The organism is Curtobacterium luteum (assembly GCF_014646995.1).
GTDB classification, from domain to species: Bacteria; Actinomycetota; Actinomycetes; order Actinomycetales; family Microbacteriaceae; genus Curtobacterium; species Curtobacterium luteum.
On the sequence record NZ_BMOI01000005.1, the window covers coordinates 115,344 to 170,251 of the forward strand.

The window sequence follows — 54,908 nt, forward strand, 5'->3', positions numbered from 1 at the left end:
GCGGCTACCACGGCCTCGCGATGCCGTCGTGGGAGCGCAAGTGGCGCGTCATCGGCGACTGGGTGGGCGGCTTCTTCCTCGGCCGCGACATCGCGTCGCTGGACGACCGCGAGACCCCGCGCGCTGCGTTCGAGGCGTTCGCTTCGCGTCCGAAGCCCGCCGTCGAGGCGCCGGCCCCGGCTGCCGCCGCTGCGCCGGAGGAGGGCAAGCCGGCCGACGCCGCCGGCCCCGCGTACGCGACGCCCGCCGAGGACGTCTCCAAGGAGGCCGAGCCGGTGAAGGCCGAGGCGTCCGCAGAGGCGAAGTAGGCACCAGCACCACCACCGACGGCGGTCACCCTGCGGGGTGGCCGCCGTCCGGCGTTCTCCGGGTGGCGGCGTCCGGGGAGGCGGGTGCGGCTCGGTAGGCTGTTGCGGCCCGCCCCCGTGGCCCAATCGGTAGAGGCATGCGACTTAAAATCGCCGAGTTGTGGGTTCGAGTCCCACCGGGGGTACGCGCAGGGTCACCGACACCCGCCTTACAACCGCCGAGTTGTGGGTTCGAGTCCCACCGGGGGTACGCACGAGACTCGGGGTGGCCGGACCGAGACTCGGGGTGGCCGGACCGAGACTCGGGGCCAGCGACACTTCTCGGGGGAGAAGGCGCGAAAACTGTCGCTGCGCGCGAGACTCGGCCCCCGCCGCGCGCCGCCGCGCCCCGCCCCGCCCCGCCCCGCCCCGCCCCGCCCCGCCCCGCGCCCGCCCCGCCGCGCCAGCTACCATCGACACTCGTGGTCGGACTCGGAAGCGCCATCGCCCAGCTGCGCAACACCCTCCGCCGCCCCGAACCGCACGTCGAGGTCATCGACGGCGAAGCGGTCCCGGTCGGCATGCTCCTCGGCACCCTCGGCGCCCTCCTCCTCGACGCCGGCAGCTCGGTCACCGACGTCCGTTCGGCTCTCGAGAAGGCCCGCGACGCCGCCGGCATCGGCCCCGAGCTCGCCGTGGGGGTCCTGCCCGCACTCGTCATCGTCAGCGAGACCGCGACCGGCGCCGCGACGATCGTGAACGCCGAGGGCGTCGAGCTCTCCGCACGCCAGTCCGCCCGGGCGAACCGGATCGTCCTCGGCCTGGAGAGCGGCTCGATCGGCCTCGCCGAGATCCCCGCCCGGGTCCGAGCGATCCGCGCGAGCACCCGGCTGCCCGCACCGCTGCCGTGGATCCTCGGCAACGCGCTGACCTCGGCCGGGCTCGCCGTCGTGTTCCGTTGCCCGTGGTGGGCGGTGCTCCTCGCCCTCGGCGTCGGCGCCCTCGTCGGGGTGATCGGCCTCGTGCTCCGTCGCTTCCGTGAGGCGCTCGCGATCGTGCCGTTCCTCGCCGCCTTCGTGTCGACGGCCATCGTCGGCCTGGTCGCCGCGGGCACCGGCTTCGACCACGTGCCGCTGTTCGCCGTGTGTGCCCCGGTCGCCGTGTTCGTCCCCGGTGCGCTCATCACGAACGCCCTGCTCGAGCTCACCGCCGCCGACATCGTCACGGGCTCGTCCCGGCTCATGCAGGGCATCATCATGCTCGGGTTCATGGCGGCGGGCATCGCCGCGGGCAGCGCCCTCACGGGCCTCCACGTCGACCCGTCCTCCGCGGCGCTCGTCGGCGAGGTCGCGGGCGTCGGCACCGACCGCGGCGGGTGGGAGGCCGTGCCGCCCTACTGGGTCTCGTGGGTCGCGGTGGTGTTCCTCGCCGTCGGGCTCGGCCTGGTCTTCCAGTCCGGGTGGCGCCTCACCCTCGTGTCCGTCGTGGTGATGACGTCCGCGTACGGCCTGCTCACCGGCATCACGCCGATCGGCGGGAGCGTGGTCGCGACCGGCGCCACCGCGGCCCTGCTCTTCGTGGCGACGCGCGTGCTCGAACGGATCGTCCCGGTCATCCCGGCGAACGTGTCGTTCTTCCCCGCGTTCCTCCTGCTGGTGCCCGGCACGGTCGGCCTCGTCGCGGTCGCGACCTTCGACCCGGTGGCGCTCGCCACCCCGCTCGCGACCTTCGTCAGCCTGTGCGTCGGCACCAAGATCGGTGGACTGCTCCCCGGGCTGTTCCGCCGGAACGCGCCGCACCGCGGCCAGGGCTGACCCACCGGACTGGAGGCGCGGTGCCGGCCCGCACCGTGCCTCCCGTCCGACGAGTGGTGCGCCGGCGCCGGGGGCGACGCGTCAGGACGTGGCGACCCGTCAGGGCGCGATGAGACGGCCCGCCGCCTGGTCCGCCGCCGCGGTCGCCTTGGCGAGGTAGTGGACCTTCTTGCCGGTGGCGTTGTACGGGAGCTCCGTGACGAAGCCGTAGCGCCGCGGCCGCTTGTACCGGGCGAGGCCCGGGTGGGAGGCCGTCCACACCTCGAGGACGGCCGCTGCCTCGGTGTCGTCCTCGGGCAGCCTGCCCGGTGCGCGCACGACGTACGCGGTGACGACCTCGCCCCACTGCTCGTCGGGGATCCCGACGACGATCGCGTCCGCCACGCCGGGGTGCTCCTGCAGCGCGGCCTCGACCTGGACGGGGTGCACGTTCTCGCCGCCGGAGATGATCATGTCGTCCTTGCGACCGACGATCGTCACGCGCTCGTGCTCGTCCCACGTGGCGAGGTCGCCCGGGTAGAACCAGCCGTTCGCGAACTTCTCCGCCTCGAGACCGGGGTTCCGGTACGAGTAGCCCGACTTCACGGTGCGGACGGCGAACTCGCCGATCTCGACGCCGTCCTTGGCGACGGTGTCGGTCGGGGCCGCCAACCGGTCCTCGTGGACGCGCACGACGGCGACGTCGTCGTCCGTGCTGGCGCGCCCGGTCGAGCCGGCACCGTCGGGGAAGTCCTCCGGTCGGAGGAACGTGTTCCAGAACGTCTCCGTCGTGCCGTAGCCGTTGAAGATCCGCGGCGACAGGAGCTCCTGGTAGCGCAGGGCGGCGGCCCGGTCGAGCGGTGCGCCCATCGTCACGATGCCGTGCAGGCTCGAGAGGTCGCGGGGCCTCGCCTCCTGCGCGTTCGCGAGCGCGACGAGGTTCGGGGGAGCGCCGATGAGGAACGTCAGCTGCTCCGACTCCACCAGGTCGAGGACCCGGTCGGCGTCGAAGTGGCGGAGGGTGGTGAGTTCGGCGCCGACGTAGAAGACCGGGTTCGGGCCGCCGGAGTACAGACCGCCGCGGTGGAACAACGGCGACATGTTGAGCGTCTTGTCGAACGGACTGAGCGGGAAGTGCATGATCACGTCGTGCGCGCTGAGTACCTCGACGAGGCTCGGCAGCGGGACCGGCTTCGGTCGCCCGGTCGTACCGCTCGTGTGGAGGCGGGTCGTCTCGGCGTAGGTGTCGCGCGGTTCGGCCGCGGCGAGCTCGTCGGCCGAGACGGGATCGGCGCCGAGGAGCTCGGCGAACTGGTCACGGTCGCCGCCGACCGTCACGACGTGGGCGGGACGGTGGTCGGACGTCTCCAGGGCCTGGACGATCTCGGCGTTCCGCGCGGCGTCGTGCACGAGGACCACGGGGGCGGAGTCCTCGACGATGAAGGCCACCTCGTCCGGGGCGAGCCGGAAGTTCGTGGGCGAGAAGACCGCGCCGATGCGGTGGCACGCGAGGTAGGTGATGGCGAACTCGGGGCCGTTGAAGAGCTCGACCATGACGACCGACCCGGTCGTCGCGCCGTGGCGGAGGAGCCACCCGCCGACGCGGTCGACGGCGTCGCCGAGCTCGGCGTAGGTCCAGGAGCGGTCGGTGTCCGGGTCGCGGAGGGCCGGGCGGTTCGCGAAGCGGTGCCGGTTCCGTGCGAAGCCGTTCGCGTAGGTGTAGCTGCCCTCGAAGACCTCCCGGAAGCGCGTCGGGTCGTAGTCGGAATGGGTGTCGGTCATCGTCGCTCCCTGGACGTTCCTCGTGCGTTCGCACACCGATCGTCAGCGTATCCGCGGTGGTCCCCCGGCGTCAGGACGGCGCCGAGGCGTGCGCCGGGGATGCGCGGGCGTCAGGACGCCGAGCGCCGGAGCGCCGCAGCGCCGCGCGTCACGACGGCGCGGTGGCGTCCGCGCGGGCCCACAGGCGAGCGGCCACGGCGGCGGCGATGCTCAGGACGACGGCGACGACCCGCGCGGCCGGGGCGACGTGGGTGCCCGTGCTACCGGAGTACACGGCGGCCGCGAGCGCGGTGGCGACCAGGACGAGCGCGGCGTACCGGCCGCGCGCCCCGGCGAGCAGCGCGGCGCCCGCCGACCCCGTGAACGGCAGGAGCGACACGACGGCGGCACCGAGGCCACCGACGCACAGGGTGATCGCGACGTCCGAGACGAGCGACGTCCAGAAGCCGCCACGACCCGCGACGCTGTGCACTCCCCACCCGGCGACGGCGAGCACGAGCAACGCCGCCGACCGCCACGTGGCACCACGGAGACGGCCCGCGACCTCCGAGCCGAGACGCATCGGTCCGGTGCCGAGGTCCGCTCGACCCGTGGGCACGAGGACGACGCCGACGACGAGGGCGGGGGAGAGGTCCCCCGCGCGGGTCAGCGCGCACGCGACGAGGGCGGCCAGCACGAGCACGGGCGACACGCGGTGACCGACGAGGTGCCGGTCGTGACCGGCAGCCCAGCGGGTGGCGAGCACGAACGCTGCGGTGAGCAGCGCTGAGCCGACGGCCACCGCGACCGCGAGTCGGACGTAGCGGGCCTCGAGCGAGATCCCGGTCCCGAGCACCGTGCACAGCGTGGCGATGGTCACGGAGGACACGACGGAGACCCAGGTCGGCAGGGCGTCCTCGGCGCCGGAACGCCCGGTGCGGGGGCGGTTGCGGCCGAGGAGCGCAGCGAACGGCGATCGGATGCGCCCGCGTGCCACCCCGGCGACGACCGCGAGCGGCGCAGCGATGAGGACGAGGAAGCCCGTGGCGACCGCGGTCGCGATCACGACCGTTCGCCAGGAGAACACCGACTGGATGGTCGGGACGGCCTGGTCGTAGGCAGTGCGGGCGCTCCAGTCGCCCGCGGGCCCCGACCAGTCCAGGCCACGGCCGCCCGACGCGCCGGCGTTCGGACCCGAGCCGGACGAGCCCGCAGCGGCACCACCGGTCGTCGAGCCGTCGTGACCGCCGTCGGAACTCCCGCCGGCGGGACCGGTGCCGGACGGCTCGCTGCCGTCCGGTCCGTGGCCGCTCGCGGCTCCCGTGGTGGTCCCGGCGCCGGTGATCGGCCCGGGTGTCCCGGTCCCGCTGCCCGTCGTCGCCGTGGGCCCCGCGGACGCGACGGTCACGACGACCGCGACCGGGGTCGACGACCGCGAGGTGTTCCCTGCGGCGTCACGTTGCAGCGCCGTGAGGGAGTGGGCGCCCGGCCGGACGACGGAGCGCGCCGTCGAGCACGCCCACGTGCCGTCGGCGGACACCGTCGCGATGCACACGGGGGAACGATCGACCGCCACCGTGACCACGGCGCGGGGCTCGCCGGAGCCGGACACCACCAGGGGTTGCGTCCGGACCCGGTCGCCGGCGCCCGGGTCGAGGATGCGCGGGGCGGCCGGGACGGTGCGGTCGAGCGTCAGCGTCCGCGGGGCGGAGACCGCGCTCCGGAGGTCGGAACGGTAGCCGGTCGCGGTGCTCGCGGTCTGGCTCGCGACGAGTTCGAGGCGACCGTCGCGGACGCTCCGGGGGAGCGACACGGTCCAGCGGCCGTCGGCGCCGACGGTGGCGTCCCATCCGGCCGAGGACCCGGCAGCGCTCACCGTGACCCGTGCTCCGGCCCGGCCGTCACCGGCGACGGTGCCGTTCGACGTCCCCGTGGTCGCGAGCGTCGGCGGGGTGATGACGTCGGAGGAGGGGGCGGCGGCGGAACCGAGGGACTGCGCATCGGTGTCGGTCGCGGTGAACACCTGGGCAGGGCCGGAGGTCACCGTCCCGAGGCATGCCCACGTCCCGTCGCGACCGACGACGGTGGAGCAGGAGACTGCCCGGTCGGAGGCCACGCGCACGTGGTGGCCCGGTGTCCCGGTCCCGTGGAACCGGGCCGTGCCGGTGGTGATGTCGCCCGGGTCGGCGATGGTCGGCGCGACCGGCGGGGTGGACGAGGGCGGGTTCGTGGGCGTCGGGTGGCCGAAGACCGGGCCCGTGGGGGTGTCCGACGGGTCCGGCGTCGCGCCGGGCAGGAAGTCGCCGTCGCCGCCGCCCTCGTCCGCGGTCGTCGTGCTGCGCTGTGCGGCGGTGGCGGCATCCCGTGCGGTCGTGGTGCCCACCGTCGCGGAGCCGGCGCCCGGCGTGGCGGTGCTCGGCGTGGTGGCGGCGCTCGCTGCTGGCGCGATCACGAAACCGGCGAGGACCGCCGCGACCGCCAGCGTGGTCGAGACGATCACGGTCCGCTTCCGGCGGGCCGCCGCCGTCGGGGGACGCCGGACGGGGCCGTCGCCCCCGACGGCCCGCTCCACGTTCTCCCCGGGCGTGTTCACCGGTCCCATCCCACGCGAAGACGGCCCGTTGGTCAATCCGCCTCGCGGATGATCCCGCGGGCGCGGGCCGAGCCCGAACACCCGGTGTGCGCGACTCGGGAATCGCCCGTGAACCAGCAAGCGGGACTCGGACGGGTGCTGAGCGTCGGTAGACTCGGCGGTGGTCCCGCGCGACCGCCGAACGGCCGTTCCCGGTCGTCCCCGTCGCCCGGACCAGCCCGACCGCGGTCACCGCGCGGTTCCCGACGCGCAAAGGAGTACGCCCGCATGGACACCGGACTCATCACGACGCTGATCGTCGTCGGAGTGGTGGTGGTCGTCCTCGTGGTCATCGGGATCTACCTCTGGGTGACGTACAACTCGCTCGTCACGCTGAAGGTCCGGGTCGACGAGGCCTGGAGCGACATCTCGGTGCAGCTCAAGCGGCGAGCCGACCTCATCCCGACCATCGTCGACACGGTCAAGGGCTACGCCGCCCACGAGAAAGCGGTCTTCACGGACGTGACCGCCGCGCGCGCCGAGACCCTCAGCGCCGGCGACGCGAATGCCGCCTCCGCTGCCGAGGGCCACATGCAGAAGGCCCTCAAGAGCGTGTTCGCGGTCGCCGAGGGCTACCCGCAGCTCCAGTCGAGCCAGAACTTCCTGCAGCTGCAGTCGGAACTGGTCGACACCGAGGACAAGATCCAGTCCGCCCGCCGCTTCTACAACGGCGGGGTCCGTGAGCTGAACACGAAGATCCGCGTCTTCCCGAACTCCGCCTTCGCGAAGAACCGCGGCTTCACCGAGGCGTCGTTCTTCGAGACCGCGGAACCGGCGGCCATCGCCGAGCCCCCGCGCGTCCAGTTCTGACCCGGACGACCGACCGCAGCGCCCTGCCGTGTACCGCGCGATCGCGCAGAACAAGCGCAACACCGTCCTGATCGTCCTGGTCTTCCTGCTGCTCGTCGGCGCCCTCGGGTTCCTCGGCGGGTACCTCGCGGGCAACGTCTCCATCGGCGTCATCGTGCTCGTCGTCGCGATCGGGTACGCGGTGCTGCAGTACTTCACCGCCGCTCGCCAGGCCACGGCCATCGCGGGCGGCGTCGAGATCGACCGGACGACCGAACCCCGGCTGTGGCGGACGGTCGAGAACCTCGCGATCGCGACGGGCATGCCCATGCCCCGGGTGTACGTGGTCGACGATCCGTCCCCGAACGCCTTCGCGACCGGGCGCGACCCCGAGCACGCCGTCGTCGCCGCGACCACGGGACTGCTCGGGATCATGGACGACCAGGAACTCGAGGGCGTCATGGCGCACGAGCTCGGGCACGTCCGGAACTACGACATCCGCGTCTCGACGATGGTCTTCGGGCTCGTCGTCGCGGTCGGGCTCATCGCCGACGTCCTGCTCCGCATCTCGATCTTCAGCGGGCTGAGCGGGCGGAGCCGGAACGACAACAACGGCGGCGGCAACCCGATCCTCCTCGTCGCCGGTCTCGTGGCCGTCATCGTCGCCCCGATCGCCGCCGTGGCCGTGCAGGCAGCGGTGTCGCGGCAGCGGGAGTACCTCGCGGACGCGACCGGTGCGATGACGACGAGGCACCCCGAAGGGCTTGCACGCGCCCTCGAGAAGCTCAGCGCGTACGGCCGTCCGATGCGGACGCAGAACTCGTCGATGGCGCACCTGTGGATCGCGGACCCGATGCGGCCGGGCGTGATGGACCGGCTGTTCTCGACGCACCCGCCGCTGCCCGACCGCATCGCGCGGTTGCGGGGGAGCCTCGACCGGTTCTGACCGGACGAGCGGCGCTCCCCTCCGCTCCGTGGCGCGGCGTGGCGCGGCGCGGCGTGGCGTGGCGTGGCGCGGCGCGCAGCGCACCGCGCTCAGGGCGCGGTCATCGGCGTGCAGCACGGCGCACCGCGCCCAGGGTGTGGCGGCGCCGCCGGGAGGCCCGTGACGGCGCCGCCACGGGCCTCCCGGCCGGTCAGACGGTGACTTCCAGGTCCGGGAGCGGCTCGGCCACGTCCGTGTCGTCCGCCGACTCGTGCGGGACCAGCGCGACGCCGAGGGCCCCGGCCAGCGCGCGCGCAGCGGTCCCGCGATCGGTGACCTCCACCCCGCCGAGCCCCTGCCACGCCGCTGTGCGCCGCAGCACCTCGGCCAGCCGCTCGGCGTCGAGGTGCTCCCCGGGCTCCTCCCACGCCGTGCGGACGCGGAGCACTCCGCGCTGCCGGTCGCTCTTGAGGTCGATCCGTCCGGTCAGGCGGTCGTCCTGCAGCACGGGCAGCACGTAGTACCCGAACACCCGTTTCGGCGCCGGCGTGTAGATCTCGATGCGGTAGTGGAAGCCGTACATCCGTTCGGCCCGCCGGCGGAACCAGACGACCGGGTCGAACGGGCTGAGCACCGCGTCCGCCGACGTGCTCCGGGGAACCCTGGCGTCCGCGTGCAGCCACGCACGGTCCGTCCACCCGTCGACCCGCACCGGGACGACCTCACCCGCCTCGGTGAGCTCGGCGAGGGCTCGCCCCGTGTCGTCCGCCCGGAGCCGGTAGTAGTCCGCGATGTCCGCGCGCGTGCCGACCCCGAGCGCCCGGGTCGCTCGCCGGACGAGTTCCCGGACGGCGTCGGTGCGGTCCGGTGCGTCGTCGAGGAAGCGGTCCGGCAGCACCTGCTCCGGCAACGCGTAGACCCGCTCGAAGCCGGACCGGCCGGCACTGACGACCTCGCCCCAGCGGAACATCTGCTCGAGGCCGATCTTGACGTCGCTCCACCCCCACCACGGCCCGCGGCGCACGTTCGACTCGTGCTCGACCGCGCTCGCGGGGGAGGGGCCCTCGGCACGCAGCAGCGCCCGGAGCTCGTGACGGACCCGCTCCGTGCGGGCGACCTGCTCGACGCGGTTCGGTCGGGCGTCACGCTCGCGGAACGCGTCCATGCGCCACCGGAACAGCGGGAGGTCGTCGCGTGGGATGAAGGCGGCTTCGTGCGCCCAGTACTCCAGGTACGGGCCGCGTCTGGCTGTGGTGAGCCGGTCGAGCGTGGCCCGGTCGTAGGCGCCGAGCCGGGCGAAGAGCGGGAGGTAGTGGCTGCGCTCGAAGACGTTCACGCTGTCGATCTGCAGCAGGCCGAGCCGGGCGAACCCGCTGTTCAGCGCCCGCGTCGACACCGCCGGCGCCGGCGCCGAGCCGAAGCCCTGCGCGGCGAGCGCGACCCGTCGAGCCTCGGCGGCGGAGAGCGTGGTCCTGACCGTGCCCCGACGCTACCGATCCCCTCCGACACGCCCTCCCGGGGCCCGTATGCCTGATCCGGAACCTGTCAGGTTGCACATCGCTACAGTGGCGGGCATGGCCTGGGGCAGCAAGAAGACTCATCCCGATCCCGTCGTCGAGGACTCGGTGCCCACAGGCATGCGGATCGCGGGGGCGTGGTCGTGGCGCGTGCTCGTCGTGCTCGGCGTGGTGGCGGTGTTCATCTACCTCGTCATGCTGTTCAGCGAGGTGCTCATCCCGTTCCTCATCGGCATCGTGGTGGCGTCGCTGCTCGTGCCGCTGTCGAACTGGTTGCAGCGGCACCACGTGCCGAAGTGGATCGCGGTGCTCGTCAGCCTCGTCGGTGGGCTCGCCGCCGTGGGCGGGCTGATCTGGCTCGTCGTCGACCAGATCGCGGCCGCGCGGCCCTCGCTGCGCGACCGGGCGCTGCAGCAGTACGACTCCGTGCAGCAACTGCTCCAGAACTCCGGGCTCGACATCAGCGAGAAGGACTTCAACAACTCGCTGAACCAGGCGACGAACTGGCTCCAGGACAACTCCGGGTCGATCCTCTCCGGCGCCGCGAGCGTCGGCTCGTCGCTGACCCACGTCCTGACCGGGCTCTTCGTCGTCATCTTCACGGTGATCTTCCTGCTCATCGACGGCAAGAACGTCTGGCGCTGGGTCGTCCGGATCTTCCCGCGCAAGGCCCGCCCGGCGATCGACGGTGCCGGCGTCGCGGGGTGGACGACCCTGACGAGCTTCGTCAAGGTGCAGATCTTCGTCGCGTTCGTCGACGCGGTCGGCATCGGCATCGGCGCGGCCGCCCTGCAGCTGCCGCTCGTCGTGCCGATCGCCGTGTTCGTCTTCCTCGGCGCGTTCATCCCCGTCGTGGGTGCGATCGTGACCGGCATCCTCGCCGTCATCGTCGCGCTGCTGTTCAACGGCTGGGGTGCGGCGCTCATCATGCTCGGTGTCGTCCTCGCCGTGCAGCAGATCGAGGGCCACATCCTGCAGCCGCTCGTGATGGGCAACGCAGTCAAGGTGCACCCCCTGGCGGTCGTCCTCGGCGTCACCGCGGCCTCGGGGCTCGCGGGCATCGCCGGCGCGTTCTTCGCCGTCCCGCTCATCGCCACCCTGAACTCCATGGTGACGACCATCGCGAGCGGGCGGTGGCGCGGGCTCGACTCCGACCACGTGCTCGAGGCGCAGCAGCGCGGCCACGCGGCGAACAAGGAGGAGAAGCGTCGGCGGAAGTGGCGGAAGCGGCACCGTGACGACGTCCCCGAGCCCGGCAGCGACCAGCAGCCGACCGCGTCGAAGGGCACCGCCGGCTGAGTCCGCACGCTGCGGGGCGGCGCGTGGCCGTGCCCGCGGCGCGCCCCGGCCCCGGACGGGTCACGAGTCGCCGCGCACGCGTCACGAGTCGCCGCGCACACGTCACGAGTCGCCGCGCACGCGTCACGAGTCGCCGCGCACGCGTCACGAGTTCGCGGCGACGACCGCGAGCGAGGATGATGGGCACGTGACCGACACCACCGCGCCCCAGCTCCCGACCGCAGCGATCCCCACGCTCGCGGACATCGAGGCCGCTCGCGCGACCATCGCCGGCGTCGCCCGCGTGACCCCGATGGAGTCGTCCCAGTACCTCGCGGAGCTCCTCGGCTCACCCGTGCACCTCAAGTGCGAGAACCTGCAGCGCACCGGCGCGTACAAGGTCCGCGGCGCGTACAACCGCCTCGCCGCGCTCACCCCGGAGCAGCGCGCCAAGGGGGTCGTGGCCGCGAGTGCGGGCAACCACGCGCAGGGTGTCGCCCTCGCCGCCCGGGAACTCGGGATCCCGGCGACGATCTTCACGCCCGTCGGCGTCGCCCTGCCCAAGCTCCAGGCCACGCGGCACTACGGCGCGGACGTCGTCCTCCGCGGGCACTCCGTCGAGGAGGCCCTGAGTGCCGCCAAGGACTTCGCGCACCGGACGGGTGCCGTCTTCATCCCGCCGTTCGACCACCCCGCGGTGATCGCCGGCCAGGGCACGCTCGGCCTCGAGATCCTCGACCAGGTGCCGGACGCCGACACGGTGGTCGTGCCGATCGGCGGCGGCGGCGTCATCGCCGGGATCGCCCTCGCGGTCAAGGGCATCGCCGAGCGGCAGGGACGCCACATCCGCGTGATCGGGGTGCAGGCCGCGAACGCCGCCGCCTACCCGACGTCGCTCGCGGCCGGGGAACCGGTCACCGTCCAGACCACCCCGACCATCGCCGACGGCATCGCGGTCGCGCGCCCGGGCGACATGAACTTCCCGATCATCCGTGACCTCGTCGACGAGGTCGTCACGGTGACCGAGGACGACGTCGCCCGCGCGCTCCTGGTGCTGCTCGAGCGCGCGAAGCTCGTCGTCGAGGCGGCCGGCGCGGTGGGTGTCGCGGCGATCATGGCCGGCTCGGTGCGCGACGCGGGCAAGACCGTGGTGCTCCTGAGCGGCGGCAACATCGACCCGCTCATGATGGAGCGCCTCATCACCCGCGGTCTCGTCGCGGCGTCGCGGTACATCGGCATCCGGATCATGCTCCCGGACCGTCCGGGGCAGCTCGCGCGGGTGGCGCAGGTCATCTCCGACGCGGGCGCGAACGTGGTCGAGGTGCTCCACACCCGACACGGTCAGGGGCTCGTCATCAACGAGGTCGCGCTCGACCTCTCGATCGAGGCCCGGGGTCCCGAGCACGCGCAGGAGGTCCTCGGTCGCCTGCAGGAGGCCGGCTTCCGACCCGAGATGATCGCGCGCTGAGGCACCGGGGGCGCGCCCGCGGCGAGGGCACGCCCGCGGCGTCAGGTGACGTCGCGTCAGCCGACCGCTCCGTCAGCAGACCGCACGGGTCCGGGTCCGCTCCGTCAGGGTTCCGTTCGCGACGGCGACGCCGGCCGGGAGGCGCGTGAGGCTGCCGTCATGACCCTCACGTCGATCCTCCCCACGCTCCGCGCTTCGCTTCCCGATCCGCTCGACCCGACCGTGTGGCCCGCAGCCACCGCCGCGACGGTCGACGACGTGACCGTGCGGGCGGTGTCGATGCAGCGGCTCGCGGCCGTCGCGGGGACGCCCTGCGTGCACACCGCCGAGGAGGCCCCGCCGCGGTACCGCCCGCGCGACTGGCAGCCGCGAACGGTGTGCGTGACCGTCGCTGCCGTGACGCGCGTCCGACGCCCGTGGGGCGTGCTCCTCGTCGAGCTCGACGCCGTGCTGCCCGACTGCGCGGTGCTGACCGAGGCCCGGCTGATCGGTCGCCCGTCGGTGGCGGCCTCCGCGGCCGTCACGGTGACCACGAACCCGACCGGCACCGCGGGCGTGGACGCGGTGCTCCCGGCGGACGTCGCGGTCGGCGACCTGGTGTGCTTCCCGTGCCGCCGCGCGCTGGCGCACCGGGATGTCGTCGCGCGCTGAACTCGACCGGCGCCGTGGAACCACGAAACCGACGTGGGACCTGGGCGCTGGCCCGGTTCGACGTCGGTTTCGTGGTTCGACCCGCGCGACACGTCCGCGGGGTCGGTGTGACGAGCGCCTACGGCTCGTAGCGCTCGACCTTCGTGACCTCGACGGCGATCTCCTTGCCGTTCGGGGCGGTGTAGCTCGTCTTCTCACCGGCGCGCAGCCCGAGGATGGCGGCACCGACCGGGCTGACCGGGCTGTAGACCGTGAGGTCCGAGCCCTCGCCGACGATCTCGCGGTTGCCGACGAGGAACGTCGACTCGTCGCCGGCGATCACGGCCGTGACGACCGTGCCGGGCTCGGCGGTGCCGTCGAAGTCGGCCTCGCCCACCGTGGCGTGCTTGAGGAGCTCCGTCAGCTGGCGGATGCGGGCCTCGATCTTGCCCTGCTCTTCCTTCGCGGCGTGGTAGCCGCCGTTCTCCTTGAGGTCGCCCTCTTCACGCGCCGCCTCGATGCGGTCCGCGATCTCCTTCCGGGCCGGACCGGACAGCTGCTCGAGCTCCGCCTGGAGGCGGTCGTGTGCCTCCTGGGTCAACCAGGTGCCCTGGGTGTCGTTGCTCATCGTGATCCCTTCGACAAAGAGCGAGACCGGCCGGTGTGGCCGGTCTCGCTCTGCGGATCACAGCAGTCTAGGGAACCCAGCAGTCGTGGATCAAGCCGGTCACGCCGCGCGTCGTCGTCCGAACCTCGGTCGACACGGTGCGCGAGCGCTGCTCCACGGCGGGGAGGTCGATGACCTTCCACCCGACGATCGTGTACGACTTGTCGAGCACCTGCACGGCGCACTCCGCCCGGGTGCCGGGGTCGACGGACACCTGGCTGCGCACGACGGTGGCGTGGTCGGAGAGCACCTGGTACCCGATGTCGTCGGTGTCCAGCCCGTGGTCGGTCTGCCCCGGCCCCGCCCACACGACCCAGACACCGAAGGTCACGACGATCGCGACCGCGGCGAGGATCGCCAGCAACCGACCCCGTCGCGCCCGTGACGGCGTGCGGCCGTACCGGTCGTCGAGCGCCGCGGTCGCGGTGGCCGCGGCGGGTGCCGGCGTGGCGGGGTGCTGCTGATCGGACAGTTCGGGGCTCCCGGGGTGATTATCCTGATCTCCAGGGTAGTTCACGCCTGGCTGTGCGCCGCCCGCGTCCGCGCCCGCTCCGACCGCGAGGAACCTCCCGTGCCGTACCGTCTGCTCGCCGTCCACGCCCATCCCGACGACGAGTCGAGCAAGGGCGCGGCGACCGCGGCGAAGTACGTGGCCGAGGGCCACCAGGTCCTCGTCGTGTCCTGCACGGGCGGCGAGGCCGGCGACATCCTCAACGACCAGCTCGGCGAGCCGGCGACCACGCGGGCGCACCGCGACATGGCCGGGTACCGCCGGACCGAGATGGCCGCGGCGCAGCAGGCACTCGGGATCGACCACGTCTGGCTCGGCTACCACGACTCGGGTCTGCCCGAGGAGGGCGAGACCGTCCGTCCCGGCACCTTCTCCACGGTGCCGCTCGAGTTCTCCACCGAGGCACTCGTCCGCGTCGTCCGGCGTTTCCGGCCGCACGTGCTCGTCACGTACGACGAGAACGGCGGCTACCCGCACCCGGACCACATCCGGACGCACGAGGTCTCCGTGCAGGCCTGGCGCGACGCCGCCGACCCGACGAAGTACCCCGAGGCGGGGGAGCCGTGGTCGATCGCGAAGCTCTACTACGAGCGCACGCTGAACCCGCGCCGCTTCACCGCGATCTACGAGGCGATGGTCGAGCGCGACCCGGACAGCCCCGGCGTCGAGCAGCTCCGCGAGTGGGTCGAGCGGTTCGCCGACCGGCCGGACCTCGCGACGACGCACGTCGACGTCCGGGGCCACTTCGAGGCCCGTGACGCCGCGCTCCACGCGCACGCGAGCCAGGTGCCGCCGGATAGTTTCTTCTTCTCCTGGCCGAACGACCTCCTCGCGACGGTGTGGCCGACCGAGGACTACCAGCTCGTCGAGGCCCGCGTGCCGACGTCGACGCCGGAGTCCGACCTCTTCGCGGGGATCCCGGCAGACGAGGACACCACCGCGTGAGCACCACCTGGGCGGCACTCGCCGCCGCCACCCCCAGCCCGAGCCCGACCTCGACCGTCCCGGACGTCGACGTCACCCCGGGCGTCGCCGGCTTCATCGCGATCGCGGTCGTCGCGGTCGTGACGATCCTGCTCGTCATCGACATGACGCGGCGCATCCGTCGGACGCGCTACCGGGCGGAGATCCGGGAGCGGCTCGAGGCCGAGGCGGGTGCGGAAGGCGCCGCGACCGACGAGCCGGAGCGGCGTGCCGCCGAGGACGGCCGTGCGGACGTCGGCGACGACACGGAACGCGGGTAGCCGCGACCGACGTGCGGCCGGGCGCGGCCCGCTCAGCGGTGTCGCGCTCAGCGCACCGGGTCGAGCGCCACGATGAGCACGCCCACCCACTGCGCCGCGAACGCGACGACCGTGAAGGCGTGGAAGACCTCGTGGAACCCGAAGATCGTCGGCGACGGGTTCGGGCGCTTGAAGGCGTAGACCAGCGCGCCGAGGATGTACGCCACACCGCCCGACAGGATGAGGACGGTCATCGGGATGCTCGCCGCGAAGAACTGGGGGAGCAGGCCGAGCGCCGCGCACCCCAGCACGAGGTAGATCGGCACGTAGAGCCACCGCGGTGCTCCGATCCAGAGGACGCGGAACGCGATACCGAGCGCGGCACCCGACCACATCACCCAGAGCACCACGTCCATGAGCGTGTGCGGCAGGGCGCAGATCGCGATGGGCGTGTAGGTGCCCGCGATGAGCAGCAGGATGTTCGTGTGGTCGATCCGCTTGAGGATCTTCTTCACCGTCGGCCCCCACGGGAACCGGTGGTACGTCGCCGAGACGCCGAACATGAGCAGCGAGCTCGCCATGAACACCGCGCTGCCGGCCTTCGCCGCCGGTGAGGCCGCCAGGCACACGAGCACGACGCCCATCGCGATCGCGAACGGGAACGTGCCGAGGTGGATCCAGCCGCGCCAGGCAGGGCGAGGAGGTTCGGTCGCGGTCGACGCCTCTTCGGTGAAGGGGACGTGCGGGAGGGTCCCGGTGTCGTTCGTGGCCTGCATGGGGCGACAGTAGGGCCCCAGTCCGAACGTCCGCCGAACACGCTCGCGTCCTGCGGGTCCGCAGGCGTGGTGCACTACAGTCGTCCCGTGGCGAGCAGGGTGGGACCGACGGGACGGGGCATCCTCTACCGCGCCTACCAGCGTCGCATCCGGAAACAGATCGACGGTGCGTCGATGCCGAAGCACGTCGCCATGATCGTCGACGGCAACCGTCGGTGGGCGAAGCAGCTCGGCCTCGAGACCGCGGCCCACGGACACCGGGCCGGCGCCGCGAAGATCCCCGAGTTCCTCGACTGGTGCGACGAGCTCGGCATCGAGGTCGTGACGCTCTACCTGCTTTCCTCCGACAACCTCACCGGCCGCGGCGGACAGGAGCTCGACGAACTCGTCGGGATCATCGCCGAGCTCGCCGGGGTGCTCGCCGACCACCGGGACTGGCGGGTGCAGCACGTCGGGTCGAACGAGGGGCTCCCCGCGTCGCTCGTGGACGCGCTGGCGGCCGCCGAGCAGCGCACCGCTGACCACACCGGGCTGCACGTGAACCTCGCCGTCGGGTACGGAGGACGTCGGGAGATCGCCGACGCCATGCGCAGCATCGTGCGGGCCCACGGCGAGGGCGGCGGGACGCTCGACACCCTGGCCGAGGTCCTCACGCCCGAGCTCATCGGCGACCACCTCTACACGCAGGGGCAGCCCGATCCGGACCTCGTCATCCGGACCTCGGGCGAGCAACGGCTCTCGGACTTCATGCTCTGGCAGAGCGCGCACAGCGAGTTCTACTTCGTGGAGGCGTTCTACCCGGACCTCCGCGAGGTCGACTTCCTCCGCGCCGTGCGCGACTTCGGTCTGCGGTCGCGGCGGTTCGGCGGCTGATCGTCCGGCGCCGGTCCGTAGCAGGGCAGCCGTGTCCGCCGCTGCGCGCGGCGCCGGCCTCGTTGCGCGCAACGGATCGGGTTCGGTCCCGTCGCGACCGTCCCAGTAGACTCACAGGGTTTTTCGTTCCACGGAAGGTTGCACCTGTGAACACCGACGAGTACGCCGCGGGCTTCGCCGAGGAGCCCGGCTACCTCGACCACGCCGCGTTCGGCCCCGTCCAGACCGCCGTGCTCGAGGAGCAGCGGGTGCTCGGGACGATCCAGGAGCACATGCGCTTCGGCGCGATGGAGACGCTCGACGAGCAGGACGCCCGTGTGCGCACCGTGGCCGCCCGGCTCGTCGGACGTCGCGACGACCAGGTCGTCTCGCAGACCGCCACCACCCCGGGGCTCGTGCACACCGCGTTCGGGCTGACCGGTGGGGTGCTCGTGTCCGCGGACGACTACCCGTCGATGCCGCTCGCCCTCGCCTCGGCGGCGTCGTCGACCGGCGGCCGCGTCCAGCCCGTGGTGATCGAGTCCGGCGCCGGGTGGACCACGCCCACGCTGATCGCCGAACGCCTCACCGACGACGTCACGGCGGTCGCGGTCTCGCTCGTGGACTGGCGCACCGGCTACCTCGTCGACCTCGCCGGCATCCGCGAGGTCATCGGCGACCGCCTGCTCATCGTCGACGCGATCCAGGGCTTCGGCGTCGTGGACGCCCCGTACGAGGTCGCGGACGTCGTCGCCACGGGCGGGCAGAAGTGGCTGCACGCCGGCTGGGGCACCGGCTTCGTGGCGTTCAGCGACCGGGCGCTGAACCGCCTCCGCCCGGCACTGTCCGGCCCCGCGGGGACCGCCGGCTGGCCGGACGAGGTGCCGTCGGTGCGCCCGGGCGCCGCCGGGTTCCGGTCGACGCGGATCGACCCGGTCGCGCAGGCTCGGTTGGCGGTGTCGCTCGAGCGGCTCGCGTCCGTCGGCGTCCGGGCCGTGCAAGAGCGCGTCTCGGACCGGGTCGAGCGGGTCTTCGACATCGCGGACGAGTTCGGCCTGGTCGTGGAGTCCAGCCGCGACCCCCGCGAGCGTGCCGGCATCGTGGTGCTGCGGCCGCCGCAGGGTCGGCTGACCGCACTGTCGGCGGCGATGCACAACCACGGTGTCACCGTGACGACGCGGTCCGGGACCGCCCGGGTGTCGCCGTTCGCGTCGACGACCGACGAGACGCTCGACATGTTCCGCGACGCCTGCCTGTCCTACGCGACGATGCCGTAGGCCGCGCCGCGCCGCGGCCGCGCGCCTGCCCGAGACTCGCGCTGGGCGACGGTTCTCGCGCTCCGGGGCACGAGAACTGTCGCCCACCACGAGACTCGGCCCCGCGGGCGCGCGACTCGGCCCCGCGGGCGCGAGACTCGGCCCCGCGGGCACGAGACTCGGCCCCGCGGGCGCGAGACTCGGCGGCGCACCGCCGGACAGGAGGCGCGGGGCGGGCCCGCACCGTGCCTCCAGGCCGGTGCCACATGCGTCGGGCGCGACGCGCGACGCTCAGGCTGCGTTCACGCGACCGTAACCGGACAGGCCGCGTGTCGCGATCCCGCGCCGCCGACGGCAGTCGTAGGTTGACCGCATCGGGCACCGCGCCCGATCGAAGCGGCCGCAGCAGGTGCTTCGAGACCCGCTCCAGAGGCCGCGTCGAGGACAAGGACCGGGTCCTTCGCGGCCCGGGGATGGAGTGGTCGTGACCTCTCAGAACGTCTCTCGCGGAACACAGCAGCAGCACTCCGCGGACTCGTCCACACCGGTCGCCCAGCGCACGTACGTGCTCGACACCTCGGTGCTCCTCAGCGATCCGCGGGCGCTGTTCCGCTTCGCCGAGCACGCGGTCGTCCTGCCCGTGGTCGTCGTCAGCGAGCTGGAGTCGAAGCGGAACGACCCGGAGATCGGGTACTTCGCACGGCAGGCGCTCCGGATCCTCGACGACCTGCGGGTCGAGCACGAACGCCTCGACTTCCCGATCGCGATCGGCGACGGCGGCTCCCTCCGGGTCGAGCTGAACCACTCCAACCAGGCGGTCCTCCCGTCCGGGCTGCAGCTCGGCGACAACGACTCGCGGATCCTCGCGGTCGCGATGAACCTCGCGAACGACGGGCTCGACGTGGTCGTCGTGTCGAAGGACCTCCCACTGCGCGTCAAGGCGTCCTCGATCGGCATGGCTGCCGAGGAGTACCGCGCCGAACTCGCGGTCGACAGCGGCTACACGGGCCTCACCGACCTGCAGGTGTCCGGCGAGCAGATGGCCGACCTCTACGAGCACGAGGAGATCCGCTCGGCAGCACTCGTCTACGTGCCGGTCAACACCGGGGTGGTCATCCACTCCGAGCGCGGGTCGGGCCTGGGGAGGGTGCACACCGCCGGCTCGGTGGCGCTGGTGCGCGGGGACCGCGAGGTCTTCGGGCTCCGCGGACGGTCCGCCGAGCAGCGGCTCGCGATCGACGCACTGCTCGACCCGGAGATCGGCATCGTGTCGCTCGGTGGTGCGGCCGGCACCGGCAAGTCGGCCCTCGCGCTCTGCGCCGGCCTCGAGGCGGTCCTCGAACGGCAGCAGCACAAGAAGATCATGGTCTTCCGCCCGCTCTACGCGGTCGGCGGGCAGGAGCTCGGCTACCTGCCGGGCGACGCGGCCGAGAAGATGAACCCGTGGGCGCAGGCGGTGTACGACACCCTCGGTTCGGTGGTGTCCGACAACGTGCTCGACGAGGTCGTCGAGCGGGGGATGCTCGAGGTGCTCCCGCTCACCCACATCCGCGGTCGCTCCCTCCACGATGCGTTCGTGATCGTCGACGAGGCGCAGTCGCTCGAGCGGAACGTCCTGCTCACCATGCTCTCGCGCATCGGGCAGAACTCGCGGGTCGTCCTCACGCACGACGTGGCGCAGCGGGACAACCTGCGGGTCGGGCGGCACGACGGGATCGCCTCGGTGATCGAGCGGCTCAAGGGGCACCCGCTGTTCGCGCACGTGACGCTGACGCGCTCGGAGCGGTCGGCGATCGCGGCGCTCGTGACGGAGATGCTCGACTCGCCGGACCTCGTGTAGCGCAGCGCGGCGGGCGGCGGGCGGCGGGCGGCTGCGCGGCGGGCGGCCGCGCCGCTGGGCGGCCGCGCCGCTGGGCGGCGGCCGGCTGCGCTCGGCACAACCGAAGTCACCTCGAACTGCGTGATCGCGCGGTTCGGGGTGACTTCGGTTGTGCGGCGGCGACCCGCGCCGGAAGATCGCCACCGCGCGACGGACGGGAGGCGCGGTGCCAGCTGGCACCGCGCCTCCCGTCCGTCTGTCGGTCGCGTCGCGCGCTGCGCGTCAGCTCGGGTGCGTCATCGAGAGCACGTCGAGCGCGCTGTCGAGCTGCTCCTCGGTGACCTCGCCCCGCTCGACGTAGCCGAGGGCGACGACGGCCTCGCGGACGGTGATGCCCTCCGCGACGGCGTACTTCGCGACCTTGGCGGCCGCCTCGTACCCGATGACACGGTTGAGCGGCGTGACGATCGACGGGGACGACTCCGCGAAGGCGCGGGCGCGGTCGAGGTTCGCCTCGAGCCCGTCGACCGTCTTGTCGGCCAGCACGCGCGAGCTGTTCGCCAGCAGGCGGATCGACTCGAGCAGCGCGGTGCCCATGACGGGGATGGCGACGTTCAGCTCGAACGCACCGGAGGCGCCGGCCCACGCGACGGTGGCGTCGTTGCCGATGACCCGCGCCGCGACCATGAGGGTGGCCTCGGGGATGACCGGGTTGACCTTGCCGGGCATGATCGACGAGCCCGGCTGGAGGTCGGGGATGTGCAGCTCGCCGAGCCCGGTGTTCGGCCCGGACCCCATCCACCGGAGGTCGTTGTTGATCTTCGTCAGGCTCACCGCGATGACCTTGAGCGCGCCGGACGCCTCGACCAGGGCGTCACGGGCGCCCTGGGCCTCGAAGTGGTCGAGCGCCTCGGTGATGGGCAGCCCGGTGTCCTCGGCGAGCTGCGCGATGACCTCCTGCGGGAAGCCCTTCGGGGTGTTGATGCCGGTGCCGACGGCGGTCCCCCCGAGGGGCACCTCCGCGACGCGGGGGAGCGTGGCGTTCACGCGCTCGACCCCGAGTCGGATCTGCCGCGCGTAGCCGCCGAACTCCTGGCCGAGGGTCACCGGGGTGGCGTCCATGAGGTGCGTCCGGCCGGACTTCACGGCATCGGCCCACAGCGTCGCCTTGCGCTCGAACGCCTCCGCGAGGTGCTCGAGGGCCGGGACGAGCGTGCGGATCAGGGCCTCGGTGACGGCGACGTGCACGGAGGTCGGGAAGACGTCGTTCGACGACTGCGACGCGTTCACGTGGTCGTTCGGGTGCACTGCCGTGCCGGCGACGTCCGAGGCCAGCGTCGCGAGGACCTCGTTCATGTTCATGTTCGAGGAGGTGCCGCTGCCGGTCTGGTACACGTCGACGGGGAACTGGTCGTGGTGCTCACCCGCGATGATCCGGTCCGCGGCGGAGACGATCGCGTCGGCCACGGGCTCGTCGATGATCCCGCGGGCAGCGTTCACGATCGCCGCCGCACGCTTCACCCGGGCGAGGGCGACGATCTGCGAGGGCTCGAGGCCGCTGCCGGAGATCGGGAAGTTCTCGACGGCCCGCTGGGTCTGGGCGCGGTAGAGCGCCGACTTCGGCACCCGGACCTCGCCCATGGTGTCGTGCTCGATGCGGAACCCGTCATCGGTCGTCGCTGCGGTCTGGGTGGTGTCGGTCACGTCGTCGTGGTCCTTCCTCGGTGTGCTCCGGCGCGGTCGCGTCGGTGGGTGCTGCGGCGGAGGTGGTCCGCCGCGCCGGTCGTGACGGTCGGTCACCGTCGTGCCGGTGGTGCGGGGGCGGGGCCGGTTCGGTGGTCACGGGCCGGGACGTCCCGGTCGTGCGGCCGGACTGCCCCGCTCGTGTGGCCGGGCCGTTCCGGTCGTGCGGCCGGGACGGCTGGCCGGCCGTCCGGGCCGCGTCAGGCCTGGCCGACGACGGTGTCGACCGAGACCTCGCCGGTGGCCAGGTCGTAGGTCGCCCCGACGACCGCCAACCTACCCTCGGCGACGCCGTCGGACACGGCGCCGGATCGTTCGAGGATCTGGGCGAGGCTGGCTTCGAGGTGCGCGGCACCGATCGACTCCTGCGGCAGCTCGGCGTCGGCGGTGCGGACCTTCTCGACGCTCGGGGCGATCGCGTCGACGAGGGTCTGCAGGTGCGGGGCCGGGACCGGCTCGCCCGACCGGGCCGCTGCCACGGCGCCGCACTTCGTGTGCCGGAGGACCACCACGAGCGGGGTCCCGAGCGCGACGACCGCGAACTCGATGGAGCCGAGCACGACATCGTCGACGATCTGGCCCGCGTTGCGGATGGCGAAGAGGTCGCCGATGCCCGCGTCGAACACGTGCTCGAAGGGCACCCGCGAGTCCGAGCAGCCGAGGACGGTCGCGAACGGCGCCTGGGACCCGGCGAGCTCCGATCGGCGGTCGGGGTCGATCCGGCCGGTGCGGCGCTTGTCGGCGGCGAACCGGGCGTTGCCCTCGACGAGCAGTCGGAGGGCGTCGGACGGGGTGGAGGCGGCGCGGTCGGGCATGGGGCTCCTCGTGGGCGGCGGTCGGATCGGTTCGGGAAGCGGTGGTGGCCGGGTCGGTCAGCTGTCCGGGAACTGCTGCGACACCGCGGTCGCGAGCGTCCGGAACGATGCGTCGTCAGCGGTGCCGGCGAGCACGAACGTGTACTTGCCCGCGGTCCGGACCAGGGCGTAGGCGTCGTTGCCGGCGCCCTTGCCCTCGTCACGTCGGTCGTACACGGTCCACTTCGTGCCCGCGATCGTCACGGACCCGGTCGCCGGCTTCTCCTCGAGCTGGTTCGCGACCCAGGTGTCGTTCGCCGACACGCCCTGCTGCAGTCCGATGAACTGCTGGTCGGGCGTGAGGAAGCCCACCGTCCAGACGTCGACGCCGTCGGCTGCCTTGTCGCTGTAGTCGGCGCGGTTGGCCGAGAAGCCCTTCGGCAGCGTCGGCGCCGCGAGCGTCACGCCGGGGACGTCGGCGTCCTGCGCCACCTGCCGGTAGTCGACCGCGCGGTCGACGACCTGGGAGTCCGGTCGGACGACGACGGCGACGAGGAACAGGACGATGCCGAGCGAGGCGATCATCGCGATGACGAGGTTGAAGGCGGTCTGGTGCTGACGTCGGGCGGTTCGAGCGGCGTCCTTGCGGGCCCAGGTCTCCTCCGGGGTCTCCGCGCGGCCGAGCTCGGCGACGATCGGGCGTCCGTCGGCGTCCGTCATCGGGCACCACCCCCGTCCGTGGCCGAGCCGCGCTCGTCGGAAGCGGCACGGGCGGCGTCGAGCCGGGCCCGTGCGCCCACGAGCCACTCTTCGCACCGCGCAGCCAGCGCCTCGCCGCGTTCCCAGAGCCCGAGCGAACGCTCGAGGGTCGCGGATCCCTGCTCGAGCTCGGCGACGACGCGCACGAGTTCGTCGCGGGCCGCTTCGTAGCTCAGCGTGGCGACGTCGACGACCTGCTCGGGTTCCTGCTGGGATGACACACCACGATCCTACCGAGCGCCCACCGACCCGGCGTCGTCCGCCCGGCGTCTGTGGAGGGACGGCGACCGAGCCGGCCCCGTGCAGGACCGGACCCGAGGAGCTGACGCGGGACGGGCCTCCTGGCCGGGACTCAGACCGCGCCGTCCGGACCCGGCCCGTCGGGCGCGAGCGTGCCGGTGGCGGTCCCGGCGCCGAGCGTCACGTGCACGGGTGTGGCGCCGTCGAGGTCCTCCGAGGCGCGGACGACCCCGCCGTCCGCGGTCTGGACGATCGCGTAGCCGCGCCGCAGGGTGTCGCGCGGCGACAGCGCACGGAGCCTGGCCGTGAGGTGGCCGACGTCCGCGTGGGACCGCTCGAGTCGGCGGTCGACCAGCTCCCGCGCGCGGGAGAGGTCCCGCGCGACCTCTTCCGCACGGGTGTCGACGAGCCACGCCGTCGAGGCGAGCGCCGGCCGGGAGCGCAGCGCGGCGAGACGGTCGGCCTCGACCGAGAGGGTGTGCGAGAGCCGCAGGCCCAGCCGGGCACGGGCCTGCCGGACGTTCGCGAGCTCCTCGGCGACGTCGGGGACGACCCGTTTCGCCGCGTCGGTCGGGGTCGAGGCGCGGAGGTCCGCGACCTCGTCGAGGATCGGGCGGTCGGCTTCGTGCCCGATCGCGGAGACGATCGGGGTGTTCGCCGCTGCCGCTGCGCGGACGAGCCCTTCGTCGCTGAAGCCGAGCAGGTTCTGGAAGTCGCCGCCACCGCGCGCGATGACGATGACGTCGACGGTCGGGTCGGCGTCGAGCTCGCGGATCGCGGCGGTGACCTCGCCCACCGTGCGTTCGCCCTGCACCGCGGTGTGCACGGTGCGGAACTCGACCTGCGGCCAGCGGAGTTGCGCGTTCCGCTTGACGTCCTTCTCGGCGTCGGAGTCCTTGCCCGTGATCAGCCCGATGCGGTGGGGGAGGAACGGCAGGCGCTTCTTGCGCGACGGGTCGAACAGCCCCTCGGCCGCCAGGGTCCGCCGGAGCCGTTCGAGCCGTTCGAGGAGGTCGCCGAGCCCGACGTGCTTCATCTCGACGATCTGCATCGTGAGCGAACCGCCCTTGACCCAGTAGTTCGGCTTGACGGCGGCGACGACGCGGTCGCCCTGCTTGAGGTCGGCGGGCACCCGGGAGCGCACGCTCGACCAAATCGAGAAGGACACGGTGGCGTCGACCTCGACGTCCTTGAGCTTGCCGTAGACGTTGCCGCCCGCGACGTTCCACTGCGTGATCTCGCCCTCGACCCAGGCGGTGCCGAGCCGGTCGATCCAGTCGCGGACCTTGGCGCCGAGGAGCGCGACGGGCCAGGGGTTGTCGGCCGTCGGCGGGCCCTGTTCGATCGCCATCTCGCTCCTTCCGAACGCGGGACACCCATGCTGCCGCAGACCGGTGACACGACCGGTCGCACCGCGCCGCGGGGACGTTCTCCACAGGCCGGTCCGTGCCCAGGTCGTGCGGGTCCCGCTCACCTATCATCGGGGACGTGACGATCACCAACGGCCACACGGTCCCCCTCGCCCCGCCGCGGGTGCACGCGGCGCGCGGTCGACTGCGGGACGAGCCGGTCGCCGGCACCAAGAAGGTGTTGCTCGCCGCCCCGCGCGGGTACTGCGCGGGCGTCGACCGTGCGGTCGTGGCCGTGGAGCAGGCGCTCGAGCAGTACGGCGAGCCGGTCTACGTGCGGAAGCAGATCGTGCACAACGTCCACGTGGTGTCGACCCTGGAGCAGCGCGGTGCGGTCTTCGTCGACGACGTCGCCGAGGTGCCCCGCGGATCCCACGTCGTGTTCAGCGCGCACGGCGTCGCACCGGCCGTCGTCGCCGGTGCAGCCGAGCGCGACCTGCACGCCATCGACGCGACCTGCCCCCTCGTCACGAAGGTGCACCGCGAGGCCACGCGCTTCGCGAAGGCCGACCGTACGATCATCCTCATCGGTCACGCCGGTCACGAGGAGGTCGAGGGCACGATGGGTCACGCGCCCGACCGCACGATCCTGGTGAACGGTCCGGACGACGTCGCGGCCCTGCAGGTCCCCGACCCGGACAACCTCGTCTGGCTGTCGCAGACCACGCTGAGCGTCGACGAGACGATGGAGACCGTCCGGCTGCTCCGCGAGAAGTTCCCCACCATCCAGGACCCGCCCTCCGACGACATCTGCTACGCCACGCAGAACCGTCAGGTCGCGATCAAGAAGGTCGCTCCCGCAGCCGACCTCGTCATCGTGGTCGGGTCGGCGAACTCGTCGAACAGCGTCCGCCTGGTCGAGGTCGCCCTCGAGCACGGCGCCGCGGCCGCGCACCGCATCGACTACGCCGAGGAGATCCGGCAGGAGTGGCTCGACGGGGTCCGGACCGTGGGCGTCACCAGCGGCGCGTCCGTGCCCGAGGAACTCGTGACCGAGGTCCTCGAGCAGCTCGCCGACGCCGGGTACGGCGCCGTCGAAGAGGTGGTCACTGCCCACGAGGACCTCATGTTCTCGCTCCCGAAGGAACTCCGGACCGATGCGTCCGGCCAGCCCACCCGGGCGCTCGGCGGGCGGCGCGCATGAGCGGCGACTGGTCCGAGGCCCCAGTGCACGACCCGGGACACGGTCGCGCCGACGACGGCCGGGAGGCGCGGCTCGGCCCCGCGACGTCGGCCGCCGCCCCGGCAGCGGGTCGCGTCCGCGGCACGCCGGCACCGCAGTACGGCGAGTACGCGCCCGAGGGCTGGGTGAACCCGGTGCTCGCCGAGCAGGAGCGCGTCGAGCGCGAGGCCGAGTCCCGGGCGCTCCGGGAGCAGGCGGCCCGCGAGACCGCCGGGACACCGGCGCGACCCGGTCAGACAGGCTCCCGTCCGGCGCGCGCCGGAGGCGTCACCACCGCCCCGTCGAGCCGGTTCGGCGCCTCGCCCCTCGATTTCGGGATGACCGTCGGGCTCCTCGTGCTCGGCCTCTGGTCGGTCCTGCAGTCACTGTCGGTCGGACAGGTGGCCTCGGCGGTCCGGCAGACGTTCGAGCAGCGCTACACGACGTTCTCGGACCCGTCGGTGCTCACCGGCGCCGCGATCGTCGGAGCCGTCGCGAGCGTGGTGCTCTTCGCACTGACCCTGTGGTGGTCGATCCGTCGCCTGCGGGCACGCCGGTGGACGTTCTGGGTCCCGCTGCTCGGTGGCGTCGTGTCGACGGCCGTCAGCGTCACGGCGTTCCTCGTCGTCGTCCTGCAGGACCCCCGCTTGGTCGACGCCGTGCTGCGGTCCAGCGGCGGCGCCTGAGCGCGTCGAACCGGGTGGTGCTGCCGACTACCCCGCCAAGAAGGCCGCGACGGCGCCGTGCAGGGCCGCGAGGTCGTCGACGTGCACGAGTTCGCGGACCGAGTGCATCGACAGCAGCCCCACCCCGATGTCGATCGTCGGGATGCCGAGACGCGTCGCCGCGATCGGGCCGATGGTCGAGCCGCCGGCGATCGTGTTGACGTTCACGAACGGCTGGTACTCGACGCCCGCCTGGTCGCACGCCGCCGAGAACACCGCTTCGCCCTTCGCCTCGGTCATGTAGCGCTGGTTCGCGCTGATCTTGAGCAGGGGACCGCCTCCCGGCCGCGGGCGGTTCGTCGGGTCGTGCTTCTCCGGCTGGTTCGGGTGCACGAGGTGCCCAGCGTCGCTCGACAGCAGCCACGAGGCCCGGAACGCCCGAGCAGCGTCGGAGCGGGTGGCGCCGAGGCCCTCCTGCACGCGCCCGAGGACGTCCTCCAGGAACGGCCCGCCCGCACCCGAGGGGGTCGAGGAGCCGATCTCCTCGTGGTCGAAGGCCGCGAACACCGGGATGTGGTCCCCGTCGGACGGCGCCTCGACGACGCCTCGGATTCCGGCGTGCACGCTCGTGAGGTTGTCCATCCGTCCGGACGCCAGGAACTCGCCCGCGAGACCGATCCGGGCCGGCGCCTGGGTGTCCGCGAGGAAGAGGTCCCACGACACGGCCTCGTCGCCGACCTGGTCGCGCAGCCAGCCGAGGACGTCGGTCCCGCCGACGTCGCCGCCCACGCCGACGATCGGGATGGTGTGCCGCTGACGGTCGATCTCCTTGCCGTCGTTCACCCCGCGGTCGAGGTGGATCGCGAGGTTCGGGATCCGGGCGACTGCGCCGGTGGACACGAGCCGGATGCTGCCGTCGGCGTCGACGACCCGGCCGGCGATCCGGAGGTCGCGGTCGAACCACGTCGAGAGCAGGGCGCCGCCGTAGACCTCCACGTTCAGCTGCTCCCAGCCGAGCGTCCGCACCGCGGGGTTCGGCTTCACCCGGAAGGTCGGCGAGTCGGTGTGGGCACCGAGGATCCGGAACGGTGTCGTCGCCGTCGCCCCGGTCGGCAGACGCCAGGCGATCACCGCACCGTCCCGGACGACGACGTACGCGCCGGGCGCGGTCGGCCAGGCGTCGAGTTCGGACAGCTCCGTGAACCCGGCCGCGACGAGTCGGTCCCGTGCCGCTGCCGCCGCGTGGAACGCGGTCGGGGACTCGGTGACGTACTGGGCGAACTCGGAAGCGATGGCGTCGGCGGTCACCCGACCATCGTGGCACGGCACCACCCCGACGGCGGCCAGGGCGACCGGACGCAGCAGGGGCGCGTCCTGTCGGACGCGCCCCTGGGCCCACGCCGGCCGGTACCGGGCCGACGCGCCAGCGGCGGCCCGGCCGTGACCGGTGGGGAGCCTCCCGGCCGTTGCCTGCCGGATCAGCCCTTGGTGTGGCCGGCCGAACCGAGGACCTTCGCGGCCTCGACCACGCGGGCGGCCATGGCGGTCTCGGCGACCTTGCCCCAGGCGCGCGGGTCGTACTGCTTCTTGTTGCCGACCTCGCCGTCGATCTTGAGGACGCCGTCGTAGTTCCGGAACATCGAGTCGGCGATCGACCGGGTGAACGCGTACTGCGTGTCCGTGTCGATGTTCATCTTGATGACGCCGTTGTGCACGGCCTCGTGGATCTCGTCGTCGGTCGAGCCGGATCCGCCGTGGAAGACGAGGTCGAGCGGGTTCTCGCCGGTGCCGTGCTTCGCGGCGACCGAGGCCTGGATCTCGCCGAGGAGCTCCGGACGCAGCTTGACGTTGCCGGGCTTGTAGACGCCGTGCACGTTGCCGAATGTGAGCGCGGCGATCCAGCGGCCCTGGTCGCCGAGGCCGAGCGCGTCGACGACCTTCTCGACGTCGTTCGGAGTGGTGTAGAGCGCGTCGTTCGTGCCCTCGTGCGCGACGCCGTCCTCCTCGCCGCCGACGACGCCGATCTCGACCTCGAGGATCGCGTTGATGTTCCGCGTCTTCGCGATCATCGTCTTCGCGATCTCGATGTTCTCGTCGAGCGGCACCGCCGAGCCGTCCCACATGTGGGACTGGAAGATCGGGTTGCGGCCCTGGCGGACCTCTTCCTCGCTCGCGGCGATGAGCGGGAGGACGAAACCGTCGAGCGCGTCCTTCGGGCAGTGGTCGGTGTGGAGGGCCACCGTGATGTCGTAGTTCTTCGCGACCTCGTGGGCGAACTTCGCCATCGCGAGTGCGCCGGCGGCACGGTTCTTCACCGTGTGCCCCGCGAAGTAGTCCGCACCACCGGTGGTGACCTGGAGGATGCCGTCGGAGCCGGCCTCCTGCAGCCCCTGGAGGACCGCGTTGATCGTCTGCGAGGACGAGACGTTGACCGCGGGGTAGGCGAACTTGCCGGCCTTCGCTCGTTCGAGCATCTCGGCGTACTGTTCCGGCGTTGCGATGGGCACTGCGATCTCCTTCGACTTCGGTGGTGTCCTCGCTGAGCCTAGTCAGCCGCACGGGGCCCCGCCGGCCGGTTCCGGACCGCCGCGCCAGCGCCGGGCTGGCCGTGCCCGGTGGGGAGAGGCACGGTCCGGGTCACGCGCGCGCGTTCCGTCCGTGCTGCACATGCGTTCACAGCGCTCGCGACCGGCCCGCCTCGCGGCGTGCCGTCGCTACGCTGGGAGCGTGACTCCCACGACTGAGACCGGCTCCCTGTTCCTCCAGCCCGACCGCAACCTCGCGCTCGAACTCGTCCGTGCGACGGAGGCCGCCGCGATCCGTGCGCAGCCGTGGGTCGGGCGTGGTGAGAAGAACCTCGCCGACGGTGCCGCGGTCGACGCGATGCGGAAGTTCCTCGGCACGGTGAACTTCGACGGCGTCGTGGTGATCGGCGAGGGCGAGAAGGACAACGCCCCGATGCTCTACAACGGCGAGCACGTCGGCAACGGCCACGGTCCGGCGTGCGACATCGCGGTCGACCCGATCGACGGCACCTCGCTGACCGCTGCCGGCCGGCAGAACGCCATCTCGGTGATGGCCGTGTCCGACCGCGGGTCGATGTACGACCCGTCCGCCGTGTTCTACATGGACAAGATCGCCGCCGGTGCCGAGGGCCGCGGGGTCCTCGACCTGGAGAAGCCGATCGGGGAGAACATCCGGGCCCTGGCGAAGGCGAAGGACAAGGACATCGAGGACATGCAGATCGCCGTCCTCGACCGGCCCCGCCACGACGAGCTCATCCGTGCGATCCGTGCGACCGGCGCCGGGACGCGGCTGCTGCTCGACGGTGACGTCGCCGGCGGCATCTCGGCTGCGCTGCCGGGGTCGAAGATCGACATGTGCGTCGGGGTCGGCGGCACGCCGGAGGGCATCATCACCGCGTGCGCGATCAAGGCGCTCGGTGGTGTGATCCTCGGCAAGCTGCAGCCGAAGGACGACGAGGAGCGGCAGAAGGCGATCGACGCCGGACACGATCTCGACAAGGTCCTCGACCAGGACGACCTCGTCACGGGCGACAACACGTTCTTCGTCGCGACCGGGGTCACCGACGGTGTGCTCGTGGACGGGGTCCGGCGTGAGCGCGGCGTCATCCACACGGACTCGATCGTGCTCCGGTCCCGTTCGAACACCATCCGTCGCATCCAGGCCGACCACCGCGCCGAGAAGTGGTTCTGATCCGCTGTCCCGGGGGCTGACGCGCGCTCCGCGTGGCGCCGTTGGTACTCGCCCAACCGAAGTCCGTCCGAACCGGGTGTACCCGTGGTTCGGGCGGACTTCGGTTGTGCGGCATGAGCGTCCGCAAGGCCGCGCCCGAACCGCAGTACCGAGGTCAGTCCTCGTCGAGGGCGCCGACGAGCTCCGGCGCGGTGAGCAGCCGCGGCTCGTCGTCGATCGTCGCCGGGTCGGCGATGACCTTCGACTCGTCGAGCAGGGAGAGCCGCCGGGCACTCGGCAGCACCTGCCGTTCGAGTGACCCCACGAAGCGGTTGTAGTCGACGACGGTGCCCCGGATCGCCCGACCGAGCTTGTCGACGTGCCCGCCGAGCGTGGACAGGCGTCCGTAGAGCTCGCGGGAGACCCGGAAGAGCTCGCGCGCCTCGGCCGTCACGACGTCCTGCTGCCACGAGAAGGCGACCGTCTTCAGCACCGACCAGAGCGTCACGGGCGACGCCAGAGCGACGCGTTTGCGGAAGGCGTGGTCGAGCAGCCCCGGGTCCGCGGCGAGGGCGCTGGCGATGAGCGACTCCGACGGGATGAACGCCACCGTGAGCTCGGGGGAGGCGTCGTACCCGGACCAGTACTCCCGCGCTGCGAGGGCGTCCACGTGTGCGCGGAGCGCTCGGACGTGCTGCTGCAGGAGCTGGTCGCGGCGAGCCCCCTCGGCGCCGGTCGCGGTGGCGGGGATCTCCGCGGCCTGGAGGTAGGCGCTGAACGGCACCTTCGCGTCGACCGCGATGGTCTTGCCGCCGGGCAGGTGCACGACCATGTCCGGACGCGCCGCCCCGGCGGACGTCGTGACCGAGCTCTGCACGTCGAAGTCGACCCGCTCCAGGAGCCCGGCTGCCTCGACCACGTTCCGGAGCTGCGTCTCGCCCCACACGCCGCGCGTGCTGTTCGACGAGAGCGCGCTCGCGAGGGTGTCCGCCGTGGCCCGGAGGCGCTCCTCGGACTCGGCGGCCGACCGGAGCTGCGCGGACAGGGCGCCGTACTGCTCGCTGCGGGACTGCTCGAGCTCGGCGATCTTGGCGCGCATGACGTCGAGCGTCTGCGCGACCGGGCTCAGCGCCGAGAGGACCTTCGACTCGTTCTGGTTCCGGGCCGCGTCCGCCCCGTGCATCCGCTGCACGAGGTGTTCGAGTTCCGCCGCACGGCGCTCGAGGGAGTCGACCTGCCGACGGTACTGGGCGTCCTGCGCGTCGAGGCGCTCCTCCGCGTCGGCGCGCACCGTGTCGAGCTGCGCACGCAGTGCGTCCGCCGTGGCGTTCGCCGCGGCGGCGTCCACCCCGGCGCGTGACCGCGCGAGTGCCCACGCGACGACGGCGCCGACGGCGACGCCGATGACGAGACCGATGACCAGGGCGAGGATCTGCATGACGCGACCCTGGCAGGACCCACCGACACCGCGCCTCCAGGCCGTCGACCGTGCCGCCGCCGGCCGACCGGCGACCTCGCGCCGCGCCGACGCGCCGCGCCGTCGCGGCCCGCCGCCGTCCCACCCCGGCGACCTCGCGAGCGCCATGTAATGACATTAGGGCAAAGCGGGTGTACAGTCGGACCGTCCGCCGACGACGCCGCACGGAAGGTCCACCCCGTCGCATGCCGCACGAAGCACCCCACGCACACGACGTGATCACCATGGGCCGCGTCAGCGTCGACGTCTACCCGCAGCAGACCGGCCCCCTCGAGGACGTCACCAGCTTCTCGAAGTCCGTCGGCGGCAGCGCGACGAACGTCGCCATCGCCGCGGCCCGACACGGCGCCGACACGGCGGTCATCACCCGCACGGGCAACGACCCCTTCGGCCGCTACATCGCCCGCACCCTGCCCGAGTTCGGCGTCTCGAACGCGTTCGTCGAGACCGTCGACGGACTGAACACCCCCGTCGCCTTCTGCGAGGTCTTCCCGCCGGACGACTTCCCGCTCTACTTCTACCGTGCGCCGAAGGCCCCGGACCTCATGATCACGGCGGCGTCCCTCCCGCTCCGCGAGATCGAGCGCGCGCGCATCTTCTGGACGACCGTCACGGGCCTCAGCGAGGAGCCGAGCCGGCACGCCCACCACGTCGCGCTGCGGGCCCGCACCGACGCCGCGGCACCGACCGCCCGGCACACCGTGCTCGACCTCGACTACCGACCGGTGTTCTGGTCGAGCCCGGAGGCCGCGTCCCGCGAGGTCGCGGTCGCCCTCGAGCACGCCACGGTCGCCGTCGGCAACCGGGAGGAGTGCGAGGTGGCGGTCGGCGAGACCGACCCCGTGCGCGCCGCCGACGCCCTGCTGGAACGCGGTGTCGAGATCGCGATCGTGAAGCAGGGGCCGAAGGGCGTGCTGGCGAAGACCCGTGACGAGCTCGTCGAGTTCCGGCCCCACACGATCGACGTCGTCAACGGCCTCGGCTCCGGCGACGGCTTCGGCGGGGCCCTGACCCACGGACTCCTCCAGGGGTGGGCACTCGACCGGACCCTCGCGTTCGCGAACGCCGCGGGCGCGATCGTCGCCACCCGCTTCGAGTGCTCCACGGCGATGCCGACGAGCGACGAGATCGAGCGGTTCATCCGCGCGAACCCGGCACCGGGGACGACGCACACCATCGAGGAGACGGCGGATGCCTGAGCTCACGACCGTTGACTTCCAGCGCCTACGCGACCTGCGTGCAGCCCACCCCGAGCAGGTCGCGGACGCCCTGGCAGCGCGACGGCAGCGCCCGCTCCTCGCCGACGACGGGAAGCTGTTCATCGTGGCCGCGGACCACCCGGCCCGAGGTGCCCTCGCCGTCCGGGACGACGCGTCCGCGATGGCCGACCGGTACGACCTCCTCGAGCGGCTCGTCACGGCCCTCGGTCGGCCCGGGGTCGACGGGGTGCTCGGGACGCCGGACGTCATCGAGGACCTCGCGCTCCTCGGGGCCCTCGACGACAAGGTCGTGGTCGGCTCGATGAACCGCGGCGGACTCCGCGGGGCGACGTTCGAGATGGACGACCGGTACACGGCGTACTCGGCACGCGCCATCAAGGACGCCGGTCTCGACTTCGCCAAGCTCCTCGTCCGCGTCGCGCTCGAGGACGCCGCGACCGCCCCGACCCTCGAGGCGACGGCGCGGGCCGTCAGCGAGGCCGCGGCGCTGCGGCTGCCGATCATGCTCGAGCCGTTCATGTCGTCCTGGCGCGACGGGAAGGTCGTGAACGACCTCACGGCCGACGCGGTCATCACGTCGATGGCGATCGCGGCCGGCCTCGGGGAGTCGAGCGCCTACAGCTGGCTCAAGATCCCCGTCGTCGACGACATGGAACGCGTCATGGCCGCCACCACGCTGCCGACGCTGCTGCTCGGCGGCGATCCGTCCACGCGCCCGGTCGAGACCTACGCCAGGTGGGCGGACGCGCTCGCACTGCCCGGCGTCCGCGGGCTCGTCGTCGGACGGACCCTCCTCTACCCGCCGGACGACGACGTCGCCGCCGCCGTCGACGTCGCGTCCTCGCTCGTCCACAGCCGGGAGGCGCGGGGCGCGTTCTCCACACCGGCTCGCGGTCCCGCCGACTCGCCTGCCCCGTCCACCACCATGGGCTCGTCCATCCCGGAAGGAAGCAACGCATGACCACCACGGACCAGACCACCACGACCGTCGGCCACTGGATCGACGGGGCGCACGTGGCGTCGACGTCGGGGCGGACGGCACCGGTCTACGACCCGGCGCTCGGCATCGCGACGAAGCAGGTCGCCCTCGCGGACGAGTCCGAGATCCAGGCGGCCATCGCGAGCGCCAAGGCGGCGTTCCCCGCGTGGAGCAACCTCTCCCTGGCGAAGCGGCAGCAGATCCTCTTCGCGTTCCGCGAGGTCCTCAACCGCGACAAGGCCGAGCTGGCCGAGATCATCACGAGCGAGCACGGGAAGGTCATCGACGACGCGCTCGGCGAGATCGCCCGCGGACAAGAGGTCGTGGAGCTCGCGACGAACATCCCGAGCCTGATGAAGGGCGAGTTCTCCGACCAGGTCTCGACCGGGATCGACGTGTACTCGATCCGCCAGCCGCTCGGGGTCGTCGGCATCATCTCGCCGTTCAACTTCCCGGCGATGGTGCCGCTGTGGTTCCTGCCGATCGCGATCGCCGCCGGCAACACCGTGGTGCTCAAGCCGAGCGAGAAGGACCCGTCCGCCGCGATCTGGCTGGCGCGGAAGTTCACCGAAGCCGGTCTGCCCGACGGCGTCTTCACCGTGCTCAACGGCGACAAGGCCGCGGTCGACGGGCTGCTGACGAGCCCCGACGTCGAGTCGATCTCGTTCGTCGGCTCGACCCCGATCGCGCAGTACGTGTACGAGACGGGCACGAAGCACGGCAAGCGGGTGCAGGCCCTCGGCGGTGCGAAGAACCACATGCTCGTGCTGCCGGACGCGGACCTCGACCTCGTCGCCGACAACGCGGTGAACGCGGGCTTCGGCTCCGCCGGCGAGCGTTGCATGGCGATCTCGGTCGTCGTCGCCGTCGATGGGCCCCGGCCGGCCGGTACCGACGCGTCGCGAAGCGACGTGGCGGCCGAGCCGGTCGGGACGGTCGCGGACGAGCTCGTCGCGAAGATCACGGAGCGCGCGGCGACGCTGCGCATCGGTGACGGCCGCCGCGGCTGCGACATGGGCCCGCTCGTCACGAAGCAGCACCGCGACAAGGTCGCCTCGTACATCGAGGTCGCCGAGCAGGACGGTGCCGAGGTCGTGGTGGACGGCCGCACGGTCCGACCCGACGGGGACGAGAACGGGTTCTGGCTCGGCCCGACGCTGATCGACAAGGTCCCGACGACGAGCCGCGTCTACACCGAGGAGATCTTCGGCCCGGTGCTCTCCGTCGTCCGGGTGCAGACCTACGAGGAGGGCCTCGACCTCATCAACTCGGGTGCGTTCGGCAACGGCACGGCGATCTTCACGAACGACGGCGGCGCTGCCCGTCGGTTCCAGCGCGACGTGCAGGTCGGCATGATCGGCATCAACGTCCCGATCCCGGTGCCGGTCGCGTACTACTCGTTCGGCGGGTGGAAGAACTCCCTCTTCGGCGACCACAAGGCGTACGGCACCGACGGCGTGAGCTTCTTCACCCGGCAGAAGGCGATCACCTCGCGGTGGTTGGACCCGGCCACGCACGGCGGCGTCGACCTCGGCTTCCCGTCGAACGGCTGACGCGCACCGATGACGAACGACACCTGGTTCATCCCCGCCGGCTCCCGCCCCGAGGCGGGCTGGACGGACGTCGTGGACGGACGGATCGCGGGGTGGGCGCACACCGGTCTGCGGACCGGGAGCCTCGCCGACGGCGGTGAGCTGCGCCTCCCGGCCGGTGCGGTGGAACGCATCGTCGTGCCGCTCGCCGGCTCCTTCGAGGTCACGTACGACGGTGCCGCAGGCACCGGTGCGCAGGGCTTGGAGGGACGGGGGAGCGTCTTCGACGGACCGACCGACGTGCTGTACCTGGGTTCCGGGACGGAGGCCCGGATCACCGGAGCAGGTCGGGTCGCGGTCGCCGGAGCGATCACCGCGGTGGTCAAGCCGACGACGTACACGGCCCGGCAGGACGTGCCGGTGGAGCTCCGCGGCGCCGGGCACGCGAGTCGGCAGGTGCACAACTTCGGCACCCCCGCCGCCCTCGACGCGGACAGGGTGATCGTGTGCGAGGTGATCACGCCCGCCGGCAACTGGTCGTCGTACCCGCCGCACAAGCACGACACGACCGTGCCCGGCGTGGAGTCCGACCTCGAGGAGATCTACTACTACGAGGCCGCGGTCGCCCGGGGCCTCGAGGCTCCGCCGGAGGCCGACCCGTTCGCGCTGCACCGGACGTACGCCTCCGACGACCGTCCGATCGACGAGTTCCGTCAGGTCCGCACGGGCGACATCGCCCTCGTGCCGTACGGCTGGCACGGACCCGCCGTGGCCGCCCCCGGCTACGACATGTACTACCTCAACGTGATGGCCGGCCCCGGGCCGGAACGCGTGTGGGACATCACCGACGACCCGGCCCACGGCTGGGTCCGTCAGGCGTGGGGATCGGAGTCGATCGACCCGCGCCTGCCCTACGGAAAGGACCGCGTCCGATGACCGAGAGCCCACGATCCGGGGCGACCAGGCGGATGACCGTCGGCCAGGCGCTCCTCGAGTTCCTGGCGAACCAGTGGACCGTCGACGGGGACGAGCGTGAGCGCACGATCCCGGGCATCTTCGGCATCTTCGGTCACGGCAACGTCGCCGGGCTGGGGCAGGCGGTGAAGCAGCTCCACGTCGAACAGCCCGGTCTGCTGCCCTACCACCAGGCACGCAACGAGCAGGCCATGGTGCACCAGGCCGTCGGCTTCGCCCGGATGCGCCGTCGTCGCGCGACCTACGCGGCCACGGCGTCGGTCGGGCCCGGCGCCGCGAACATGCTCACCGGTGCAGCGCTCGCGACGACGAACCGACTCCCCGCGCTCCTGCTGCCGTCGGACACCTTCGCGACCCGGACCACCGACCCCGTGCTGCAGCAGATCGAGATGCCGCACGACACGTCACTGCAGGTCACGGACGCGTTCCGGCCCCTGTCCCGGTTCTTCGACCGGGTCGAGCGGCCGGAGCAGCTGTTCTCGATCGCCCTCGCTGCGATGCGGGTCCTCACCGATCCCGCCGAGACCGGTGCCGTGACGATCGCGCTCCCGGAGGACGTGCAGGCCGAGGCGCTCGACGTCCCCGTGTCGTTCCTCCAGCCGCGCGAGTGGCACGTCCGCCGTCCGCTGCCCGAGCACGGACCGCTGGCCCGGGCGGTGGCGGCGATCGCGGCCGCCGAGCGTCCGGTGATCGTCGCCGGCGGCGGCGTGCTCTACTCCGGCGCGGAGCAGGCGCTCGCCGCGTTCGTCGAAGCGACCGGCATCCCCGTCGGCACCTCGCAGGCCGGCGGCGGCTCCCTCGTCTGGGACCACCCGCAGTACCTCGGCGGCATCGGCGCGACCGGTACCGCTGCCGCGAACGCGATCGCCGCGCAGGCCGACGTCGTCATCGGCATCGGCACCCGGTACAGCGACTTCACGACCGCGTCCCGGACCGCGTTCCAGCACCCGGACGTCACGTTCGTGAACGTCAACGTCGCGGCGTTCGACGCGTACAAGCACGGTTCGCAGCTGCCCGTCGTCGCGGACGCCCGGGAGACGCTGGTCGCGCTGACGGAGCAGCTCACGTCCCACTCGGTGTCGGACCGGTACGCGGCGGAGATCGCGGACCGCAAGCGTTCCTGGGACGAGACGGTCGACGCCGCCTTCGCGCCGTCCGGACTGGCCGTCCCCGGTCAGTCCGAGATCATCGGCGCCGTGCAGTCGGCCACCGATCCCCGCGACGTCGTCGTCCAGGCGGCGGGGTCGCTCCCGGGCGACCTCCACAAGCTCTGGCGCGTCCGCGACCCGCTCGGCTACCACGTCGAGTACGCGTTCTCGTGCATGGGCTACGAGATCGCCGGTGGCATCGGGGTGCGCCGGGCCGCCCCCGACCGCGACGCGATCGTGATGGTCGGCGACGGCTCGTACCTCATGCTCCACACCGAGCTCGTCACCGCCGTGGCCGAGGGCATCAAGATCGTCGTCGTCCTCATCCAGAACAACGGCTACGCGTCGATCGGGCACCTCTCCGAGACCGTCGGCTCCGAGCGGTACGGCACGAAGTACCGCTACCTCGACGAGACCGGGTCGTTCGAGGGCGAGCAGGTCCTGCCGGTCGACCTCGCCGCCAACGCCCGCTCCTACGGCGTCGACGTGATCGAGGTCCAGCCCGGGCCGAACGCGATCGAGGACCTCACCGCCGCCGTCCGTCAGGCCAAGGCGAACGACCGGACGACGCTCGTGCACGTGCACGCCGACCCGCTCGTCTACGCCCCGGACGGCGACGGCTGGTGGGACGTCCCCGTCGCGCAGACGTCCACCCTGCCGAGCACGCAGCAGGCCCGCGCCACCTACGAGCAGCAGGTCGCGGCGCAGCGACCCCTCCTCGGCTGAACGACCCACCCACACCCCGGAGGACACCGACGTCATGACCGACACCGCCACCGCCACCGACGCCATCCGGATCGGGACCGCCCCAGACTCGTGGGGCGTCTGGTTCGCCGACGACCCCGGCCAGGTGCCGTGGCAGCGCTTCCTCGACGAGGCCGCTGCCGCCGGCTACCGCTGGATCGAGCTCGGGCCCTACGGGTACCTGCCGACCGACCCGTCCCAGCTGTCCGACGAACTCGAGTCCCGGGGCCTCGAGCTGTCCGCGGGCACGGTGTTCACCGGCCTCCACAAGGGCGACGAGCAGTTCCAGCGCGCGTGGGACCAGGCCGTCAAGGTGGAAGGTCTCGCGTCGAAGCTCGGTGCCGAGCACCTCGTCACGATCCCCGACCTGTGGCGGTCCGACGCGAACAACGAGGTCCTCGAGCCGCGGACCCTGACCGACGAGCAGTGGGAGCGCCTCGGCAAGGGGCACGACCAGCTCGGCAAGGCGCTCCTCGAGGAGTACGGCGTCCACCAGCAGTTCCACACGCACGCGGACAGCCACATCGGCACGTTCCGTGAGACCGTCCGGTTCCTCGAGGTCACCGACCCGCGGTACACGAACCTCTGCCTCGACACCGGCCACTTCGCCTACTACGGCGGTGACAACCTCCGGATGATCGCCGAGCACCCGGAGCGCATCGGCTACCTCCACCTCAAGCAGGTCGACACGGAGCTGCTGTTCGACGTCCTCAAGAACGACGTGCCGTTCAGCACCGCGGTCGCCGACGGCATCATGGTCGAGCCGCCGCACGGGACCCCGGACCTCGCCCCGATCATCGAGGCCGTCGCCGCGATCAACCCCGAGGTGTTCGGCATCGTCGAGCAGGACATGTACGGCTGCTCGGTCGACGCACCCGGGCCGATCGCCGAGCGCACCTTCCAGCACATCCTCGGCTCGACCTCGGCCGCACGCGTCTCGTAGCGCCGAGCGCCCACCGGCGCGACCCGAGTCATCAGCGACGACCGGCGGTCGTCCCCAGTCGTCACCTCCAGGAGAACCCATGAGCACCACCGAGAACCTCCGCGTCGCCGTCGTCGGTGCCGGCGCGATGGGCAGCGACCACGTCCGTCGCATCACGTCCACCATCGCCGGTGCGGACGTCGTCGCCGTCGTCGAACCCGATGTCGCACGCGCGACGGCCGCCGCCGCGAAGGCCCCCGGCGCGATCACTGCCGCGTCGTTCGAGGACGCCCTCGACGCCACGCCGATCGACGCCGTCATCGTCGCCACCCCCGGCTTCCTGCACGAGCCCGTCCTGGTGCCCGCGATCGAGCGCGGTCTCGCGGTCCTCTGCGAGAAGCCCCTCACCACGAGTGCCGAGGACTCCTTCCGCATCGTCGAGCTCGAGCAGGCGACGTCCGACCGGCCGCGCATCCAGGTCGGGTTCATGCGCCGGTTCGACCGCGGGTACCAGGAACTCAAGGCGCTCCGCGAGTCGGGCGCCAACGGTGCCCTGCTCGCCCTGCACCACGCGCACCGCAACCCGACGACGCCGCCGAACTTCAGCGAGTCGATGCTGATCCACGACTCCGTGATCCACGAGATCGACATCATCCCGTTCCTCACGGGCGAGCCGATCGTCTCGGTCGAGGTGAAGAAGCCGCGCCGGAACTCGCTCGCACCCGCCGACCTGCCCGAACCGCAGTTCGTGCTCTTCACGACCGCGTCGGGGACGATGTCGATCGTCGAGATCAGCGTCAACGCGCAGTTCGGGTACCAGGTGACGACCGACGCCGTGTTCGAGTCGGGCGTCGCGTACATCGGCCGCGAGACCACGATGCACGTCGTCTCGGCGGGGGTGTCCGGCCAGGGCGTCACGCCGTCGTACATCGAGCGCTTCGGCGCCGCCTACGACGAAGAGGTCCAGCGCTGGGTCGACGCCGCACGGAACGGTGGCATCGACGGCCCGAGCGCCTGGGACGGCTACACGGCGTCCGTGGTCGCTGAGGTCACCGTCCGCGCCCAGCAGTCCGGAGCGCTCGAGCACGTCACGTACGCCACCGCGAAGCCCGCCTTCTACGAACCCACCACGGCCGGTGCCGGCGCGCTCGCCGGGGTCGGCCCCACCACGACGGGACCGACCCGATGACCACCCCGCTCGACGTGTCGACCGACCCCTCCGCCGTCGACACCAGGCCGGTCACCCTGCAGGCCGCGACGCAGACGCCGACGGCGCTCTGGAACGACTCCGCCGAGCCGCACGAGCTGTCCACCGCGATCCACGAGTACGGGGCCGTCGGCGCGACCTGCAACCCGGTCATCGCCTTCACCTGCATCCAGCAGGACCCCGAGCGGTGGGTGCCCCGCATCCGTGCGATCGCTGCCGAGCACCCGACGGCGGGGGAGTCCTGGATCGGGTGGAAGGCGGTCGAGGAGCTCTCGGTCGCCGCGGCCGAGCAACTCGTGCCCGCGTTCGAGGCGTCCGGCGGGCGGAACGGCCGACTGAGCATGCAGACCGACCCGCGCCTCCACCGTGACCGCGACGCCCTCGTCGAGCAGGCCGTGCGGTTCTCCGGGCTCGCGCCGAACATCATCGTGAAGATCCCCGCGACGAAGACCGGCATCGCCGCGATCGAGGAAGCCGCGTACCGGGGTGTCTCGATCAACGCCACCGTGTCGTTCACCGTGCCGCAGGTCGTGGCCGTGGGCGAGGCCATCGAGCGCGCTCTCGACCGCCGCGCCGCCGACGGGCTGCCCGAGCAGGAGTTCGGGCACGTCGTCACCCTCATGGCCGGCCGGTTCGACGACTGGCTGAAGACCGTCGTGGCGCGCGACCACGTCATGCTCGACCCGGGCATCCTCGAGTGGGCCGGAGTCGCGGCGGTGAAGCACGCCTACCGGGTGGTCCAGGAGCGCGGCTTCCGGTCGCGCGTGCTCGTCGCCGCCTTCCGGAACCCGCTGCAGTGGTCGGAGTTCCAGGGCGGAGACCTCGTGGTGTCGCCGCCGTTCCAGTGGGCAGAGGACATCAACGACAACGGCTTCCCGTGGCGCCCGGACGCGATCCACGACGAGGTGCCGGCCGACGTGATCGCGGCGCTCCGCGCAGCCACACCGGAGTTCGCCCGCGGGTACGACGTCGACGGCATGACGATCGACGAGTTCGACCGGTTCGGCGCCACGGTGACCACGCTGCGGCAGTTCCTCGACGCCGACGCGAAACTCGACGCGCTGGTCCGCGACATCATCCTCCCCGCCGCATGACCGGACGCGCCCCCGACGCCCGCGACCGCCTCGGCGTCGGCCTCGTCTCCGTCGGCTGGATGGGACGGCTGCACTCACGCGCCTACCGGGCGCTGCCCGACCATTTCCCGGAGCTCGGCGTCCACCCGAGGCTCGTCGTCGCCGCGGACCCGGTCGAGGCCGCCCGCGACCAGGCCGTCGACCGACTCGGCTACGAGCGCGCCGTGGCCGACCACCGCGAGGTCATCGCCGACCCCGAGGTGGACGTCGTCTCGATCTGCTCGCCGAACTTCCTCCACCGCGAGGTCGCCGTCGCCGCGGCCGAAGCCGGCAAGCCGTTCTGGATCGAGAAGCCGATGGGCCGGGACGCCAGCGACTCCCGGCAGATCCACGACGCCGTCCGGTCCGCCGGCATCGTCACGAGCGTCGGCTTCAACTACCGGCACGCCCCGGCGATCCAACGTGCACGGGAACTCGTCCGCGGCGGTCGGCTCGGCCGGATCACGAACGTGCGCGGGTCGCTCCTCGCCGACTACTCCGCCGATCCGGCGGCGCCGCTCACCTGGCGTTTCGAACGGGAGCGGGCCGGTTCGGGCGTCCTCGGCGACCTGCTCTCGCACGGACTCGACCTTGCGCAGTACGTGGTGGGCCGGATCGCGAGCGTGACGGCGCTCGCCGAGACCGTCATCGCGACACGGCCGCGACCGGGGCAGGGGATCATCGACCGGACGGCGGCTGCGACCGGTGAACACGGACCCGTCGAGAACGAGGACTACGCCGCACTGCTCTTCCGCTTCGACGACGGAGCCGTCGGCACGATGGACTCCAGCCGGGTGATGCGGGGCCCGCACGCCGAGTACGCGCTCGAGGTCTACGGCACCCGCGGCTCGGTGCGGTGGGACTTCCAGCGCCTCAACGAGCTCGAGGTCTTCCTCGACGGCCAGGAGGTCGACGGCTACGCGACGCACTTCGTCGCGCCGGGCGACGGGGAGTTCGCGCGGTTCCAGCCCGGCGCGGGCACGGCGATGGGCTACGACGACCTCAAGACCATCGAGGCCGCGCAGTTCGTCGCGAGCGTGCTCCGCGGTGAGCAGCTCGCTCCGTCGGTCGCCGACGGCCTGTCGGCCGCGAGCATCGTCGAAGCGGCGGAGGCCTCCCTCCGCGACGGCGCGTGGCACGACGTCGCGCGCGTCGACGGAGCGCTCACGTACCCCGCGGCGACCCCCGCGCTGTAGACGCACCGACAGTCGGACTGCAGGCGCGGTGCAAGCTGGCACCGCGCCTCCAGTCCGCTGGGCACCCGCGCACCCCCTCGCATCCCCGACCCCAGGAGGCAGCATGCCGCTCGTCCGCATCGACCTCGCCACCGGCCGCAGCCCGGAGCAGGTCCGCGCGATCGCCGACGCGATCCACACCGCCATCGTCGACGAGTACGGCATCCCGCCGCGTGACCGCTTCCAGGTCATCACGGAGCACCCGGCGCAGCAGATCATCGCGGAGGACGCCGGTCTCGGGTTCGAACGGACCGAGGGTGTCGTGATCATCCAGGTCTTCACGCAGGCCGGACGCTCCGACGACGCGAAGCAGGCCCTCTACGCCGCCGTGCACGACCGGCTGACCGAGGTCGGCGTCGCGAGCGAGGACGTCTTCATCGGCTACGTCGAGAACGGCCCGCAGGACTGGTCGTTCGGGTTCGGCCGCGCGCAGTACGTGACCGGGGAGCTCCAGGTCCCGTCCTCCTGACGGGCTCGTCGAGCGCCTACTTGTCGACCAGCGTCACCTCGAAGGAGTACCGGTCCGGCCGGTAGCAGTGCACGCCGTACTCCACGGCTCGGCCCGAGGCGTCGTACGCCGTGCGGCTCATCGTCAGCACCGGGTCGCCGTCCTCGATCTCGAGGAGGCCGGCCTCCTCGTCGGTGACCGCCCGCGCTCCGATCCGCTGCTTGGCGACGCGCATCGTCACCCCGCGGCCGCGGAGCAGCTGGTACAGGCCGTGCGCCGCGAGGTCCTCGTCCGTGATGTCCGTGAACTCGGGCGGCAGGAAGTTCTCGAGGATCGCCATCGGCACGTCCTCGGCGAACCGGACCCGGCGGATGTGCGCCACCGTCGTCCCCGGCTCGACGCCGAGCGCCTCGGCGACGGTGTCCGATGCCGGGACGTCGTCGCGGACGAGGAGCTTCGTCGTCGGCACCTGCGACCCCTGCGCGAGGTCGTCGTACAGGCTCGTCAGCTCGACCTTCCGCGTCACCGGGCCGTGCACCACCTGCGTGCCGATGCCGCGACGGCGCACGAGCAGGCCCTTGTCGACGAGGTCCTGGATCGCCCGACGGATCGTCGGCCGCGACAACCCGAGCCGTTCCCCGAGCGCGATCTCGTTCTCCAACCGGGCCCCCGGCGGCATCGCACCGGAGCGGATGGCGTCCTCGATGCGCGATGCGACCTGGAAGTAGAGGGGCATCGGCCCGGACCGGTCCAGGTCCATGAACAGGTCGGACGGCAGCTGGCCTTCGTTGGTCATCGCGGTCCTTCGGGGAGCTCGAGCGCGGCACCGCTGCCACCCGGGTCGACGTGCGCGGCACCGCTGCAGCGGGAATGTCGTGACAATACCACCGGGCCCCGCCACCCCGGGCACGAGCACGACGGGTGTCGCCCTCCGGAACCGCGGTGGTCAGTCCGAGAACACCATCGGTCGACGGGAGAGCCGCGGCTGCGGTGCGGCCGTGCGCGGCTTCTCCTCACGCGGTCGGACCGGCGTCACGTGCACCCGGGTCGCAGCGCCCAGCGCCTCGACCGTGTCCGCACGGTGGAGCTGCGCGGCGTGCACCACGATCGCGGCGCAGGCTTCGGCGTCCGCTGCGGCGTCGTGGTGCGCGAAGCCTTCGTGCCCCGCGGCGCGCGCGGCCATCGGCAGCCGGTAGGACTCGAGCGTGTAGGTCTTGCGGGCCACCTGCAGCGAGCACAGGGAGTGGTGGTCGGCCAGCGGCGTCCCCGTCGCGGCGCATCCACCCGCGATCACACCCATGTCGAAGCGGGCGTTGTGCGCCACGAGGACGTCGCCGTCCGCGAACGCCACGATGTCCGCGTACTGCTCCGCCCAGCCCTTCGCCCCCACGACGTCGGCGGCGACGATCCCGTGGATGCGGGTGTTCCACTCGAGGAAGGCGTCGTGCCCGACCGGCGGTTGGATGAACCACGAGGCACGCTCCGCGACCCGGCCGGCGCGGATCTTCACGAGTCCGACGGAGCACGCGCTCGCAGGGGAGCTGTTCGCGGTCTCGAAGTCGATGGCGGTGAAGTTCAACGGCACGGTCCCGATCGTCGCACGGGGCTCCGACATCGGCTGCGGTTGTCGACGGCGTTGCGCCGCGACGGCCTGGAGGCGCGGGGCGGGCCCGCCCCGCGCCTCCAGGCCGTCGCCGGCCGCGTCAGCGGGCTCCGCGCCCGCACGCCGGACCGGTCGTGACCCCGTCGCGGGTAGGCTGTCCTCCCGTGGCTCTCACCATCGGAATCGTCGGTCTCCCGAACGTCGGCAAGTCGACCCTGTTCAACGCCCTGACCAAGAACCAGGTCCTCGCCGCGAACTACCCGTTCGCGACGATCGAACCGAACGTCGGCGTGGTGAACCTGCCCGACCCGCGGCTCGACCAGCTCGCGGAGCTGTTCGGTTCCGAGAAGACCGTGCCCGCGCCGGTGTCGTTCGTCGACATCGCCGGCATCGTCAAGGGTGCGAGCGAGGGCGAGGGCCTCGGCAACAAGTTCCTCGCCAACATCCGCGAGGCCGACGCCATCGCGCAGGTCGTCCGCGGCTTCGCCGACGACGACGTCGTGCACGTGGCCAACAAGGTCTCGCCGAAGGACGACCTCGAGGTCATCAACACCGAGCTGATCCTCGCCGACATGGAGACCATCGACAAGGCGCTCCCGCGGTACGAGAAGATGCTCAAGCTCAAGCAGGCCGAGCCGGTCGTCCTCGAGACCGCTCGGGAGGCGCGTGCCGCCCTCGAGCAGGGCACGCTGCTGTCAGCGACGTCGATCGACCTCACGCCGATCGCCGAGCTCGGGCTGCTCTCCGCCAAGCCGTTCATCTTCGTCTTCAACGTCGACGAGGCCGTGCTCACCGACGAGGCGCGCAAGGCCGAGCTCGCGGCACTCGTCGCCCCCGCGCAGGCCGTGTTCCTCGACGCGAAGATCGAGTCGGAGCTCATCGACCTCGACCCCTCGGATGCGGCCGAACTCCTCGAGTCCACCGGGCAGACCGAGTCCGGGCTCGACCAGCTCGCGCGCATCGGGTTCGACACCCTCGGGCTCCAGACCTACCTGACTGCAGGTCCGAAGGAGTCGCGGGCGTGGACGATCGGCAAGGGGTGGAAGGCGCCCCAGGCTGCCGGGGTCATCCACACCGACTTCGAGAAGGGCTTCATCAAGGCCGAGGTCATCTCGTTCGAGGACCTCATGGCGGCCGGCTCGATCGCCGAGGCCCGCGCGCACGGCAAGGCCCGGATCGAGGGTAAGGACTACGTCATGCAGGACGGCGACGTGGTGGAGTTCCGCTTCAACAACTGAGGCGCCGCGGAGTCGTCACTCGGCGACCTCGTGCATGTTCTGCGCCTGCCACCCCTCGGGCACGGACTCCCGGTACGCGGCAGCGGCGGCCCGGTAGTCCGGCCCGGTCGCCTCGTGCGGCCGGAGTGCCTTCGAGCGGGCGAGCGCCTTGACGGTCGACTCGCCCGTTGCCTTGCTGGTGACCGTGTTGACCTGGAGGAGCTCGAACCCGTCGAGGTCGAGCCCCGCGATCGCGGCAGCTCGGGCCTCGCCGATGGTGTCACCGCTGCCCTCGGATTCCCGGGTCTCGGTGGATCGCAGGGTGCCTCGCAGTGTCGTCACCCTTCCAGTATGGATCGATCGACACGCTGCCCCTGACGTGCGCCAGGATGGGCGCATGACGAACGCTCAGGCAGGGTGGTACGACGACGGCTCCGGCACGATGCGGTGGTGGGACGGCAGCGCGTGGACGGAGCAGGTGCAGCAGCCGGCGGCCCCCGCGCCCGGCATCGGCGGGATGATCGACCGGATCCAGGCCGAGGCGACGTCGGGTGCGAACGCGCGGCCCGCGCCGGCGGGCATGAGCTACGTCGTCCTGCAGGTGGTCCTCAAGGAGAAGTTCTTCGGCACGGGCTCCGGGAACCTGACCGAGCTCGAGCGGGCGATCAACGCGCAGGCCGCGCTCGGGTACCGGCTGCACACGATCACCACGTCGTCGTCGGGCAGTACCGGCTTCGGCAGGGGCGACAGGATCCAGGCGACGATGGTGTTCGAGAAGCTCGTCTGATCACGACAGGTTCGCTGTGGCGCGTCGCCGCCACACGGCGCTAGGTTGTCGCAGAGCAGCCAGCACCGAGGAGCGCCCATGTCGTACGTCGTCGACTTCGTGACCGTGTCCACCGTCGGGCTGGAGTCCTCGCCCGTCGCCGACGCACTCGCTGGCCTCCGCGCGAACGAGGCGCGGTACTTCAAGAACAAGTACGACGTCGACTTCACCACGCAGCCGGCGGCGGAGGTCCCCGACCTCGTGGAGTACGTCGCACGGGTCCTCCGCGAACGGGATGTGACGATCGCGTCCCCGGCGCTGGAGGCGACCGAGTTCGAGGTCGAGGGCGTGCGCTGGACGTACGTGTTCTACGAGTCCGGGTTGTCGGTCAATGTGCTCTACACACTCGAACCGGGCGGGAAGCGGGCTGTCGGGTTCAAGCTGTCCGACGGCATGGAGGTGCCTGAGGAGCTCACGGACAAGTTCAAGTTCGCCAGGCAGCGGTCGAAGCTCGCCGGCACGATCCGCGGCTCCTACTTCGTCATCAAGGGCGAGTACTGACGAGCGGGATGGTCAGTCGAGGATCGCGATGATGACCGCAGGGATGCGGTGCTCGATCACGTCCCAGACGATCTCCTTCTTCGCCTTTCGGTAGTCGTGCGACAGGATGTTCCGCGTCCGTCGGACTGCGGCGAGAGACAGTCCCTCGGGCAGCAGCGCAGCGCGGTCTGTGGGGAGGCGTCCGACAAGGTCGTCGAAGTGGATCACCACTGCCTCCGCTGCACGGTAGGTCAGACTCCGCGGCGCGTCGAATGCCGGTCGCCCGTGCTCCACGATCTCGGAGCACTCGGCGAGCAGGTCGAGGAAGCCTTCTCGGAGCGCGGACCAACGTTCGCGTGGTTGCTCGGACTCGCCTCGCGGAACTGGATGGAATCGGTCGCTCACAGCGGCACGGCCTCACCGAGGACGTGGGCGAAGTGCGGGTCGTCGCCGATGTCGTCCGTCAGCAGGTCGACCTCGAAGCCGGTCATCTCCTCGACCGCGTGTGCGAAGCCACCGAGGTCGAAGAGCGACGCCTCCGACGTGAGCCCGACGAGGAGGTCGATGTCGCTGTTCGGGGTGTCGTGTCCGCGGATCGCGGAGCCGAACACGCGGACGTTCACGAGGTGGTGCCGGTTTGCCTCGATCAGGATGTCGTCCGCATAGATGCTGAGCGGGATGCTGGGACGTATCTGAGCCGCACGGAGGATGCGCTCGAGTGATTCTGCGCGGGGCTGCTGTCGGCCACTTTCGTACGCGGAGATCGTGGGCTGTTGCATGCCGGCCGCGCTCGCGAGCGCCGCCTGGGACATGCCGATGTCGAGCCGAGCCGACTTGATGAGATCAGCAGCTCGATCGACGCGCATGGAGCCCTCCCATAGCGAGGGACTATACCGCCTACGACTGCTGATTCAGCCGTGTAGGGGAAGGATCAGCGCCCGCTCCACCGCACCCACGCCTGCACCTGCGCGCGCGCCCCTTCGAGCGACGAGTGTGCACCGCGGATCGAGCGGTCCGGCGACGAGACGACGTACTGCCGTGCCCGTGTGACCTCGCACAGCTGGTCGGCACCGAACGACAGCTTCCAGTGGTCCTCGGCGTCCCTGACCCACTCCAGACGATTCGGCATGTCGACTCCTTGTTCACCGCGTCGATGCCGCGGTCGTGAATCGGACAGTAGACCCGGACCCCGTGAGACCGGGGTACGCCCTGGCCCGGATGCGCGGACCTCCGGTGTCGTTCCGGGCACGTTCCGTACCGTCACGGGGAACGAAGGGGGACAACGTGAAGTACATCAGTTGCGAAGGTGTCGACGTGATGACCGGCGATCTCATCGCGGACGCGGTCATGGACTACGCGGCGGTGCTCGGCGCGAACGCGCGGACCGACTCGGTCTCGGTGCCGTCGGTCGGTCCCGACGGTGCCCTGATCCGGACGACCCTCCTCGTCGGACCGGCCTCCGAGTTCGTCGTGATCCCGGCTCCGGATGACGTGCTCGAGCCGGAAGACCCGGACTTCATCCGCCGCCTGCGCGACGCCGCGGGCCGGGCCGGTGATGCGCGCCCCCTCGACGCGGACGGCCGGCCGCGGTTCGTCGGCGCTGACGGGCCTTCCCGCCGCTGAGGCCGTGCACGACGAAGCGCGCCGCCGGGAGGACCGGCGACGCGCTTCGTGGGGGAGTGGATCAAGCAGCGAGCAGGAGCTCACCCGCCGTGACGTCCTGCGCCTGCAGGAGCGTGCGGCTGGCCTCGCCGCGCCAGGACCGGCCGGGGATGGTCCAGCCGGCCTCGCCGCGGACCTCCACGCGTGCCCCGGGGGCGACGAAGGCGCCGAGGTCGTCGGCGTCCATCCGGACGAGGTACTCGCGCCCGGTCCAGACGTCCCGGACGGGGAACTCGGCGATGTTGTCGGGGGAGGTGACGGGAGCCGCGAGGGCGGTCCCGATGATGCTGAGTCGGTCGTTGCCGACGTTCGTGATGGTGTTCATGGTGCTGGTCTTCCTGAGTCGTTCGGCGCCGTCGCGGTGTCCGCTGCTCGGTCCGTGACTTCGTGGTCCCGGTCGTTCGCGGTGTCCGCTGGCGCGCACGCCGTGTGTCGACGTGCGGCTCGTCCGTCGGGACGAGCGGTGGTCTCGTGGGAATGCGATCCCGGTTGGATCGGTGTCGAGACGGTTCGGTGTGCGCGAATCAGATGGGTTCGCTGCAGTGCACCAAAGCAACAGTATAGGTCGGAACCTGCCAGGTGTCCAGGCTCAGGCCAGGAACGCGTCCCAGCGGGCTCCACCGGCCGCCACGTTGCCGCTCCGGTCGAGCCGGCCCGCGGGGGATCCGGGCTTCCGCCCGGCCTGCTCGTGGATGCGTCCTGCGAACGTCGCGGAGAAGTCGAGCCGGGGCACGGCTGCGGTCACCGTGCGGAGCACGTCCGGCGGCACGAGGTCGAAGCCGACCCCGGACACGTCCAGCGAGGTCGCGACCTCGAGCAGGTGCCCTTCGACGTCGACGTCCGGGTCCACCGAGGTCCACATGTGGCGCTCGATCACCTCGCCGACGCGTCGTGCTCGCGCAGGGTCCCACCCGGCACCGAGCGCGAAGACCGACCCGACCGCGCCACCCGCGTCCTCGAACGGGATCGTGTGCGCGTCGAACGACGGCGTCACCCCGAGGTCGTGCAGCATCGCCGAGACGAAGAGCAGCTCGCGGTCCGGCTCGAGCCCGGCGGACGAGGCGATCACCGAGGCCCAGGCCCACGACCGCAGGCAGTGGTTCACGAGCGCCGTCGGGGACCACGTGCGGACGACCTCGAGCGCGCGCGCCGCGACGGCGGTGGGCGGTGTCAGCAGGGCGTCGACGTCGGTGGTCACGGCACGACGCTAGCGCAGGTCGCGACGCGACCCCTGACGGCCTGGAGGCACGGTGCAGGCCCGCCCCGCGCCTCCAGGCCGTCGACCGGTTCAGTTCAGGGTGGGGGTGTCCTCCGGCACGACGCCGCCGCCGTAGAGGTCGGTCGCCAGGTCGCGGAGCGCGCGCAGCGCGACGCGCTGCGTGAGCGGTCCGTACGAGATGCGGGCGACGCCGAGGGCCTCGTACTCCGCGGCGGGCAGTGCGCCCGGGAGGCCGATCACCGAGAGCTTCCCGCGGCCGAGCCCGTCCACGAGGCGCTCGACGACGTCGCGCTGGATCGCTCCCGGGACGAACACGAGCGGGGCGCCGGCGTCGAGGAACGCCTTGCCGCGGGCGATGGCGTCCTCGATGCTCTCGTCGAGCGGGCGGTCGCCGCCACGGGCGATGGCGTCGGTGCGGGCGTTGAGCTGGAAGTCGATGCCCTCGGCTTCGACGGCCTTGGTGATCGCGGCGACACGGGCGACGGCCTCGTCGAACGGACGGAGGCGGTCCTCGACGTTCGCGCCGACGATCCCGACGCCGATGGCGCGTCGGATCGTCTCGGCCGGGTCGTCGTAGCCGTCGTCGAGGTCGGCGGTGACGGGCAGGTCGGTGGCGGCGACGACCGTGGCTGCTCCGGCGAGGGCGACGTCGAGGGGCATGCCGCCGTCCTCGTAGCCGTGGCTCGCGGCGATCGAGTGCCCGGCGGTCGCGATCGCCCGGGTCTCGGGGAGGTCGCTCACGACCTTGGCGCTGATCGCGTCCCACACGTTCACGACGCGGAGGACCTCGGGGGCTTCGTGCAGCTGCTTGAGGGTGGACGCCTTGTCGGCGGTGCTCGTGCTCATGACGCCGACAGTAGGCCGAGCCCGGGGTCGCCGTCCCGTGGTGCGCGCCTGCGCGACGCAGGATGACGGTCGGGGTCGCGCCGTGCCTCCAGGCCGGTGCATCCTGGGACGCATGGCGCACGACGAGCAGGACCCGGTCGGGGACCTCCGCGGGGTCCGCACGAGCATCAAGTGGACGCGGTACGCACCCGAGGTGCTGCCGCTGTTCGTCGCCGAGATGGACCACGAGGTGGCACCCGAGATCCGACAGGCCCTGATCGAGCGGGTGCAGCAGTCGGACCTCGGCTACCTCGACGGGTCGGGCCCGCTCGCCCCCGCGTTCGCCGGCTTCGCCCGTGACCGGTGGGGCTGGGAGGTCGACCCGGCACGCGTGTACCTCGCGACCGACGTCAGCGTGGGCATCGTGGAGACACTCCGGCTCGCGCTGCCCGACGGCGGGCGGGTCGCGATCACCCCGCCCGTGTACCCGCCGTTCTTCGAGCTGGTCGAGGAAGCCCGATGTCAGGTCGAGGAGGTCCCGCTGCTGGAGCAGTGGGGTGACTACCGGCTGGACCTGGACGGCCTCGAGCGTGCGTTCGCCGACGGTGTCCGGGTGTTCCTGCTCTGCAACCCGCACAACCCGGTCGGGCTCGTGCACGACCACGCCGACCTCGTCGCGCTCGCCGAACTGGCCGCGCGGTACGACGTGCTCGTCGTCAGCGACGAGATCCACGCACCGCTCACGCACCCGGGCGTCCGGTTCACCCCCTTCGCGATGGTGGCGGAGCCGGCCGGGGCCCGAAGCGTGTGCGTGACGTCGGCGAGCAAGGGGTGGAACCTCGCCGGGGTGAAGTGCTCGGTCATCGTGGCGGGGGACGGGCGGACGGCAGCGCTCCTCGACACCCTCTGGGAAGAGGTCGCCTGCCGGACGAGCATCCTCGGCCTGCACGCGAACACGGCGGCGTTCACGCTCGCGACCGACTGGCTCGACGACGTGGTCGCGCGGATCGTCGCGAACGAACGGCTGCTCGGCTCGCTGCTCGCGGAGCACCTGCCGGGTGTGGTCTACACCCGGCCTCGCGCGGGCTACCTGGCATGGCTCGACTTCCGGGGCATCGGGCTCGGGGACGACCCGGCGGTGCCGTTGCGGGAGCACGCGTACGTCGCGCTGAACTCCGGCCTCGGGTTCGGGTCGCAGGGGCGGGGGTTCGCCCGGCTCAACCTCGCGTGCTCGCCGGAGACGCTGCGTGAGGCCGTGTTCCGGATCGCGTCGGCGTACCCGTCCGGCGCGCAGGAGGGGCTGGTCTGGCGGGTGGCGTGAGCGCGGCGTGCTGCCTGGCCTGGCCGGGCTGGACCGGGGCGAGACCCGCGGTGAGCGACGTGTCTCGAGCGCTGGCGTGCGAGATCGGTCGCTGACGCCGAGTCTCGGGAGTGTGAGCGGGGTCGGTCAGGCGTCGCCGGGGTCGGCGTCGATGTACTGGTTGCGACCGACGACCCGGATCTGGAGCTCGTCGTCGCGGTCCATCGCGAGGAACTCCCGTGCCACGAAGCCGACGGCGGGCCAGCGGGTCACCTCGGTCACGAGGAGCCCGTCGATGAACACCTGCCACGCGCCGCGCTCGCGGACGGCCTGCACCTGGTACGTCGCCATGCCGCGAGCGTACCGGTCGGGCGGGGTACGGGCAGGCGGCGCGCTCGGGTCGCGTGCGCGGGGTGTGTGCGTGCCGTGCGCGCGGGGTGTGCGCCCGGGTCAGTCGACGCGCTTGGCGTAGAAGCGCAGGGTCGGAACCTCGCCGTCCGGACGGCACCAGCCCGCGGGTCCGCGCCCGGTGAGGCACCAACCGCGCCGCTCGTAGAGGCGCCAGGCGGCCGGGGTGTCCTCCGTGACGTCGAGGCGGACGTGGCCGCCGGGCAGCGACTGCTCGGCGGCGTCGAGCAGTGCGTCCGCGACGCCCCTGCCGCGGTGGTCGGGATCGACGAACAAGCGGGTGACTTCGGGCATCCGGCCGGGTGACGGCACCGTGATGCCGACGTGTCCGACGACGCGGTCGTCCTCGATCGCGACCCATGCCGCCCGGAGCCCGGTCGGGGTGAGCCATGCCGCCGGGTCGGCCGGCCAGGTGCTCGGCCAACCGAAGACGTGGGCGCGCCAGAGGACCTCGACCAGGGCGTCCTGGTCGGCGTCGGTCCGCTCGTGGATGCGCATCTCGACCGACGCTATCGACCAGGAGCGAGCATCGGTCAGGTGGACGATCGGTTCGTCCCCCGAGGCGGACACGAGCGTGGGCACCGACCCGCGCGGACCGAGCGCCGATGGCGGCGCTCGGCGGCCGGGCTCAGCCGAGGTCGAGCCGCATGTGCACGTCCGCGCGGGCGTACGGACTCGGTGCGACCTCGTGGGGCTCCAGGTGCCGGAAGCCGAAGGCCTCGTACAGGTGCACCGCGCTGGCGAGTTGCGCGTTGCTCTCGAGGACGACCCGGGTGGCGCCGAGCGCACGCGCCCGTTCGAGTGCGGCCGCGATGAGGCGCCGACCGGTCCCGTGCCCCTGGTGCTCCGGGGAGACGGCCATCTTCACGAGTTCGAACTCGCCGGGAGCGGTCGGGGCCAGGCCGACGCACCCGATGACGACGGTCTCGTCGCCGTCGGTCAACCGGGCGACGAGTACCGCGCCGCCGGGCTCGACCACACGTCCGACCGGGTCGCCGAGGTACCGGCGGTCCTCGTCCTCGAGGGTGAAGAACCGGGTGATCCACGCTTCGTTGAGCGTCCGGAAGGCCTCGGCGTCGGCGGGGGTGGCGAGGTCGCTGATGGAGACGGTGGCGGTGGGCGTGGTGTCGGGCATGCATCCATGATCGATCGGCCGGTCAGGTGTCGTCCAATACTCGTTCTGTGCGATCGCTACGCTGCATGCATGGATGTGGACCTCCGACAGCTCCGGGCCTTCCTCGCGGTCGCCGACGAGCTGCACTTCGGCCGTGCCGCGGCGACGCTGCACATGGCGCAGCCGGCGCTCTCGCAGCAGATCCGTCGGACCGAGCGTGACCTCGGCGTCGACCTGTTCGTCCGGACCTCCCGGAGCGTGGCCCTGACCGCCGCGGGCCGGGTGCTGCAGGGTCGGGCTCGATCGCTCCTCGACCAGGCCGCGCGCGACCTCGACGAGACCGTCCGCGTCGGCCGGGGTGAGGCAGGCCGGCTCGACGTCGGGTTCGTGGTGTCCGCCCTGCCCCTCGGACCGATCGAGCGCGTGCAGGCGTTCCGGGAGCGCTACCCGCTCGTCCGCGTCGAGCTGACCGAGGGCTACACGTCGCACCTCGTGGCGCGGATCCTGCGTGGAGAGCTCGACCTCGCGGTGGTGCGGGACCCGGACCCGGAACCGGGGGTGCGGCTGCTGCCGTTCCGGAGCGAGCGGTTCGTCGCGGCCGTG

Annotated in this window: 57 protein-coding genes and 1 tRNA gene (2 of these 58 cut by a window edge); 32 read left to right on the forward strand and 26 right to left on the reverse strand. The window is 72.2% G+C overall.

The window, feature by feature from the left end; all coding sequences use genetic code 11:
• From IEY20_RS07425 to IEY20_RS07435, 3 genes are all read left to right on the forward strand, one after another.
• A protein-coding gene (locus IEY20_RS07425; protein WP_022904804.1) for an NAD(P)/FAD-dependent oxidoreductase crosses the window boundary here: on the forward strand, positions 1 to 308 show its end. The gene continues 1,171 nt to the left of window position 1, outside the view; 308 of the gene's 1,479 nt are visible here — the last part of the coding sequence; its start codon lies beyond the left edge, outside the window; its stop codon occupies positions 306 to 308.
• 111 nt (positions 309 to 419) lie between these two features.
• A tRNA-Leu gene (locus tag IEY20_RS07430) sits at positions 420 to 493 on the forward strand.
• Positions 494 to 769: 276 nt separating this feature from the next.
• Positions 770 to 2,101: a threonine/serine exporter family protein gene (locus tag IEY20_RS07435; RefSeq protein WP_175328483.1), complete on the forward strand. Its 1,332-nt coding sequence runs from the start codon at positions 770 to 772 to the stop codon at positions 2,099 to 2,101.
• A gap of 99 nt (positions 2,102 to 2,200) precedes the next feature.
• Here the strand turns inward: IEY20_RS07435 and IEY20_RS07440 are convergent, their stop codons facing one another.
• Together IEY20_RS07440 and IEY20_RS07445 are read right to left on the reverse strand one after the other, a co-directional pair.
• Positions 2,201 to 3,862 carry a class I adenylate-forming enzyme family protein gene (locus IEY20_RS07440; protein ID WP_175328484.1) on the reverse strand — a complete coding sequence of 554 codons (1,662 nt, stop codon included), beginning with the start codon at positions 3,860 to 3,862 and terminating at the stop codon, positions 2,201 to 2,203.
• A gap of 148 nt (positions 3,863 to 4,010) precedes the next feature.
• Positions 4,011 to 6,434: an Ig-like domain-containing protein gene (locus tag IEY20_RS07445; protein WP_175328485.1), complete on the reverse strand. Its 2,424-nt coding sequence runs from the start codon at positions 6,432 to 6,434 to the stop codon at positions 4,011 to 4,013.
• A gap of 282 nt (positions 6,435 to 6,716) precedes the next feature.
• Here IEY20_RS07445 and IEY20_RS07450 point away from each other — a divergent pair, with 282 nt between their 5' ends.
• Positions 6,717 to 7,283, forward strand: a complete 567-nt coding sequence (locus IEY20_RS07450; RefSeq protein WP_148286145.1) for a LemA family protein — start codon at positions 6,717 to 6,719, stop codon at positions 7,281 to 7,283.
• 28 nt (positions 7,284 to 7,311) lie between these two features.
• Entirely contained in the window at positions 7,312 to 8,208 is an 897-nt protein-coding gene (locus tag IEY20_RS07455) for a M48 family metallopeptidase (RefSeq protein ID WP_175328486.1), read from the forward strand.
• A gap of 190 nt (positions 8,209 to 8,398) precedes the next feature.
• Here the strand turns inward: IEY20_RS07455 and IEY20_RS07460 are convergent, their stop codons facing one another.
• The gene (locus tag IEY20_RS07460) at positions 8,399 to 9,583 is read right to left on the reverse strand and encodes a winged helix-turn-helix domain-containing protein (RefSeq protein ID WP_229727938.1); all 1,185 of its coding nucleotides are present in this window, start codon (positions 9,581 to 9,583) and stop codon (positions 8,399 to 8,401) included.
• A 178-nt stretch (positions 9,584 to 9,761) separates the two neighbouring features.
• On the opposite strand from IEY20_RS07460, the gene IEY20_RS07465 reads away from it, so the two are divergent.
• The 3 genes from IEY20_RS07465 (at position 9,762) to IEY20_RS07475 (ending at position 13,101) form a co-directional block, all read left to right on the forward strand.
• Complete coding sequence (locus IEY20_RS07465) at positions 9,762 to 11,003, forward strand: AI-2E family transporter (RefSeq protein WP_175328488.1); 1,242 nt, start codon at positions 9,762 to 9,764, stop codon at positions 11,001 to 11,003.
• Between the two features lie 187 nt (positions 11,004 to 11,190).
• Positions 11,191 to 12,450 carry a threonine ammonia-lyase gene (gene ilvA, locus IEY20_RS07470; protein WP_175328489.1) on the forward strand — a complete coding sequence of 420 codons (1,260 nt, stop codon included), beginning with the start codon at positions 11,191 to 11,193 and terminating at the stop codon, positions 12,448 to 12,450.
• 159 nt (positions 12,451 to 12,609) lie between these two features.
• Positions 12,610 to 13,101, forward strand: a complete 492-nt coding sequence (locus IEY20_RS07475) for a hypothetical protein (RefSeq protein WP_022902297.1) — start codon at positions 12,610 to 12,612, stop codon at positions 13,099 to 13,101.
• A 118-nt stretch (positions 13,102 to 13,219) separates the two neighbouring features.
• Here the strand turns inward: IEY20_RS07475 and greA are convergent, their stop codons facing one another.
• Both greA and IEY20_RS07485 read right to left on the reverse strand, forming a co-directional pair.
• The gene (gene greA, locus IEY20_RS07480; protein ID WP_175328490.1) at positions 13,220 to 13,708 is read right to left on the reverse strand and encodes a transcription elongation factor GreA; all 489 of its coding nucleotides are present in this window, start codon (positions 13,706 to 13,708) and stop codon (positions 13,220 to 13,222) included.
• 67 nt (positions 13,709 to 13,775) lie between these two features.
• Positions 13,776 to 14,264 (reverse strand): DUF4307 domain-containing protein, encoded by a 489-nt coding sequence (locus tag IEY20_RS07485; RefSeq protein WP_175328491.1) that lies wholly within the window; start codon positions 14,262 to 14,264, stop codon positions 13,776 to 13,778.
• Positions 14,265 to 14,318: 54 nt separating this feature from the next.
• Between IEY20_RS07485 and mca the strand changes: the two genes are divergently transcribed.
• Both mca and IEY20_RS07495 read left to right on the forward strand, forming a co-directional pair.
• Positions 14,319 to 15,203, forward strand: a complete 885-nt coding sequence (gene mca, locus IEY20_RS07490; protein ID WP_175328492.1) for a mycothiol conjugate amidase Mca — start codon at positions 14,319 to 14,321, stop codon at positions 15,201 to 15,203.
• On the forward strand, positions 15,200 to 15,502 hold the full coding sequence (locus IEY20_RS07495; protein ID WP_022902294.1) for a hypothetical protein: 303 nt from the start codon (positions 15,200 to 15,202) through the stop codon (positions 15,500 to 15,502). Before mca ends, IEY20_RS07495 begins: the two co-directional genes overlap by 4 nt.
• Before the next feature lie 47 nt (positions 15,503 to 15,549).
• Here the strand turns inward: IEY20_RS07495 and trhA are convergent, their stop codons facing one another.
• Positions 15,550 to 16,257, reverse strand: a complete 708-nt coding sequence (trhA, locus tag IEY20_RS07500; RefSeq protein ID WP_175328493.1) for a PAQR family membrane homeostasis protein TrhA — start codon at positions 16,255 to 16,257, stop codon at positions 15,550 to 15,552.
• Positions 16,258 to 16,344: 87 nt separating this feature from the next.
• On the opposite strand from trhA, the gene IEY20_RS07505 reads away from it, so the two are divergent.
• The 3 genes from IEY20_RS07505 (at position 16,345) to phoH2 (ending at position 20,205) form a co-directional block, all read left to right on the forward strand.
• Complete coding sequence (locus IEY20_RS07505) at positions 16,345 to 17,130, forward strand: isoprenyl transferase (RefSeq protein ID WP_031272331.1); 786 nt, start codon at positions 16,345 to 16,347, stop codon at positions 17,128 to 17,130.
• A gap of 146 nt (positions 17,131 to 17,276) precedes the next feature.
• Positions 17,277 to 18,386: an aminotransferase class V-fold PLP-dependent enzyme gene (locus IEY20_RS07510; RefSeq protein WP_175328494.1), complete on the forward strand. Its 1,110-nt coding sequence runs from the start codon at positions 17,277 to 17,279 to the stop codon at positions 18,384 to 18,386.
• 463 nt (positions 18,387 to 18,849) lie between these two features.
• The gene (phoH2, locus tag IEY20_RS07515; protein ID WP_229727940.1) at positions 18,850 to 20,205 is read left to right on the forward strand and encodes an RNA 5'-3' helicase PhoH2; all 1,356 of its coding nucleotides are present in this window, start codon (positions 18,850 to 18,852) and stop codon (positions 20,203 to 20,205) included.
• 261 nt (positions 20,206 to 20,466) lie between these two features.
• Here the strand turns inward: phoH2 and IEY20_RS07520 are convergent, their stop codons facing one another.
• The 5 genes from IEY20_RS07520 to xseA form a co-directional block, all read right to left on the reverse strand.
• A complete protein-coding gene (locus IEY20_RS07520) occupies positions 20,467 to 21,888 on the reverse strand; it encodes a class II fumarate hydratase (RefSeq protein ID WP_175328496.1) in 1,422 nt (473 codons plus the stop codon).
• Positions 21,889 to 22,127: 239 nt separating this feature from the next.
• Complete coding sequence (locus IEY20_RS07525; protein WP_175328497.1) at positions 22,128 to 22,742, reverse strand: carbonic anhydrase; 615 nt, start codon at positions 22,740 to 22,742, stop codon at positions 22,128 to 22,130.
• A 57-nt stretch (positions 22,743 to 22,799) separates the two neighbouring features.
• Positions 22,800 to 23,441: a DUF4245 domain-containing protein gene (locus IEY20_RS07530; protein WP_175328498.1), complete on the reverse strand. Its 642-nt coding sequence runs from the start codon at positions 23,439 to 23,441 to the stop codon at positions 22,800 to 22,802.
• Positions 23,438 to 23,701 carry an exodeoxyribonuclease VII small subunit gene (locus tag IEY20_RS07535; protein ID WP_175328499.1) on the reverse strand — a complete coding sequence of 88 codons (264 nt, stop codon included), beginning with the start codon at positions 23,699 to 23,701 and terminating at the stop codon, positions 23,438 to 23,440. Before IEY20_RS07535 ends, IEY20_RS07530 begins: the two co-directional genes overlap by 4 nt.
• 131 nt (positions 23,702 to 23,832) lie before the next feature.
• On the reverse strand, positions 23,833 to 25,071 hold the full coding sequence (gene xseA / locus IEY20_RS07540; RefSeq protein ID WP_175328500.1) for an exodeoxyribonuclease VII large subunit: 1,239 nt from the start codon (positions 25,069 to 25,071) through the stop codon (positions 23,833 to 23,835).
• A gap of 137 nt (positions 25,072 to 25,208) precedes the next feature.
• On the opposite strand from xseA, the gene IEY20_RS07545 reads away from it, so the two are divergent.
• Entirely contained in the window at positions 25,209 to 26,273 is a 1,065-nt protein-coding gene (locus tag IEY20_RS07545) for a 4-hydroxy-3-methylbut-2-enyl diphosphate reductase (RefSeq protein WP_372379346.1), read from the forward strand.
• Entirely contained in the window at positions 26,270 to 26,977 is a 708-nt protein-coding gene (locus IEY20_RS07550) for a DUF6264 family protein (RefSeq protein ID WP_175328501.1), read from the forward strand. Before IEY20_RS07545 ends, IEY20_RS07550 begins: the two co-directional genes overlap by 4 nt.
• A 27-nt stretch (positions 26,978 to 27,004) precedes the next feature.
• Here the strand turns inward: IEY20_RS07550 and IEY20_RS07555 are convergent, their stop codons facing one another.
• Both IEY20_RS07555 and fbaA read right to left on the reverse strand, forming a co-directional pair.
• The gene (locus IEY20_RS07555; RefSeq protein WP_188889030.1) at positions 27,005 to 28,264 is read right to left on the reverse strand and encodes a M18 family aminopeptidase; all 1,260 of its coding nucleotides are present in this window, start codon (positions 28,262 to 28,264) and stop codon (positions 27,005 to 27,007) included.
• A gap of 170 nt (positions 28,265 to 28,434) precedes the next feature.
• Complete coding sequence (gene fbaA / locus IEY20_RS07560; protein ID WP_175328503.1) at positions 28,435 to 29,463, reverse strand: class II fructose-bisphosphate aldolase; 1,029 nt, start codon at positions 29,461 to 29,463, stop codon at positions 28,435 to 28,437.
• A gap of 220 nt (positions 29,464 to 29,683) precedes the next feature.
• Here fbaA and glpX point away from each other — a divergent pair, with 220 nt between their 5' ends.
• A complete protein-coding gene (gene glpX / locus IEY20_RS07565; protein ID WP_175328504.1) occupies positions 29,684 to 30,673 on the forward strand; it encodes a class II fructose-bisphosphatase in 990 nt (329 codons plus the stop codon).
• Between the two features lie 154 nt (positions 30,674 to 30,827).
• Here glpX and IEY20_RS07570 read toward each other — a convergent pair whose 3' ends face one another.
• Positions 30,828 to 32,090 carry a DNA recombination protein RmuC gene (locus IEY20_RS07570; protein WP_175328505.1) on the reverse strand — a complete coding sequence of 421 codons (1,263 nt, stop codon included), beginning with the start codon at positions 32,088 to 32,090 and terminating at the stop codon, positions 30,828 to 30,830.
• Between the two features lie 224 nt (positions 32,091 to 32,314).
• Here IEY20_RS07570 and iolC point away from each other — a divergent pair, with 224 nt between their 5' ends.
• The 10 genes from iolC (at position 32,315) to IEY20_RS07620 (ending at position 43,672) form a co-directional block, all read left to right on the forward strand.
• Positions 32,315 to 33,328, forward strand: coding sequence for a 5-dehydro-2-deoxygluconokinase (gene iolC, locus IEY20_RS07575; protein WP_175328506.1), 1,014 nt, complete (start codon positions 32,315 to 32,317; stop codon positions 33,326 to 33,328).
• On the forward strand, positions 33,321 to 34,310 hold the full coding sequence (locus IEY20_RS07580; protein ID WP_175328507.1) for a class I fructose-bisphosphate aldolase: 990 nt from the start codon (positions 33,321 to 33,323) through the stop codon (positions 34,308 to 34,310). Before iolC ends, IEY20_RS07580 begins: the two co-directional genes overlap by 8 nt.
• Positions 34,307 to 35,881 carry a CoA-acylating methylmalonate-semialdehyde dehydrogenase gene (locus IEY20_RS07585; RefSeq protein WP_175328508.1) on the forward strand — a complete coding sequence of 525 codons (1,575 nt, stop codon included), beginning with the start codon at positions 34,307 to 34,309 and terminating at the stop codon, positions 35,879 to 35,881. The genes IEY20_RS07580 and IEY20_RS07585 overlap by 4 nt, the downstream gene beginning before the upstream one ends.
• Positions 35,882 to 35,890: 9 nt before the next feature.
• Positions 35,891 to 36,796 (forward strand): 5-deoxy-glucuronate isomerase, encoded by a 906-nt coding sequence (gene iolB, locus IEY20_RS07590; protein ID WP_175328509.1) that lies wholly within the window; start codon positions 35,891 to 35,893, stop codon positions 36,794 to 36,796.
• Positions 36,793 to 38,709: a 3D-(3,5/4)-trihydroxycyclohexane-1,2-dione acylhydrolase (decyclizing) gene (gene iolD, locus IEY20_RS07595; RefSeq protein WP_031274363.1), complete on the forward strand. Its 1,917-nt coding sequence runs from the start codon at positions 36,793 to 36,795 to the stop codon at positions 38,707 to 38,709. The genes iolB and iolD overlap by 4 nt, the downstream gene beginning before the upstream one ends.
• 34 nt (positions 38,710 to 38,743) lie before the next feature.
• Positions 38,744 to 39,670, forward strand: a complete 927-nt coding sequence (locus tag IEY20_RS07600) for a sugar phosphate isomerase/epimerase family protein (protein ID WP_175328510.1) — start codon at positions 38,744 to 38,746, stop codon at positions 39,668 to 39,670.
• A gap of 79 nt (positions 39,671 to 39,749) precedes the next feature.
• Complete coding sequence (locus IEY20_RS07605; protein ID WP_175328511.1) at positions 39,750 to 40,838, forward strand: Gfo/Idh/MocA family protein; 1,089 nt, start codon at positions 39,750 to 39,752, stop codon at positions 40,836 to 40,838.
• Positions 40,835 to 41,950, forward strand: coding sequence for a transaldolase family protein (locus IEY20_RS07610; protein ID WP_175328512.1), 1,116 nt, complete (start codon positions 40,835 to 40,837; stop codon positions 41,948 to 41,950). The genes IEY20_RS07605 and IEY20_RS07610 overlap by 4 nt, the downstream gene beginning before the upstream one ends.
• Positions 41,947 to 43,164: a Gfo/Idh/MocA family protein gene (locus IEY20_RS07615; protein WP_175328513.1), complete on the forward strand. Its 1,218-nt coding sequence runs from the start codon at positions 41,947 to 41,949 to the stop codon at positions 43,162 to 43,164. Before IEY20_RS07610 ends, IEY20_RS07615 begins: the two co-directional genes overlap by 4 nt.
• Before the next feature lie 103 nt (positions 43,165 to 43,267).
• Positions 43,268 to 43,672, forward strand: coding sequence for a tautomerase family protein (locus IEY20_RS07620; protein ID WP_022904921.1), 405 nt, complete (start codon positions 43,268 to 43,270; stop codon positions 43,670 to 43,672).
• A gap of 16 nt (positions 43,673 to 43,688) precedes the next feature.
• On the opposite strand, the gene IEY20_RS07625 is transcribed toward IEY20_RS07620, so the two are convergent.
• Both IEY20_RS07625 and IEY20_RS07630 read right to left on the reverse strand, forming a co-directional pair.
• The gene (locus tag IEY20_RS07625; RefSeq protein ID WP_175328514.1) at positions 43,689 to 44,447 is read right to left on the reverse strand and encodes a GntR family transcriptional regulator; all 759 of its coding nucleotides are present in this window, start codon (positions 44,445 to 44,447) and stop codon (positions 43,689 to 43,691) included.
• A gap of 150 nt (positions 44,448 to 44,597) precedes the next feature.
• Positions 44,598 to 45,236: an exonuclease domain-containing protein gene (locus tag IEY20_RS07630; RefSeq protein ID WP_175328515.1), complete on the reverse strand. Its 639-nt coding sequence runs from the start codon at positions 45,234 to 45,236 to the stop codon at positions 44,598 to 44,600.
• A gap of 182 nt (positions 45,237 to 45,418) precedes the next feature.
• Here IEY20_RS07630 and ychF point away from each other — a divergent pair, with 182 nt between their 5' ends.
• Positions 45,419 to 46,492, forward strand: a complete 1,074-nt coding sequence (gene ychF, locus IEY20_RS07635) for a redox-regulated ATPase YchF (RefSeq protein WP_175328516.1) — start codon at positions 45,419 to 45,421, stop codon at positions 46,490 to 46,492.
• 15 nt (positions 46,493 to 46,507) lie between these two features.
• Here the strand turns inward: ychF and IEY20_RS07640 are convergent, their stop codons facing one another.
• Positions 46,508 to 46,813 (reverse strand): hypothetical protein, encoded by a 306-nt coding sequence (locus IEY20_RS07640; protein WP_022904917.1) that lies wholly within the window; start codon positions 46,811 to 46,813, stop codon positions 46,508 to 46,510.
• Between the two features lie 55 nt (positions 46,814 to 46,868).
• Here IEY20_RS07640 and IEY20_RS07645 point away from each other — a divergent pair, with 55 nt between their 5' ends.
• Together IEY20_RS07645 and IEY20_RS07650 are read left to right on the forward strand one after the other, a co-directional pair.
• Positions 46,869 to 47,258, forward strand: coding sequence for a DUF2510 domain-containing protein (locus IEY20_RS07645; RefSeq protein WP_175328517.1), 390 nt, complete (start codon positions 46,869 to 46,871; stop codon positions 47,256 to 47,258).
• Positions 47,259 to 47,336: 78 nt separating this feature from the next.
• Positions 47,337 to 47,798: a DUF8821 family protein gene (locus IEY20_RS07650; protein ID WP_175328518.1), complete on the forward strand. Its 462-nt coding sequence runs from the start codon at positions 47,337 to 47,339 to the stop codon at positions 47,796 to 47,798.
• Positions 47,799 to 47,810: 12 nt separating this feature from the next.
• Here the strand turns inward: IEY20_RS07650 and IEY20_RS07655 are convergent, their stop codons facing one another.
• From IEY20_RS07655 to IEY20_RS07665, 3 genes are all read right to left on the reverse strand, one after another.
• On the reverse strand, positions 47,811 to 48,182 hold the full coding sequence (locus IEY20_RS07655; protein WP_083882198.1) for a HepT-like ribonuclease domain-containing protein: 372 nt from the start codon (positions 48,180 to 48,182) through the stop codon (positions 47,811 to 47,813).
• Positions 48,179 to 48,643: a helix-turn-helix domain-containing protein gene (locus IEY20_RS07660; RefSeq protein WP_042726877.1), complete on the reverse strand. Its 465-nt coding sequence runs from the start codon at positions 48,641 to 48,643 to the stop codon at positions 48,179 to 48,181. Before IEY20_RS07660 ends, IEY20_RS07655 begins: the two co-directional genes overlap by 4 nt.
• A 65-nt stretch (positions 48,644 to 48,708) precedes the next feature.
• On the reverse strand, positions 48,709 to 48,906 hold the full coding sequence (locus IEY20_RS07665; RefSeq protein ID WP_188889032.1) for a hypothetical protein: 198 nt from the start codon (positions 48,904 to 48,906) through the stop codon (positions 48,709 to 48,711).
• A gap of 155 nt (positions 48,907 to 49,061) precedes the next feature.
• Between IEY20_RS07665 and IEY20_RS07670 the strand changes: the two genes are divergently transcribed.
• A complete protein-coding gene (locus tag IEY20_RS07670; protein WP_022904912.1) occupies positions 49,062 to 49,400 on the forward strand; it encodes a hypothetical protein in 339 nt (112 codons plus the stop codon).
• 61 nt (positions 49,401 to 49,461) lie between these two features.
• On the opposite strand, the gene IEY20_RS07675 is transcribed toward IEY20_RS07670, so the two are convergent.
• The 3 genes from IEY20_RS07675 to IEY20_RS07685 all read right to left on the reverse strand — a co-directional run bounded on the left by IEY20_RS07675 (position 49,462) and on the right by IEY20_RS07685 (position 51,504).
• On the reverse strand, positions 49,462 to 49,764 hold the full coding sequence (locus IEY20_RS07675) for a hypothetical protein (RefSeq protein ID WP_022904911.1): 303 nt from the start codon (positions 49,762 to 49,764) through the stop codon (positions 49,462 to 49,464).
• 264 nt (positions 49,765 to 50,028) lie between these two features.
• Complete coding sequence (locus IEY20_RS07680; RefSeq protein ID WP_022904910.1) at positions 50,029 to 50,637, reverse strand: HD domain-containing protein; 609 nt, start codon at positions 50,635 to 50,637, stop codon at positions 50,029 to 50,031.
• Positions 50,638 to 50,727: 90 nt separating this feature from the next.
• On the reverse strand, positions 50,728 to 51,504 hold the full coding sequence (locus tag IEY20_RS07685) for an isocitrate lyase/PEP mutase family protein (protein WP_175328519.1): 777 nt from the start codon (positions 51,502 to 51,504) through the stop codon (positions 50,728 to 50,730).
• A 112-nt stretch (positions 51,505 to 51,616) separates the two neighbouring features.
• On the opposite strand from IEY20_RS07685, the gene IEY20_RS07690 reads away from it, so the two are divergent.
• A complete protein-coding gene (locus IEY20_RS07690; RefSeq protein ID WP_175328520.1) occupies positions 51,617 to 52,804 on the forward strand; it encodes a MalY/PatB family protein in 1,188 nt (395 codons plus the stop codon).
• Between the two features lie 126 nt (positions 52,805 to 52,930).
• Here IEY20_RS07690 and IEY20_RS07695 read toward each other — a convergent pair whose 3' ends face one another.
• The 3 genes from IEY20_RS07695 to IEY20_RS07705 all read right to left on the reverse strand — a co-directional run bounded on the left by IEY20_RS07695 (position 52,931) and on the right by IEY20_RS07705 (position 54,326).
• Complete coding sequence (locus IEY20_RS07695; protein ID WP_022904907.1) at positions 52,931 to 53,134, reverse strand: hypothetical protein; 204 nt, start codon at positions 53,132 to 53,134, stop codon at positions 52,931 to 52,933.
• Between the two features lie 99 nt (positions 53,135 to 53,233).
• Positions 53,234 to 53,689: a GNAT family N-acetyltransferase gene (locus tag IEY20_RS07700; RefSeq protein ID WP_083882197.1), complete on the reverse strand. Its 456-nt coding sequence runs from the start codon at positions 53,687 to 53,689 to the stop codon at positions 53,234 to 53,236.
• Between the two features lie 130 nt (positions 53,690 to 53,819).
• On the reverse strand, positions 53,820 to 54,326 hold the full coding sequence (locus IEY20_RS07705) for a GNAT family N-acetyltransferase (RefSeq protein ID WP_175328521.1): 507 nt from the start codon (positions 54,324 to 54,326) through the stop codon (positions 53,820 to 53,822).
• A 69-nt stretch (positions 54,327 to 54,395) separates the two neighbouring features.
• Here IEY20_RS07705 and IEY20_RS07710 point away from each other — a divergent pair, with 69 nt between their 5' ends.
• Positions 54,396 to 54,908 carry the 5' portion of a LysR substrate-binding domain-containing protein gene (locus tag IEY20_RS07710; RefSeq protein ID WP_175328522.1) on the forward strand. It continues 462 nt past the right edge of the window, so 513 of the gene's 975 nt are visible here — the first part of the coding sequence; it begins with the start codon at positions 54,396 to 54,398; its stop codon lies off the right edge, out of view.

What these genes read in the sequence shown, in the direction of transcription:
- IEY20_RS07525 (WP_175328497.1), bottom strand. Translation starts at nt 22,742, where the DNA reads ATGCCCGACCGCGCCGCCTCCACCCCGTCCGACGCCCTCCGACTGCTC.
- IEY20_RS07610 (WP_175328512.1), top strand. Translation starts at nt 40,835, where the DNA reads ATGACCACCCCGCTCGACGTGTCGACCGACCCCTCCGCCGTCGACACC.
- IEY20_RS07615 (WP_175328513.1), top strand. Translation starts at nt 41,947, where the DNA reads ATGACCGGACGCGCCCCCGACGCCCGCGACCGCCTCGGCGTCGGCCTC.
- iolB (WP_175328509.1), top strand. Translation starts at nt 35,891, where the DNA reads ATGACGAACGACACCTGGTTCATCCCCGCCGGCTCCCGCCCCGAGGCG.
- IEY20_RS07645 (WP_175328517.1), top strand. Translation starts at nt 46,869, where the DNA reads ATGACGAACGCTCAGGCAGGGTGGTACGACGACGGCTCCGGCACGATG.
- IEY20_RS07440 (WP_175328484.1), bottom strand. Translation starts at nt 3,862, where the DNA reads ATGACCGACACCCATTCCGACTACGACCCGACGCGCTTCCGGGAGGTC.
- IEY20_RS07550 (WP_175328501.1), top strand. Translation starts at nt 26,270, where the DNA reads ATGAGCGGCGACTGGTCCGAGGCCCCAGTGCACGACCCGGGACACGGT.
- iolC (WP_175328506.1), top strand. Translation starts at nt 32,315, where the DNA reads ATGCCGCACGAAGCACCCCACGCACACGACGTGATCACCATGGGCCGC.
- iolD (WP_031274363.1), top strand. Translation starts at nt 36,793, where the DNA reads ATGACCGAGAGCCCACGATCCGGGGCGACCAGGCGGATGACCGTCGGC.
- IEY20_RS07685 (WP_175328519.1), bottom strand. Translation starts at nt 51,504, where the DNA reads ATGAGCACGAGCACCGCCGACAAGGCGTCCACCCTCAAGCAGCTGCAC.
- IEY20_RS07605 (WP_175328511.1), top strand. Translation starts at nt 39,750, where the DNA reads ATGAGCACCACCGAGAACCTCCGCGTCGCCGTCGTCGGTGCCGGCGCG.
- IEY20_RS07700 (WP_083882197.1), bottom strand. Translation starts at nt 53,689, where the DNA reads ATGCGCATCCACGAGCGGACCGACGCCGACCAGGACGCCCTGGTCGAG.
- IEY20_RS07475 (WP_022902297.1), top strand. Translation starts at nt 12,610, where the DNA reads ATGACCCTCACGTCGATCCTCCCCACGCTCCGCGCTTCGCTTCCCGAT.
- IEY20_RS07705 (WP_175328521.1), bottom strand. Translation starts at nt 54,326, where the DNA reads ATGCCCGACACCACGCCCACCGCCACCGTCTCCATCAGCGACCTCGCC.
- IEY20_RS07690 (WP_175328520.1), top strand. Translation starts at nt 51,617, where the DNA reads ATGGCGCACGACGAGCAGGACCCGGTCGGGGACCTCCGCGGGGTCCGC.
- IEY20_RS07580 (WP_175328507.1), top strand. Translation starts at nt 33,321, where the DNA reads ATGCCTGAGCTCACGACCGTTGACTTCCAGCGCCTACGCGACCTGCGT.
- IEY20_RS07660 (WP_042726877.1), bottom strand. Translation starts at nt 48,643, where the DNA reads ATGCGCGTCGATCGAGCTGCTGATCTCATCAAGTCGGCTCGGCTCGAC.
- IEY20_RS07675 (WP_022904911.1), bottom strand. Translation starts at nt 49,764, where the DNA reads ATGAACACCATCACGAACGTCGGCAACGACCGACTCAGCATCATCGGG.
- trhA (WP_175328493.1), bottom strand. Translation starts at nt 16,257, where the DNA reads ATGCAGGCCACGAACGACACCGGGACCCTCCCGCACGTCCCCTTCACC.
- IEY20_RS07600 (WP_175328510.1), top strand. Translation starts at nt 38,744, where the DNA reads ATGACCGACACCGCCACCGCCACCGACGCCATCCGGATCGGGACCGCC.
- greA (WP_175328490.1), bottom strand. Translation starts at nt 13,708, where the DNA reads ATGAGCAACGACACCCAGGGCACCTGGTTGACCCAGGAGGCACACGAC.
- IEY20_RS07620 (WP_022904921.1), top strand. Translation starts at nt 43,268, where the DNA reads ATGCCGCTCGTCCGCATCGACCTCGCCACCGGCCGCAGCCCGGAGCAG.
- IEY20_RS07665 (WP_188889032.1), bottom strand. Translation starts at nt 48,906, where the DNA reads ATGCCGAATCGTCTGGAGTGGGTCAGGGACGCCGAGGACCACTGGAAG.
- IEY20_RS07570 (WP_175328505.1), bottom strand. Translation starts at nt 32,090, where the DNA reads ATGCAGATCCTCGCCCTGGTCATCGGTCTCGTCATCGGCGTCGCCGTC.
- IEY20_RS07465 (WP_175328488.1), top strand. Translation starts at nt 9,762, where the DNA reads ATGGCCTGGGGCAGCAAGAAGACTCATCCCGATCCCGTCGTCGAGGAC.
- xseA (WP_175328500.1), bottom strand. Translation starts at nt 25,071, where the DNA reads ATGGCGATCGAACAGGGCCCGCCGACGGCCGACAACCCCTGGCCCGTC.
- IEY20_RS07695 (WP_022904907.1), bottom strand. Translation starts at nt 53,134, where the DNA reads ATGGCGACGTACCAGGTGCAGGCCGTCCGCGAGCGCGGCGCGTGGCAG.
- IEY20_RS07625 (WP_175328514.1), bottom strand. Translation starts at nt 44,447, where the DNA reads ATGACCAACGAAGGCCAGCTGCCGTCCGACCTGTTCATGGACCTGGAC.
- IEY20_RS07650 (WP_175328518.1), top strand. Translation starts at nt 47,337, where the DNA reads ATGTCGTACGTCGTCGACTTCGTGACCGTGTCCACCGTCGGGCTGGAG.
- IEY20_RS07585 (WP_175328508.1), top strand. Translation starts at nt 34,307, where the DNA reads ATGACCACCACGGACCAGACCACCACGACCGTCGGCCACTGGATCGAC.
- IEY20_RS07530 (WP_175328498.1), bottom strand. Translation starts at nt 23,441, where the DNA reads ATGACGGACGCCGACGGACGCCCGATCGTCGCCGAGCTCGGCCGCGCG.